Here is a 56,681-nt window from a genome sequence, read left to right on the forward strand (position 1 = left end):
CAGCGGCGATTCCGGGCGAAGCTCACCGGCCTCGATCACGATGCGGCAATCCTTCACGTCCATCCCGGCCAGCGTCTCGATGCCGCTGGCAAAGCTGCGCGAGCCCGCGCGAACGCGGATGGCGCGGCGGCCGCCGAACAGCGGCACCGTCATGGCTTCGTCGACGAGGCGCGAGGGCTCGGCGGAGAGCTCGTCGCCGTCGAGCTTGACCAGCGAGAACGGATCGTTGGGATCGTCGACGCTGGAAGCGATCAGCGCATCGGCGCGCTCGCGCACGAGGCCGGCATCGGGACCGTAGAGCAGGATGATCGGACGGCCCGCATCGGGCCGGGCGAGAAAGGCGTCGATCTCTTTTCCACGCAGTGCGACCATCGGACCCAACTGTCATTCCAGGGCTCGCAACGCGAGAACCCGGAATCCAGAGATTGTTGATCGAGATTCTCAGATGCGCAATTGCGCACCGTAGGTCACGCTTCGCGTGTCCCTGAGTGACGGAAGGGTATTACGTGCCCGCTGTAAAGAACGAGGCGAGCCGCGTCGTGATGTTCTCGGCGATCTCGTTGGCCGCACGATCCTCGGCATCCCGCACGGCCCGTGTGCGTGAGAAGCGCTGATAGGACCCCGGCATGTCATAGGACACGCGTGAGAAAGTCGAGCCGGTCATGACCGACTTTCCTGTCACGACATCGACCAGATTGTACTGGGCGTCGATGCCGAGATTTTCGCTGGTCGGCAGTCCGGTCGTGGCGCTGACGATCAGCGAGGAGCGGCTGGTGGTGAAGCGGATATCCAGCCGGTGGGTCGGCGGCATGCCCGTCGCCGTGCCGTAAAGCTTGAACGCCAGCGCGTTACGGATTTCGACGCCGACGCGGGCCTCGCGCGAAGCATTGGGCTTGCTGATCGGGGGGAGCTCGACCCCCATCAGCTTCTCGCGCAGGCCCGGGGTGCCGTCGGTGCGCTCGGCATACATCGGCTGGAAGCAGCCGGCCGTCAGCGCCGCCAGCGCGGCGACTGCCAGCAAGCGGGCTGCGATACGGATCCTAGCCGACAACATTCACGATCCTCTTGGGAACGATGATCACTTTGCGGACGGGCTTGCCGTCCAAGGCCAGCTTTACCGCATCGAGGGCCAAAACGGCAGCCTCGATTTCCGGATTCTGGGCCGCTGTTGCAACTGTGACCTCACCCCGCTTCTTGCCGTTGACCTGGACCACCAGGGTCACGGCGTCTTCGACCAGCAAATCGCGTTCGATTTGGGGCCAATTGGCTTCCGAAACCAGTCCCTTCTGGCCCAGAACCCGCCAGCACTCCTCCGCCAGATGCGGCATCATCGGAGAGAACAGCTGGACCAGGATCTGGCTGGCTTCCCGGATCGCCCAGGCCAAATCCGGAGCCAGGTCGGCTGCTGGCTGGCCAGGGCGCTGGAGCACCTCAGAGAACGCATTGGTGAATTCGCGGATATGGGCGAGGCAGACGTTGAAGTGCAGCCGCTCGATGCCGGTGGTGACCTTGTCCAGCGCGCCGTGGGCGGCCTTGCGCAAGGTCGTCGCGTCCGGGCCGAAGCTGGTCGGCCGGGCCGCCGGCGCACCGTTGCCCAGTTCGACGGAATCGTTCACCAGCCGCCACAGCCGCTGCACGAAGCGCGAGGCGCCCTGGACGCGCTCGTCGCTCCAGATCACGTCACGGTCGGGCGGGGAGTCCGACAGCATGAACCAGCGGGCCACGTCGGCGCCGTAGGTCGCGATGATGTCGTCGGGATCGACCGTGTTCTTCTTCGACTTGGACATCTTCTCGATCGGGCCGATCTGGATGTCCTCGCCTGTTGTCAGCAGGGTCGCACGGCGCCCGTTGCCTCCGACCTCGACCTTTACATCGGCCGGCTGCACATAGGTGCCGTCGGCCTTCTGGTAGGTCTCGTGCACCACCATGCCTTGCGTGAACATGCCGGCGAACGGCTCGTCCAGCGCGATGTGCCCGGTCGCCTTCATCGCGCGGGTGAAGAAGCGGCTGTAGAGCAGATGCAGGATCGCGTGCTCGACGCCGCCGATATACTGGTCGACCGGCAGCATCCGGTTGGCGACCGAAGGCGTCGTCGGCGCGTTCTCGTTCCAGGGATCGGTGAAGCGCGCAAAATACCAGGACGAGTCCACGAAGGTGTCCATGGTGTCGGTTTCGCGCTGGGCCTTGCCGCCGCATTTGGGGCAGGTGACGTGCTTCCAGGTCGGGTGATGGTCGAGCGCATTACCCGGCTTGTCGAAGGTCGCATCGTCCGGCAGCTTCACCGGCAGGTCGGCGTCCGGCACCGGCACCACGTCGCATTTGGGGCAGTGAATGACGGGAATCGGGCAGCCCCAATAGCGCTGGCGCGAGATGCCCCAGTCGCGCAGGCGGAAATTCACCTGGCGCTCGCCGACCGGCGCGTTGCCGCGCAGCTCGCCTTCGAGCCGTTTCGCTACCTCTTCCTTGGCCTGCTCGATGGTCATGCCGTCGAGGAAGCGCGAATTGATCATGCGGCCGTCACCGTCATAGGCGGTGTCGGTGATCACGAAGGACTTGGGATCCTGGCCTTCCGGGCACACGACGGGCGTATTGCCGAGATCGTACTTGTTGACGAAGTCGAGGTCGCGCTGGTCGTGCGCCGGGCAGCCGAAGATGGCGCCGGTGCCATATTCCATCAGTACGAAGTTCGCGACATACACCGGCAGCTTCCAGCTGGGATCGAACGGGTGCACGGCGCGGATGCCGGTGTCGAAGCCCTGCTTCTCCGCGGTGTCGATGATCTCCTGCGCGGTGCCGATCTTCTTGATCTCGGCGATGAACTCCGCGAGCTCAGGGTTCTTCGCGGCGGCGGCCTGCGCCAGCGGATGATCCGCCGAGATCGCCATGAACTTGGCGCCGAACAGCGTGTCGGGCCGCGTCGTGAAGATCTTCAGCTCGCTCTCGCCGGCCGGCGTCGTCGCCGCATCCAGCGCGAAGCGGATCAACAGGCCTTCCGAACGCCCGATCCAGTTGCGTTGCATCAGCCGCACCTTGTCGGGCCAGCGGTCCAGCCCGTCCAGCGCGCTCAGCAGCTCCTGCGAGTACTTCGTGATCTTGAAGACCCACTGGTTCATCTCGCGCTGCTCGACGACCGCGCCCGAACGCCAGCCGCGACCGTCGATGACCTGCTCGTTGGCGAGCACGGTCATGTCGACGGGGTCCCAATTCACCTTGCGCTTCTCGCGCTCGGCAAGCCCTGCGCGCAGGAAGTCCAGGAACATCTTCTGCTGGTGCCGGTAATAGCTGGGATCGCAGGTCGCGATCTCGCGGCTCCAGTCCAGCGACAGCCCGATCGAGCGGAGCTGCTTCTTCATCGCGGCGATGTTGTCGTAGGTCCAGGCCTTGGGGGCGACCTTGCGCTCGATGGCGGCGTTCTCGGCCGGCAGGCCGAAGGCGTCCCAGCCCATCGGGTGCAGCACGTTGAACCCCTTGGCGCGCATGAAGCGGGCCAGCACGTCACCCAGCGTGTAATTCCGGACATGGCCGATATGGATGCGCCCGGAGGGGTAGGGGAACATCTCGAGCACATAGTATTTCGGTCGCGGATCGTCGTTCCTGGAGACGAAGATCGCCTGGTCGTCCCAGAGGCGTTGCCAGCGCGGTTCGGCGTCGCGGGCGTTATAGCGTTCGGAGGTCATGGAATCGTTGGGTTTTCGTGGGTTCGGCCGTCACAAGACGGCGGACTAGGCCATAGAAGACCTCAGGGGGTCAATGGGTTGCCGCGTTCTGGAACTTTGACGGCGCCTCCGCATAACTACGAGGTCCCGCGTTGGGGTGTGATTAAGGGGTCGATGCCAATTTGCAGCCTGATAAGGCCGCACGAGCGCAATGGATTCCTGCTTCGACGATCCCGATCACGACTATGCCGCGTCCATCGCCGGACGGGCGATGCGGAGCATGGCCGAGCAGCGGATTGCGCCCACCCCGGCCAATTTTGCCGTCTGGTTCCGGTATTTCGCAGGCAGCCACGACGATCTGCGCAACGCCATCGATCTCCTGATCGACCACAATCGCCCTTTCGACGCCCGAACCAATCAGGATCTGTTCGAGACCTACGTCGCCCCCCAGGTGAGTGCCGCGGTGGTCGACACGTCCGAGCGGCTGCAGGCGCTCATGGGGGCCGCGAAGGAATTCCTGGCGACCGCGATCGCCGACAATCATTCGCAGATGCAGGTCATCAGCCAGGTGGCCGACCAGGGCAGGGCCGGCGTCGATCCAAAACTGCTGGTCGCCCAGCTCATGAACGAGCTGGCGCGGGCCGCCACGAGGGCGACACGGCTGGAGGCCGGCTTTGAGGAAAAGACCCGCGAGCTCGACGCGATTCGCGATTCCCTGTCGCGCTCCGAGCAGCACGCCCGGACCGACATGTTGACGGGGTTGGCGAACCGGCGGGCTCTCGACGAATTCCTGCGCGAGGCGCAGACGACCGCGGAATGGGGCGAGCCGCTCAGCGTGCTCTTGCTCGACATCGACCACTTCAAGACCTTCAACGACAATTTCGGCCATGGCATCGGCGACCAGGTGTTGCGCCTGATGGCGAAGGTGCTGCGCGAAAAGGTTCGCGAGCAGGATCTGCCGGCCCGCTATGGCGGCGAGGAGTTGATCGCGGTGCTGCCCGACGCCGATCTCGCCGCTTGCGCCGAGATCGCCGAGCGCATCCGGCGTGCGGTCGCCGAGTGCACGATCACGCGTCGCTCGACCGGCGAGGTCCTGCCCAGCATCAGCGTGTCGATCGGCGTGGCGCAGTACCGGACGGGCGAGGGGATCAACGATCTGATCGAGCGTTGCGACCGCGCGCTCTATCTCGCCAAGGGCGGCGGCCGCAATCGCGTGGTGACGGAGATCGAGCTCGAGCGGGCCGGCGCCGCCGGTTAGGCGCTGGCCACCATCACCACGTCGGCCGCGCCGGTCTCGATCGCCTGCACGCCGTGCTCGACGACGTTGTTGCGGCCGCGATGCTTGGCGGCATAGAGCGCGGCGTCGGCGGCTTCGATGAGATCGCCGGGCCGTAGGGCCTCATTTGGCTTCGTCGCGGCAACGCCGATCGAGACCGTGACGATCATATGCGCGGACGTGATGTGCGGCAGGCAGAGCCTCAGCACGGCCGCGCGCACCTGCTCGCCGATTTCAACGGCCCGCGTCACGTCGGTGTTTGGCAGTAGCAGGCAGAACTCCTCGCCGCCATAACGGGCCGCAAAGCCCATCGTATCGGCGGCGATGCCCGAGAGCGACTCGCCGAGTCGCGTCAGGCAGGAATCGCCTTCGAGATGGCCGTAGGTGTCGTTGAAGAGCTTGAAATGGTCGACGTCGATCATCAGAAGCGAGAGGTCGCTGCCATATTGCTGGGCGCGCATCCACTCGAAGTCGAGCCGGCTCTGGAAGCCGCGGCGGTTGGCGAGACCGGACAGCATGTCGATCGAAGCCATCACCGTCAGGCGGTCGTTGCTCGCGATCAGCTCGCGCTCGCGCTGGCTCAGCTGCGCAGCCATCGCGTTGAAGGCACGGGCCAGCGGCACGAACTCGGCCGGCAGGCGATTGCGCGCCGCGCGGGCCGACAGATCGCCTTCGCCGAGCCGCTTGGCCATGTCGACGAGCATTTCGATCGGCTTGATCACCAGTTTCTCGGCGGCGATCAGCGCGCCGAGCAGCACGAACATGACGACGAAAGCGAGCTGCAGATATGCGGTTCGGATGTCGCGATTGACCGCTGCGGACACCTTGTCCTCATCGATGCTGGCGATCAGTCGGGCATTGGTGCCGGCGATGCGGATGAAACTGACCGCGCGGCGCGAGCCGTCGGCGGCGAGGAAAGAGAGCGAGCCTTCGTCCTGGGCGGAACGCAGCGCCTTGTCGGCGATTGCGGACATCAGCGGCAAGTTGTCGAGCGGGCGGCCGACCGCACTGTGCTGATCGGCCGGAGCCGCAAGCACGGTACCCACGCTGTCGACCAGCACCGCGGTGATGCCGGCGCGACCGCCGAGATTGTTCATGACCTTCGACATCCAGTCGAGATTGACGGTGGCAAGCACGACGGCATCGGTGACCCCGCTGAAGGCGGAGACCGGATAAACCGCCATCACGGTCGGCGACGGCACCGGCCGCGACATGATGAAGTCGCTCAATACGAAGCGGCCTGTTTCCTGTGCCTGCTGGAAGTACGGCCGGTCGCTGAGATCGAGGCCGACATACATGTTGTTGGTGGCGCATTGGATGCGTCCGTCCTGGCCGGCGATCAGAAGCGTGCGGATCCAGGGAAGGCTCGACGGCAGACTCGCGCGCAGCACGTCGCAGCTCTTGCTGATGCCGCCGACGGAAGCGCGAATGAAGGCCTCCGCCTTCAGAATGGTCTCGACCGAGGAGATCACCTCGCGCTGCGCATCGGCGCTGTGCCTTGCCACCGTGGTGAATTCGGTCGCAGCCTGCGCGATCTGCCGCGCGCGCTCTTCCTCGAGCGAACGGATGCGATCGAGCATCAAGGGGGCCACGAGAATCACCGCGAGCAACGCAAGCCGCGCCCGGATTCCGAGAACCTGCTTGAGTTTCGCTCTCTTGCGGTTGAGACTGACGCTTGCCATCTTCGCTACCCACCCCGCGGGCTAAGGTAAAGCGAAGGGTTCAAAAACTGCTTCTTGAACTCGGTAAAATTGGACTTAACTCGGGCTATGATCCCGGCAAGAGACCTCATGACAGAAGCCAACGCCGCGCCGGTAACCGGCCATTCACCACACGCGCTCGCCGCGGTCGAAGCCGAAATTGCACGCGCCTGCAAGGATGCGCGGCGCGACCGCGCCTCCGTGACGCTGATCGCGGTGTCCAAGACGTTCGCGGCGGATGCGATCACCCCCGTCATTGCCGCCGGACAGCGCGTATTCGGCGAGAATCGGGTGCAGGAGGCCAAAGGCAAGTGGCCGGCGCTAACGTCCGTTTACCCCGATATCGCGCTGCATCTGATCGGGCCGCTGCAATCCAACAAGGCGAAAGAGGCGGTTGCGCTGTTCGACGCCATCCATTCGGTCGACCGCCCGAGCATTTGCCAGGCGTTAGCCAAGGAGATCGAATCCCAGAACAAGCACCCCCAGCTCTTCGTCCAGATCAACACCGGTGAGGAGCCGCAGAAGGCGGGCGTTGCGCCCGGCGAGGCCGACGCATTTCTCGCGAGCTGCCGCGACACCTATGGGCTGACGATCTCCGGACTGATGTGCATCCCCCCCGTCGACGAACCTCCGGCGGCGCACTTTGCTCTCACTGCCAAGATCGCCGCGCGCAATGACCTGACGAATCTCTCGATGGGCATGAGCGCGGATTTCGCCACCGCCATCATGCTGGGTGCCACGCATGTTCGCGTGGGAAGCGCGATCTTCGGACATCGATAGTTGCCGTAAGCGAGTGGCGGGAGCCGTACAGGCGCCTGGATTGCTTCGCTGCGCTCGCAATGACGGGTGGAGAGTGAGATGGGCACCCAATGACGGCGTAGCGTGCCGCGCCTAAACGAACCCCACCGACACCTTCCCCAGCACGCCAAAGTCTGCCGCGAAATGATCGCCGGCCTGGATCGGCAGCGGCGGATGGCACGTGCCTGTGGTGACCACCTCCCCTGCCCGCAGCGTGAGGCCGAGCTCGCGCAGCTCGTTGGCAAGCCAGGCGAGCGCAACGCGGGGATCGCCGAGCACGTTCCTGCCGTGGCCGGTGAAGCGTTCGCCTCGCAGCGTGATCTGTGGTCGTTCCTCGACGAGATCCATCGCACGCCAGTCCGCCGCCGTCGCCGGACCGAGCACGAACAGATGGGCGCAGGCATTGTCGGCGATGAGCTGCGCCTCGCCCGCGCCGACGAAATCGACAAAGCGCGAATCCGGAATCTCGATCGCGGGATGCAGGGTCCCGACCGCGGCGAGCACCTCGTCAACGGTGTAGGCCGTCGCGCGCGGCGGCAGGTCGCGCCCCATGCGAAAGGCGAATTCCGGTTCGCCGACGCGCATCTCGTTGCCCTTCATCGAAGCGGTGCCGCCATCGGCAATCAATGTGTCGCTCATGATGCGCCCGGCCAACGGTCCCGTGACATTGATGTGCCTCTGTCCGGCCTCGCTCGTTGCCGCGATCTTCCAGCCGAACAATTTGCCGCTCGATCGTCTTTCCAGCGCTGCCTGGATGGCGTAGCCCTCGGCGCGACTCTGTGGCCGCAACCGGGGCTCCAGTGCGTCAAGCTTGGTGCCGTCGCGCCAGTGTTTGACCAGGATCTCTGAGGCGGCGGCGATCTGATCCTTGTCCAGCATGCAAGCTCACCCGATGATGATTTTTGTTCGCGGGCCCAAGCGCCGCAGCAATTGCAGCATCGCAGATTTCGTCATGGAAACGCAGCCCGCGGTCGGGCCGAAATTGTCCCGGGCCAGGTGCAGGAACACCGCGCTGCCGCGGCCGGCGATGCGCGGTCTCGTGTTGTGGTCGATCTCGACGATAAAGTCATAGAGATGGTCCGCCCGCTTGAGCCGGTCACCGCCCTGCCCCTCGCCAAGCCGGATTCTCTGGTTGTAATGACGGTCCCGTGGGTCCTCGCACCAGGCGTCCTCGCCGGTGATGATCCGGGCCGGCAGGAAGGTCCGGGGGCGACTGTGCCGGTCGCCCCGCCACCACAGCCGCCTGGGACGGAAGCTGCCCCGGGGGGTGCCGCCATCGCCCTCGCGCTTGTTGGCCAGAATGCCGCCCCGCCCCAGCGCAACCGGTATGGTCAGCGCTCCGGCCGTCAGACAGCCCCGGCGCGGATTTCCGGCGGCAGGCTTAACGCGGATCGCGGCGAGCGGCCCGGCGCTTCGAATCCTGGTGTAACCAGCTGAAGTTGCTTTATTTTTCATGTGAAAATGCAATGTCGAATTCATTACAGGACATTCATCAAACCGCCCTGCTATTCTGGGTTAGAGTGCTTCTGGCTTGTGAATCGGTAACCGCCCACTACTTCAACACGAACAACAATAACAACGGCGACCCCAAAACTTCCCCTCGCGGCTGGGTGCGGCATGGATTGCGCGCCGAGCCGGACGCTAAAAGGATGACCCCCTATGGCCAATGCCCGCAAGATCCTGATCGTGGATGACGATACCGATCTGCGCGATACGTTGGTGGAGCAATTATCGCTACACGAAGAGTTCGAAGCCTCCGCGGTCGATACCGGCGCCAAGGGCGCCAGCGCCGCCAAGGCCAACTCCCCCGATCTGGTTCTGATGGATGTCGGCCTGCCCGATACCGACGGCCGCGAGGTTGTCCGCTCCTTGCGGAAGGGCGGCTTCAAGGCCCCGATCATCATGCTGACCGGGCACGATACCGATTCCGATACGATCTTGGGCCTGGAATCCGGCGCCAACGACTATGTTGCAAAACCCTTCCGCTTCGCCGTTCTGCTGGCCCGCATCCGCGCCCAGCTTCGCCAGCACGAGGCCAGCGAGGACGCTGTGTTCTCGGTCGGCCCCTACTCCTTCCGTCCCGGCTCGAAGATGCTGACCGCGGCCAATGCGCGCAAGGTGCGGCTGACCGAGAAGGAAACGGCGATTCTCCGCTTCCTCTACCGGGCCGGCCAGATGCCGGTGTCGCGCGAGACCCTGTTGCAGGAGGTCTGGGGCTACAATTCGGGCGTGACCACCCACACGCTGGAAACCCACATCTACCGCCTTCGCCAGAAGATCGAGAAGGACGCGGCCAACCCGGAGATCCTGGTCACGGAAGCCGGTGGCTACAAGCTAGTGCCGTGATACGTTCCGGAAACGCGCGATTCGTCGTAAATTGGCGCGTTCCTCGAGCCACGGACCGGAATGTCAATCGACGACGACGTAGCGCTTCTCGAGCGTGTCCCGACACTGCGCCTGTTGGGAGAAGCCTCGTTGCGCATGCTGGCGATCGGCTCCGAGCAGCGTGACTTCGTCCGCGGCGACGTTCTGTTCAATCTCGGCGACGATGCCGACGCCGGCTTCGTGGTCCAGCGCGGCGCTTTCAGGGTCGAGGACGGCGCCGGCGCCGAGATGATCGCCGGCCCCGGCGCGCTGATCGGCGAGCTCGCACTGGTGGTGCCGATGAAGCGGCCATCGAGCGCGATCGCGCTGGAGCATTCCTCCGTCATCCGGGTCGCGCGCAGCCTGTTCCAGCGCGTTCTCGAAAGCGATCCCGCCGCCGCCGTGCGCCTTCGCGACGAGTTCGCGGTGCGCTCCAGCCAGATCGCGAGCGATATATTGATGGCGGGCGCGAAGCTGACGTCCTGAATCTCTCAACTTGTCATTCCGGGGCGCGACGAAGTCGCGAGCCCGGAATGAAGGGAGGCTATACCTCCAGCGTCACCGTGACAGGCACATGGTCCGACGGCCGCTCCCAGCTCCGCGCGTCGCGCAGGATCCTGAAATCCTGGACCGCGTCCTTCAGCGCGCGCGAGACCCAGATGTGATCGAGCCTGCGGCCGCGATCGCCGACGGTCCAGTCGGCGGAGCGGTAGCTCCACCACGTATAGACTTTCTCCGACATCGGGATGCGTTCGCGCGCGACGTCGACCCATTCACCGGCGGCGAGCGCAGCCTTCAGCTTCTCGGTTTCGACAGGCGTGTGCGAGACGACTTTCAGCAGCTGCCTGTGCGACCAGACGTCGTTCTCGTGCGGCGCGACATTGAGATCGCCGACCAGGACGTGGCGATCGTCTCCCCGCGGATGCAGCGGCTCGCATGCCTTCATCTCGTCGAGGAAGCGGAGCTTGTGGTCGAACTTCTCGTTCAGCGCGGGATCGGGAATGTCGCCGCCGGCGGGCACGTAGAAATTATGCAGCACCAGCGGTTTTGCGATGCCGGCCTTCTCGCCGAACGACACCGAGATGTGGCGCGAATCCACTTTGTCGCAGAAGGTGCGGATGTCCTTCGAGTCGAACGGAATCTTCGAGACGATGGCGACGCCGTGATAGCCCTTCTGTCCGTTCAGCGCGACATGCTCATAGCCGAGCCGCTTGAAGCGCTTCACCGGAAAGGCGTCGTCGATGCACTTGGTCTCCTGCAGGCACAACACCTCCGGCCGCGCGCTCTTGAGGAATTTCGCGACCAGATCGATGCGCAGGCGCACCGAATTGATGTTCCAGGTTGTCAGGGAAAGACGCATGGGAGATGCGTCTTAGCATGGATTGCTAAGGGCGGAATGCTTGTCCACAGGCGTGGATTGGTAGGGTGGGTTAGCCGAAGGCGTAACCCACCAACTTCTGGAGCCGCGGCGACAAACAGTGGTGGGTTACGCTGCGCTAACCCACCCTACGCACCTATCCCGGCGACTGGCCGTAATTGGTGAAATCGATCTTGAACATGCTGGGATCGAGCTTCTTGCTCGAATCCAGATTGTAGACCGCGATCGTGGTGTCGTAGCCCTGCGGATCGGTGACGGTCCACTGCTTCAGCTGGCCGTCCTTGGCGCCGAACATCAGGAGCAGCCGGCTGGTGCCCACCAGCGCCTGCTTCTCCTCGATGGTGACGCTGACGAAGACGTCATCGGCCGAGACGTTGACGACGTTGGTGTCCTTCATCAAATCGATGCGGTCGGACAAAAGAAAGCGCAGCGGCGTCTGCGACAGCGGATAGACGTCCTGGGTCGCGAGCTTGCGGTCGCGCACCACCAGCGAGGAACCGTCCGCGACGATGTCGATCGGGCTCGGCGCGTCATATTCGAAGCGGACCTTGCCCGGCTTCTGGATGTAGAAATCGCCCTGCGTCTTGCTGCCGTCGGGACCGACCTGGACGAAATTCCCGACCAGCGTCTGAAGCGACGACAGATAGGCGCTGACCTTGGCGGCCTGGGCCTTCTGGTTGGCATCGAAGGTCTGGAAGATACTGCTCGGCACGTTGCGGCGCGGATCCGGAATCACCGGATTGGGCGGCGTCTGCGTCGCGCCGGTGACTGCGGGTCCACCGCCTCCGGCTTGAGTACCGTCACGTCCCTTCGGCGCGGGTTTCGGCACGGGCACGGTCTGCGCGAACGAGGTCGCAGTCGCAATCGCGGCGGTGACGAGAAGCACGCCGGCCACGCGCGCGCTTCGCGCGGCGATGGTGGCAGCGAATCGAATGTCCGGATGTTTGATCAACGCGTCGTCCTAACGTGGCTGGGCGCCTTTTTAGCGTGAATTCGGGCAAAAGCAGATATCGATTTTGCGTGAAATTATGTCTTGAGGCGCTCGCCTCACATATGGCTGTCTTCTTCCTCGACCAGAATCTCGCGCTTCCCGGCGTGGTTGGCGGGACCGACGATGCCCTCCAGTTCCATGCGCTCCATCAGCGATGCGGCGCGGTTGTAGCCGATTTGCAGGCGGCGCTGGATGTAGCTGGTCGAGGCCTTGCGGTCGCGTTTGACGATCGCAACCGCCTGCTGGAACAGATCGCCGCCGCCATCCCCGCCCATGCCGGTGGCGTCGAACACGGCGCCGTCCTCGTCTTCGGTCGGCTCCTCGGCGGTAACAGCTTCGAGATATTCCGGCTGTCCCTGCGTCTTGAGGTGACGCACCACCTTCTCGACTTCCTCGTCGGAGGCGAAAGGTCCGTGCACGCGGCTGATGCGGCCGCCGCCGGCCATGTAGAGCATGTCGCCCTGGCCGAGCAGTTGCTCGGCGCCCATCTCGCCCAAAATGGTGCGGCTGTCGATCTTGGAGGTGACCTGGAAGGCGATGCGCGTCGGGAAGTTCGCCTTGATGGTGCCGGTGATGACGTCGACCGACGGACGCTGCGTCGCCAGGATCACGTGGAGGCCGGCCGCGCGTGCCATCTGAGCGAGACGCTGCACCGCGCCTTCGATGTCCTTGCCCGCGACCATCATCAGGTCGGCCATTTCGTCGACGATGATGACGATGTAGGGCAGCGGGTCGAGCGAGAGCTTCTCTTCCTCGTAGATCGCCTTGCCGGTTTCCTTGTCGAAGCCGGTGTGCACCGTGCGCGTCGGTTCCTCGCCCTTGGCCTTCAGTTCGAGCAGGCGCGTATTGTAGCCGTCGATGTTGCGCACACCGAGCTTGGCCATGTTCTTGTAGCGCTCTTCCATCTCGCGCACGGCCCATTTCAGCGCGACCACCGCCTTCTTCGGATCGGTCACGACGGGCGTGAGCAGGTGGGGAATGCCGTCATAGACGGAGAGTTCGAGCATCTTCGGATCGACCATGATGAGCCGGCACTGGTCCGGGCGCAGCCGGTAGACCAGGCTGAGGATCATGGTATTGATGGCGACCGACTTGCCCGAGCCGGTGGTGCCCGCGATCAGCATGTGCGGCGTGCGGGCGAGATCGATGATGACGGGATCGCCGCCGATGGTCTTGCCGAGGCACAGCGGCAGCTTTGCCACCGTGTCGGTCGCCTCCTTGGCCACCAGCAATTCGCGCAAATAGACTTTCTCGCGATGCGCGTTCGGCAGTTCGATGCCGATCGCGTTGCGGCCGGGCACGACGGCGACGCGCGCCGACAGCGCGCTCATCGAGCGGGCGATATCGTCGGAAAGGCCGATCACGCGCGAGGACTTGATGCCAGGCGCGGGCTCGAGCTCGTACAGCGTAACGACGGGACCGGGATTGGCCTTCACGATCTCGCCGCGCACGCCGAAATCCTGCAGCACGCCCTCGAGCGAGCGGGAATTGTTCTCCAGCTCGGCCTTGCTGAGCGGCTGGCGATCGCCGGCTTTCGGCGCGGCCAGCATCGAGACCGAGGGAAGGTCGAACTTGTCGGAGGACTTCTTGGCCGCGGCCTTCGGTGCAGGCTTCTTGCGCGGGGCGCGCGCGGCGGGCTGCTCCTCTTCCTCCTCCTCGTCCTCCTCTTCTTCGTGCTCGTCCTCGTAGTCCGCGTCTTCGGACTGCGGCGAGATCGGGGGCGCGGCGCGACCGCCGCCCAGATTCGGCTCTTGGCGGCTGAATCCAACGGCCTTGGTTTTCGGTCCACTCGAGACCAGAGAACGGTAGGCGGCGCTGAGGAGCCAGATCAGCCGCGCCTTGGTGCTCATCAAGGCGTGGAACAGCCAGCCCAGCGACACCGAGCCGCGATCGCTCTCCTCGTCTTCGTCGAGCGGCTTGTCCTCGTCCTCGATCTCCGCGAGCTCGTCGTCATGTTCGCGCGCGCCGAGGCCGCAGGCGATCAGGAAGGTCGCCGCCATCGCGGCGAACAGGATGGTGCCCAGCACGATGCGATAGATCGTGCCGGCCGGCCCGAAGATCACCGCGGGCGCGCGCACCAGCGCGTCGCCGACCACGCCGCCGAGGCCGGTCGGCAGCGGCCATGCGCCGCCATGCGGCCAGCAGCTGACGAAGCCTGCCGCAATGACGGTGCAGAGGATCCAGGAGCCGAGCCGCAGCGCTTCGCGGTCGAACGGGCGATGCGTCATCATGCGCCAGCCCCACACCGCGACCGTCAGGACCAGCATGATCGCGCCGAGCCCGAAGATCTGCATCGCGAGGTCGGCGCCGATGGCGCCGGCATAGCCGAGGATGTTGCGGATCGGCCGCGAGGTCGCGTGGCTGAGGCTGGGATCCTGCACCGACCAGGTCATCAGCCCCGCCGAGGCGATGCCGGCCAGCCCGATCAGGCCGAGCCCGGTGAGCTCGCGCATGCGCCGCGCCAGACCCTCGCGGATCGAGGGCGGCAGATGGCCGACCAGTGGGAAGACACGTTCGATTGCCGACATGCTCATGGGCCCCGCCTAACCCAGAGTCTCGACCAGGCGGTGCAGCGCCTGCGCCGTGGTCTCGCCATCCTGCACCAGCGCGAGGCGAATGTAGCCCGCACCGGGATTGAAGCCGTCGGGTTGGAGCCGCGCCAGGTAGCTGCCGGGCACCACGCGCACGCCAGCTTCCTTGAAGAGTCTCAGCGCCACGGAGACGTCATCGCCGATCGCCGACGTGTCGAGCCAGACGCAGAAGCCGCCGTCGGGCCGGCGATAGCCGTAGCGATTGCCGATGATCTGGTCGGCGAGATCGAACTTGATCCGGTAGAGCCTGCGGTTCTCCTCGACATGGGTCTCGTCGCCGTAAGCGACGGTTGCGACGTGCTGGAGTGGCACCGGTACCTGCGGCGCCGCGATGTTGCGCAGCTCCAGGAACATGCCGATGAACTTCTTGTCGCCGGCGGCGAAGCCGACGCGCAGGCCCGGCAGGTTTGAGCGCTTCGACAGCGACTGGAACGCCACCACACGGGTGAAATCAGGTCCGGCGCATTCAAGCGCGCTGCCCGGAGCGTCGCGGGTGTAGATCTCGGAATAGCACTCGTCGCTGAGGATCACGAAGCCGTGGCGGTCGGCGAGCTGCTTCAACCGCCTGAAATAGTCCGGCTTGGCAACCGAGCCCTGCGGATTGGCCGGCGAAGCCAGGTAGAACGCCACCGTGCGCGCCAGCGTCACCTCGTCGATGGCGTCGAGATCTGGCAGAAAGCCGTTCGCGACGGTGGTCGGCAGATGCACCGGCTCGCAAGCTGCTGCGAGGGCGCCGGCGCCATAGACCGGGTAGAACGGGTTCGGCATCAGGATCGCGGGCTTGCCCGGACGCGGGCCGACATAGCGCGCGGCCGCAATCGCGGCGAGGAAGAGGCCCTCGCGGCTGCCATTGAGCACGAGGATCTCGTTCTCGGGGTCGAGCGGCCGCGGCAGCTTGAAACGCGACGACAGCCAGGCGCCTGCAGCCTGGCGGAACGGGTCGGTGCCCTTGTTCGCGGGGTAGCGGCCGAAATCGGCGATGTGCTTGGCCAGGACCGGGCCGACGAAGTCAGGCACGGGATGCTGCGGCTCCCCGACCGCGAGCGAAATCAAGGGCTTGCCGGGCTGATGCGGGGCCAGCAGCTCGTTCAGCCGGACGAAGGGCGAGCGTTCGGGATCGGAGCTTCCACCGGCCTGCGGCGCACGGGATGAAGCGGTCATAGCCATTCTGGGCGCCAGCACTCTTGGAACAGCCGGTCGCACGAAAGCACCGGCGGGAAGCGGTTCAGTTCACCATAGATAGGGCGAGGTTAAGACGCGATTAACCATCGGCCGCCGCCCGCGTCCAGAGCGGGAATAATGAGGCCGGATGACAACCGGATGGAGCGCGATTTCTCCGAGCTCGCGTCGATGCGGAGCCCAGGAACCGTGCGATATTTCCGAGCCGGCTGCGCGCAATGGCTATCCTCGACGTCCGATCCAAAAGAAAGGGGCTCCAGCTTGCGCTGGAGCCCCTCGACGGTCAGGGCATTGCCGGGTATGTGCCCGAACCGTAGTTGTGGACGCGGCCTCGACGAGACCGCGCCCCGGGAGGAGACTTACATGTTGTAGGCGCGCTCGGTGTGCTCGGTGATGTCGAGGCCTTCACGCTCGCTCTCGACATTGGCGCGGAGGCCAACGATCACATCGACGACCTTGTAGAGGATCGCCGAGCCAACGCCCGACCACACCAGCGTGGTGCAGACGGCCTTGATCTGGGCGAGCATCTGGACCGCGAAGTCGTAGTCGGCCACCTTGGGCGGGATCGCGGTGTAGTCGATGATGCCGGCGCCGCCGAGGGCGGGGTTGACGAGAATGCCGGTGCCGATGGCGCCGACAATGCCGCCGACGCAGTGCACGCCGAACACGTCGAGCGAGTCATCGTAGCCCAGCGCGTTCTTCACGACGGTGCAGAAGAACAGGCAGACCACGCCGACCACGAGGCCGAGGACGATCGCGCCCATGACGCCGGCGAAGCCGGCCGCAGGCGTGACGGCCACGAGGCCCGCGACAGCGCCGGAGATCACGCCGAGCACCGAGGGGTGACCCTTCACGATCCACTCCGCGAACATCCACGACAGCGCGGCTGCTGCGGTGGCGACGAAGGAGTTGGTCATGGCGAGCGCAGCGCCGCCACTGGCTTCGAGGTTGGAGCCGGCGTTGAAACCGAACCAGCCGACCCAGAGCAGCGAAGCGCCGATCATCGACATGGTCAGCGAGTGCGGGGCCATCAGCTCCTTGCCGTAGCCGATGCGCTTGCCGATCAGGAGTGCGCCGACGAGGCCCGCGATGCCCGCGTTGATGTGCACCACGGTGCCGCCCGCGAAGTCGATCGCGCCCATCTTGAAGATCCAGCCGGCGTCGGCGTTGAGCTCGTCGAGCTTGGCCTGCGCCGCGGTCTTTGCCGCCGCGTCGGTCGCAGCAGCGAGCGCCTTGGCCGCATCCTGGAGCAGGTCCGGACCCTGCCAGTACCAGACCATGTGCGCGATCGGGAAATAGACCAGCGTGACCCAGAGCGGGACGAAGAGAGCGATCGCCGCGAACTTCATGCGCTCGGCAAAGGCGCCGACGATGAGGGCGGGCGTGATCGCCGCGAAGGTCATCTGGAAGCAGACATAGATGAGCTCCGAGATGTTGGCGTCGACCGAGAAGGTCGCTGCCTTCGTGTCGGTGGTGACGCCCATCATGAAGGCCTTGGAGAAGCCGCCGATGAAGTCGGAGCCGCCGGTGAAGGTGAGGCTGTAGCCGTACACGGCCCAGATCACGGTGACGACGCAGACGGTGTAGAACACCTGCATCAGGACGGAGAGCATGTTCTTGGAACGGACGAGACCGCCGTAGAACAGCGCGAGGCCGGGGATCGTCATCAACAGCACCAGCACTGTCGATGTCATCATCCAGGCGTTGTCTCCCTTGTTGACCGTTGGCTCGGCATAGGCTGCGGTCGCAGCGAACAGGCCGACTGCGAGAGCCGCCAATCCCGCGCCATAGGGACGCTTGAACGTCATATTATTTACTCCTGATTGGATAAGGTTGAGCGCGAAATCAAAGGGCCGCGGCATCGGCCTCGCCGGTGCGGATGCGCACCGCATGGTCGAGGTTGATGACGAAGATCTTGCCGTCGCCGATCTGTCCGGTTTTCGCCGCGGACGTGATGGCGTCGATGGTCTTGTCGACCTGGTCGGAGGCGACAGCGACCTCGATCTTGATCTTGGGCAGGAAGCTCACGGCATATTCGGCGCCGCGATAGATTTCCGTATGGCCCTTCTGGCGGCCATACCCCTTGACTTCCGTCACCGTGAGACCGTGAACGCCGATGGCGGTCAGGGCGTCACGGACTTCTTCCAGCTTGAATGGCTTGATAATCGCCATAACAATTTTCATGGGTCCTATCCCCGCTTGGGCCCGGTCCGGACGTGGCCGGGCGTTCTCGACTGGTTCGCCACGAGGGAGAGTTCACTACGCGGGCACAGCCGGGACCCTTAGAATCAAATGCCGTGCCAGATCGGGCGCGTTGCCTAACAGACTATGAAAGCGGGTGTTTTCGCCTTTGACGGGGACCGCAGCGCAGTGCGCTATTACGTCGCGCTCAAAACGTGGTCATGACTGCTTAAAACGAAGGCATGACAGGCTGTCGACACAATGTTGCTCACGTGTCGGGCAGCGACAAGGTAATTAAGTAGGGTCGGCGCCTATTGCAGGGCTTCACCGTGCTGCGAAATATCCAGCCCTTCGAGCTCTTGCTCACGAGATACGCGCAAAGGCACGAAGAGGCCGACCAGCTTGAGCAGAATGAAGCTGAGGCCCGCCGACCAGACGAAGGTGACGGCGACCCCGTAGAACTGAATCAGGAGTTGCTGCGGGTGGCCCTCCAACAGGCCGGCGGTGCCGCCGATGGCGCTGGTCGCGAACACGCCGCCAAGCAGGGTTCCGGTCAGGCCGCCGATGCCGTGAACGCCGAACACGTCGAGCGAATCGTCATAGTCGAAGCGGTGCTTCAGCCAGGTGCAGGCCCAGTAGCAGACCGCCCCGGCGATGATCCCGATCACGATGCCGTGCCAGGGCGCGACGAAGCCCGAGGCCGGCGTGATGGTGCCGAGCCCGGCCACCGCGCCGGAGATCATGCCGAGCACGGAGGGTTTGCGCCGCGTCGACCATTCGATCGCACCCCAGGTCAGCGCGCCGGCGCAGGCGGCAAGATGGGTCGCGATGATCGCCATCACCGCACGTGAGTTCGCCGAAAGCGCCGAGCCGCCGTTGAAGCCGAACCAGCCGACCCACAACAGGCCAGTGCCCATTACCGCGAGCGAGAGATCGAACGGCGAGAGATTTTCGGTGCCGTAGCCGTGACGGCGCCCCATCACCTTGGCCGCAACGAGGCCGCCGGCGCCCGCCGACAGGTGCACCACGAGGCCCCCGGCGAAATCCAGCACGCCCATGCTGGCGAGGAAGCCGCCGCCCCACACCCAATGCGCCAGCGGGATGTAGACGAAGATGAACCAGGCGACCGAGAAGAGAAGATAGGCGGAGAACCGCATCCGGTCGGCGACCGAGCCTGCGACCAGCGCCACCGTGATGATGGCGAAGGTCATCTGGTACAGCATGAACAGCGATTCCGGGATGGTCTTGGCCGCAGGGTTGACGCTGTCCATGGTCATGCCGGCGAGAAACCAGCGGTCGAGCGTGCCGATCCATGGTCCGTCGCCGACGAAGCACAGCGAATAGCCGAACGCCACCCAGAGAATGGAGATCAGCGTCACCGCGGCGAGGCTCTGCGCCATGGTGGCGAGCACGTTCTTCTTGCGCACCATGCCGGAGTAGAACAGCGCGAGCCCCGGGATCGTCATCATCAGCACCAAGGCAGTGGCGACGATCATCCAGGCCGTGTCGGCGGGGTTGATCTCGGAGGGCGCGGCGTGCGCCGGCGCCGCCATGGCCGACACAAGCCCGATCGGCGCGGCCAAACAGGCCGCGCGGCGCAACAATCCCGCCATGTCGTTTCCCCCAGCAGTGATGACGTCGCACGCTGTGGCGTCGTTGCCCGGTGCGATCGAAGATTTATCAGAGCGTTTTCGAGCGAAGTGGCTGCCGGTTCGCGCCGAGAAAACGCGTCAAACCAAAAACCTAGAGCGCGTCGCTGTCGGTCTCGCCGGTGCGGATACGCAGCGCGTGATCGATCGGCGTGACGAAGATCTTGCCGTCGCCGATCTGCCCGGTGCGCGCGGTCGCGGTGATCACGGCGACCGCCTTGTCGGCGACGTCGGAGGCGACCGCGATCTCGATGCGCAGCTTGGGCAGGAAGTTCACGACATATTCGGCGCCGCGATAGATCTCGGTGTGGCCCTTCTGCCGGCCATAACCCTTCACCTCGGTCACGGTCATGCCGTGCACGCCGATCGCGGTCAGCGCCTGACGAACCTCATCGAGCTTGAAGGGTTTGATGATCGCGACGACGAGTTTCATGGTCAGGCCTGTTTCCCCGGGATGCGCCGCGCCGTATGTCCCCGGCGCAGCGTCAATCTGGCATCTTTCCGGGCAAATGGCATAAAAAAGTTGCAGATTGAAGCGGAAAAACGTTTGGCCGGGTGAATGGGCGCCTCTGTACAGGGCAACCGTTCATCCTCCACAATGCATTTTTGGCATGGATGCGGTGAACCCAGGCGTCCCGGCTGGTACATAAGTATGTTTGAGGGGGACACTACATGGCGAGTTGGTTCTACGCATCCGAGGGCAAGCAACAGGGGCCCTTTCCGGAGGGGCAATTTCGTGACCTCGTCGCCCAAGGCGTCGTGCGCCCGGATACCCTGGTCTGGACCGAGGGCATGGCCGGCTGGCAGAAGGCGGGCGAAATCCCCGGCCTGATCGGCGGCGGCGCGCCGCCGATCAGGCCGGGGATGATTCCGGCGGGCGGCCCGCCGATGATGGGCGGTGCTGGTTACGGCGGCGCTGGCGGCTATGCTGCTGCTGCCGGCGACGGAGGATCGCTCTCGGTCGATTTCGGCATCCTCGAGTTCACCTGGCGCACCATCGTCTTGCTGATCGGCATGATCTTCGTCATCCCCGCGCCGTGGGCGTTCGTCTGGTACACGAAATGGATCGTGTCCTGCGTGAGGGTGCCGGGGCGGCCGAACCTCGGCTTCACCGGCAATGCCATGACTCTGGTGCCCTGGTATTTCGGCTTCATCGTTCTGGCGATCGCCCTCGGCTACATCGGCAGCGATATCCTGAGCAACCTGCTGTTCATCGTGCAGATCGTCCTCTACTGGCTTCTGCTCAAATGGATGGTCGCCAATCTCGCCTCCAACGAACAGCCGCTGGGCCTGAGCTTCACGGGCTCGATCTGGGCCTATATCGGCTGGAATCTGCTGTTCGCGATCTCGCTCATCACCATCATCGGCTGGGCCTGGGTGGCCGCAGCCCAGATGCGCTGGTTCTGCCGCAGCATCGAAGGCACTCGCCGCGAGATCCTGTTCAAGGGCAGCGGTCTCGACATCCTCTGGCGCGGTATCGTGGCTGTGATCCTGTGCAGCCTCATCATCCCGATTCCGTGGGTGTATCGCTGGATCATGAACTGGTTCGCGTCGCAGACAGAGCTGGTTGTGCGCGGATCGCAGGCGACCATGTGACGGCTGCTGGCTTTCGGTAGCAGGCAGACGAGATGTCGAATCGAACCTGGTTTCACGCATCCGCCGGCCAGCAGACGGGGCCGTTTCCGGAGGCCCAGTTCCGTGACCTGATCGTGAAAGGAATCGTGCGATCGGACACACTGGTTTGGACCGATGGGATGGCGGGCTGGCAAAAGGCCGGCGCAGTCCCCGGTCTGGTGCCCGGCGAGTTACCGGCGGCTTCTAGCGGCGACGCTCGAAGCCCGCTGTCGGTGGACCTGCCACTATGGTCGTTCCTGGGCTGGTGCATCCTGCTGGTGATCGGCAACCTTGTCGTGGTGCCGGCGCCGTGGATCGCCACCGGCTACTACCGCTGGCTCTTTCCGCGCGTCTACGTTCCGCAGCGGCCGAACATCAGCTTCGCCGGCCAAGTCGGAGATATCTGGCACGTCTTCATGGCGCTGGCACTGGCAGGCTATGCGGGACTTCTCGGCGACCTGTTTCAGCTTGCGGCGATCCCGGTGCAGGCATTCCTGTCCTGGATGGTCCTGCGCTGGGTGGTTGCCAATGTGAACTCGAACGGTCAGCCGATTCCGATGACGTTCAACGGCAGCCCCTGGGCCTTCATCGGCTGGCAGCTCCTGATGTTCCTCGCCCTGTTCACAATCATCGGCTGGGCATGGGTCTTGGCCGCATGGGTGCGGTGGATCTGTCGAAATATCGTGGGAACGCGACGTGAGATGATCTTCGTCGCAACGGGCCTGCAACTGCTTTGGCGAACCGTGGCATTCGGTTTGGGTTGCCTTCTGATCATTCCGATTCCGTGGCTGTTGCGCTGGTACTTCACCTGGACCATGACGCAATTCGAGCTCGTGGAGCGCACGAGGGCAGCAGCCTAGGACTTCCGTTCGCGCACCGAGCCTTCCTGCGCGACGGAGGCGACCAGCGTGCCGTCAGGCTTGAAGATCGAGCCGCGGGTCAGGCCGCGGCCGCCCTGCGCGCTCGGCGAATCCTGCGCGTAGAGCAGCCATTCGTCGGCGCGGAAGGGGCGATGAAACCACATCGCGTGGTCGAGGCTCGCCGGCATCATGCGCTTGTCGAACAGCGTGCGGCCATAGCGCGCCATGATCGCATCCAGCAGCGAGAAATCCGAGGCGTAGGCGAGCGCGCACATGTGCAGGGCCGGATCGTCCGGCAGTGTTGCTGCGGTCTTGATCCACACATGGATGCGGCCGTCGTCGATCTTCTGGCCGAAATAGCGGCCGAGCTCGACCGGGCGCAGCTCGATCGGACGATCGGATTCATAGTAGCGGCGGATGAACTCCGGCATCTCCTTGAACATCGGCTGCTTCGCCACCTCCTCCGCCGTGAGCTTTTCCGGCGGCGGCACATCGGGCATCTTGTCCTGATGGTCGAACGCACTTTCCTCCTCGGCGTGGAACGACACCATGATCGAGAAGATCGCGTTGCCGTGCTGAATAGCGGTGACGCGGCGGGTCGAGTAGCTCTTGCCGTCGCGCAGGCGTTCGACCTGGTAGATGATCGGGATCTGCGGATCGCCCGGCAGGATGAAATAGCAATGCAGCGAATGCGGCAGCCGCCCGTCGACGGTGCGGCAGGCCGCGACCATCGCCTGCCCGATGACCTGGCCGCCGAATACCCGTTGCCAGCTCGTCTTCGGGCTGTTGCCGCGGAACAGGTTCACCTCGAGCTGCTCGAGGTCGAGGATCGAAATCAGGTCGATCAGGCTTTTGGACATGGAATGAACTTTCTCGCCGTCATCCCGGTTGAATCGTCCGGCATGACACAGTCGGGCCGTTCCGCCCTCGTTTCACCGCACTGTTTCGCCCAGCTCAAGTCTGCTAGCAAGGCCAAGAAAAGGCGAAGCGTTGGCCGGGAAGTCGGATATGTCGGTACAGGGTAGCATAGTCATCGGCGGCGGCGCGTTTGCAGGCCTGGCCCTGGCGCTCGCGCTGCGCCAGGGGCTCGGGCCGGACATCCCCGTCATCGTGGCCGATCCTGCGCTCGCCACGCGTCCGAGCCGCGACCCGCGCGCGACGGCGATCGTGGCCGCCTGCCGCCGCCTGTTCGAGGCGATCGGCGCCTGGGACGACGTCAGGGGCGACGCGCAGCCGATCCTCGACATGGTCGTCACCGATTCCAGGCTGGAGGATGCTACCCGCCCAGTGTTCCTGAATTTCGCCGGCGATGTCGCGCCGGGCGAGCCCTTCGCGCATATGGTCGAGAACCGCCGCCTGATCGATGCGCTGGTGGTGCGTGCAGAGGCCGAGGGCATCGATCTTCGCGCAACCGCCGTGACCTCCTACGATGCGCGTTCCGAAGGCATCGACGTGACGCTCGGTGACGGCAGCGTCGTCGCGGCGAGTCTTCTCGTCGCCGCCGACGGCGCAAGGTCGAAGCTGCGCGAGCGCGCCGGCATCGCCACCCATGGCTGGGAGTACGACCAGTCCGGCATCGTCGTCACCGTCGGCCATGAGCGCGACCACGAGGGCCGCGCCGAAGAGCATTTCCTGCCCGCGGGTCCCTTCGCGATCCTGCCGCTGTCGGGCAAGCGCTCGTCGCTGGTGTGGACCGAGCGCCGAGCCGAGGCCGCGCGCATCGTTGCGCTCAGCGACGAGGAATTCCACGCCGAGCTCGAACAGCGATTCGGCCTGCATCTCGGCGAGGTGAAGACGCTCGACAAGCCGCGCGCGTTTCCGCTGTCGTATTTCGTTGCGCGCTCCTTCATCGCCGAGCGCCTCGCGCTGGTCGGCGATGCCGCCCATGTCATCCATCCGATCGCGGGCCAGGGCCTCAACATGGGCCTGAAGGACGTCGCTGCGCTGGCGGAAGTGGTCGTCGATGCCGCGCGGCTGGGCATGGATATCGGCGCCGCCGACGTGCTCGAACGCTACCAGCGCTGGCGCCGCTTCGACACCATGGCGATGGGCGTTGCCACCAACTCGCTGAACTTCCTGTTCTCCAACCAGTCGACGCTGTTGCGCACGGTCCGCGACATCGGCCTCGGCCTCGTCGACCGCGCACCGCCGCTGAAGAATCTCTTCATCCGCCAGGCCGCGGGGCTCACCGGCGAGGTGCCGCGGCTGTTGAAGGGCGAGGCGTTGTGAGGGCGAATGGTGAGTAGCGAGCGAATCCATTCGCTATTCGCTACTCCCTCACATTCAATCGATCTTTCGCGCCTCTTCCGGCAGCATGATCGGAATGCCGTCGCGGATCGGATAAGCGAGCTTGGCGCTGCGGGAGATCAGCTCCTGCCTTGCAGAATCGAACTCCAGCGGGCCCTTGGTCAGCGGGCAAACCAGGATCTCCAGCAATTTGGGGTCGACGCTGTTTTCGGGACGTTCGGTGGTCACGTTCATGATGGTCTCCGGCGGTCGGCTTGCCTCTAAAGCATGATCCGGAAAAGTGCGCAGCGGTTTTCCGAAAAGATCATGCTTCAACAACAACCTAAAGCGCGATGACGATTTGTCCTCATCGCATCGCGATTTAGCATAGAAATTCGCGCCCGCCCATCGCCGGCCTTGAGTGTCATGAGATCGCAATGAACGTCATCGCGCTTACTGATCCTTTCTGAGAGCCACTGCGCACTCGCCTCTACTTGGACTTGGACTGATGGACCGCGCGCCGCTCACTGCAACGGAGGATCGCCGCTGGTGCGCTTCTTGGCGAGGTCCATCTCGGTGACCGCGATCAGGATCTCGGCGCGAGTCTTCAAATCGGGCGCTTCCAGCATGGCCTGCTTCTCCGCGGGGCCGTAGGGCGACATCATCGCCAGCGCGTTGACGAGCGCCTCGTTGGGCGCGCTCTCGACGCCTTCCCAGTCGACCTTGAGATTGTTGGCCTTCAGGAAGTCAGCGAGCACCGTCAGCAGCGCCTCGCGATCGACCTCTTCCTCGCCCATGCGCGCGGTGAAGTCGTCGACGAAGGCGAAGAAGTCCACCTTGCATTGCCGGTAGGCGGTCAGCACCTCGAGCTCCTCGAGCACCTTGAAGCGTGCGACGCCGGTGAGCTCGAGGATGTAGCGGCCGTCGCCGGATTCGGCGAGCTGGGTGATGCGGCCGACGCAGCCGACGCGGAACAGCGCCGGCTTGTCGGAATTCTTCGAGTGCGCCACGTCGGGCTGGATCATGCCGATGAGGCGATGCCCGTCGCGGAAGGAATCGTCGACCATCGCGAGGTAGCGCGGCTCGAAGATGTTGAGCGGCATCTGGCCGCGGGGCAGCAGCAGCGCACCCGGCAGCGGAAACACCGGAATGATCTCCGGAAGGTCGGCGGGCCCGCGATATTCGATGTTGATCGGCATCTGCCCGGTCCCCCCTGGCGTTGCCAGTGTCCTTACGAAAACAGGATCGTCGACAAGCGCTTGCGTCCCTCGACGGTTGCATCATCCGTGCCGCCCCAGGCCTCGAAGAACTGCACCAGCTGCTTGCGGGCGCCGTCGTCGTTCCATTTGCGGTCACGCTTGACGATCTCGAGCAGCTGCTCGGTCGCGGCGGCACGGTTGCCTTGCGCGTTGAGCGCGGTGGCGAGGTCGAATCGAGCCTGATGATCGAGCGGGTTTGCGGCGACTTTCTGTTCCAGCTCGGCGACCGGCCCAAGCGATTTCGCCTGCTCGGCGAGATCGATCGCGGCCTGCACGGCCTTCACGGCCGGGTCGTTGCGCTTGGATTCCGGCACCATGGCCAGCGTCTGCTTGGCCTGCTCCATCGCGCCGGAGACGGCGTAGCACTTCGCAAGGCCGGCAAGCGCCGGGATGTTGGTCGATTCGTACTGCAGCACTTCTGCGTAGATTTGGGCGGCCGCAGCGGCGTCGCCCTCGGCGAGCACGGCTTCGGCCTCCTGCAGGATCTCGGCGATATTCGGCTCGCCTGGTGCAGTGACGCCCTTGGTCAGCTTCTCGATGAAGGCGTTGACCTGGCTCTCCGGCACGGCGCCCATGAATCCATCGGCCGGCTGGCCGTTGACGAAGGCGATCACGGCCGGGATCGACTGGATGCCCATCTGGCCCGGGATCGCCGGATGGTGGTCGATGTTCATCTTGACCAGCTTGACCTTGCCCTTGGCCGCCTTCACCGCCTTTTCCAGCACGGGGGTGAGCTGCTTGCAGGGGCCGCACCACTCCGCCCAGAAATCGATCAGCACCGGCTGGCGCTTCGATTCCTCGATCACGTCCTTCACGAAGGTCTGGGTGGTGGTGTCCTTGATCAGGTCGGCCGCAGCCGGGCCTGCCGCTCCGTTACCCTGGTCGATGATCGTCACGGGATCCCCTCGTCATGTCTGGAATGGCGGCTCTTTAGCATGCCGCCACATCATATGCTTGTTGTCGGCTCCTAAATTGGGCCGGGCCGGCCGAATTTCAATCCAGGCGACCCGATTCGCCGGTTCCGGAGCCGTTTCGGGCGGTTTGGTCGCATTCAGGGTCCATATGGGGCCTCCAATTGCGAATTGATGCCGCCGGTAGCTGTTGCATTCCCCTCCCGCTTTTGGCATACGACAGCCGTTGCCGGCGCGTCACGCGACCGACACAGGATGCGGGTGTAGCTCAGTGGTAGAGCACGACCTTGCCAAGGTCGGGGTCGAGGGTTCGAGCCCCTTCGCCCGCTCCAATTTTTCTCCAAGCGAGAATGGACCGCTTCCTGTGGAGAAGTGCTCCTCTTTGGAGCAATTATCAAATTTTCCAATGAGCGTCGACAGGACGATCCCCTGCTGCGCAATGATTCCCGAAGGTTGCGATTTCTTATATGGTCGCGTTCCGGCGGATTGATTCCTTAATGGCATGTTTGAAATCACCGGCGACCATATTGCCGAATTGAGCGACGAAGACTTGCGCGGCCTTATCGGCATCCTTTGCGAAGCAGAAATGCGCCGCCGGGGGCTCCCTGTTTCTGCCATCACCTGGGGCGGCGACCAGAATGCCAAAGACGGCGGGCTCGACGTTCGCGTCTCGCTTCCTGCCACCACCCTTATCGAAGGATTTGTCTCGAGACCTTCAACGGGTTTCCAAGTCAAGAAATCCGACATGCCAAGAAGTGCCGTCATTGAGGAGATGAGGCCCAAGGGCGTGATACGGCCCTCCATCGCCGCATTGGCTGAGGAGTCCGGTGCCTACGTTATGGTGAGCGCCGATGGTTCGACCACGGACACAGCGTTGAAGGACCGACGCGCGGCGATGGCAGAGGCGATGCAAGGCGTCCCGCATGCGGACAAGCTTGCTTTAGACTTTCTGGATAGAGGCCGAGTTGCGACCTGGGTCCGCGATCATCCAGGCATCATCCCGTGGGTTCGCAAGAAGATCGGAAAGGCCATTCCGGGATGGTGTTCGTACGGTGCCTGGTCTCACGCGCCGGATGCCAACAATCCAGATTATCTCGCTGACGACGCGGCAAGGATAAGAACTGGGACCCAAGGCGAGGGCGACGGGTTCTCGGCGATCGATGGCATCAATCGCATTCGCGATGTTCTTCGAACTCCTGGCCAGGTCGTTCGCCTCGTGGGTCTGTCCGGCGTTGGCAAGACCCGCTTACTGGAAGCGCTGTTCGACGCGAAGATCGGAGCGAATGCGCTCGATCCGGCGCTCGCCGCCTATACCGACGCTGCCGATACGTCTGACCCGCAACCGGCGAGCCTTGCAGCGGACCTACTGGCCGAACATCGGCGTATGATCCTTGTTATCGATAACTGCCCGGCCGATCTGCACCGGAAGCTTTCCGAGATCGTCCGCGTTTCCGGCAGCACGCTGAGCGTGATCACGGTCGAATATGATATTCGCGAGGACCAGCCGGAAGGAACCGCCGTTTTTTCGCTGGAGGCCTCTTCCAACGACCTCATTGAAAAGCTCATTGCTCGCCGCTTCCCTCAACTGTCGCAGGTCGACCGCCAGACGATCGCGGAGTTTTCCGGCGGCAATGCGCGCATCGCGATCGCCCTTGCCGGTACCGTGGAGAAAGACGAGACGATAGCGGGGCTGAGTGATGCGAACCTGTTGGTCCGGCTGATTCAACAGCGCCACCCGCCAGATGAATCCCTGCTCCTAATCGCCCAGGTATGCTCGCTGGTCTATTCTTTTCAGGGCCATGATCTGGAGGGTGAGAACGCGGAGTTGCCAATTCTGGGCGCGCTCATCGGCAAGACGGCCGACCAGATGTACATGGGCGTCGCTGAATTGCGCCGCCGGGATCTGGTTCAACAACGCGGCGTATGGCGGGCCGTATTGCCCCACGCCATCGCTAATCGGCTTGCGCCAATGGCGCTCCAAAACATACCGCCTCAAAGGATCGATACGGCGATTATCAACGGCAAATCCGACCGATTGTTGCGCTCCCTTTCCCGGCGGCTCGGTTATCTCGACACCAGCAAGGAAGCGCGTGCCATTGTGGCAGCGTGGCTCGCGCCGGGAGGACTTCTGCACGACGTTTTGAATCTTTCTGATCTCGGCAACGCCATCTTCCACAATGTCGCGCCTGTAATGCCGGAGGCCGTACTCGCTGCGCTTGAGCGCGCAATAGCCCAGGCGGATGATTCAACGTTGGAACGTACCAAGCATTTCATCACTCTTATCCGTTCCCTTGCGTTTGACACCGAGTTCTTCGAGCGGGGTATTGCTCTTCTTTTGCGCTTCCACGCAGTCGAAACCGACCACTCTCGCATCGATGCTGACGCAGGACACGTGATCGTGTCGTTTTGCCACATTTATCTCTCAGGCACTCATGCGACCGTTCAACAGCGCCTTGCGCTTATCGAGACGCTTCTCAGATCGCCGCAACCCAAGCAGCAAGCTCTTGGAGCAGAAGCGTTGGAGGCCATGTTTCAGACGGACCATTTTTCCTCGGGATACCTGTTCGAGTTCGGTGCGCGCTCCCGTGATCATGGCTCGTTTCCTAGGTCTGACGAAGATATCGTCGAATGGTACGGCTCGGCACTTAAGCTCGCGGAGGAGATTGCCGCGACTGGTCTGCCTGCGGCGGAACCTGCGAAGCGAGCCGTTGCGAACGGGTTTCGTGGCCTATGGGCCCATGCCAAGCTTGCCGAAGACCTCGATCGATTGGCGCGAACCTTCGCCGGGAATGGATTTTGGCGGGACGGTTGGATTGCCACCCGACAAACACGTGCCCATGGTGGCAAGCAGCTTTCACCGGAGTCATTGGATAAGCTCAAGGCGTTAGAGGAGTTTCTGCGACCCAAGGACCTCGTTGCCAAAGTACGTGGGATCGTACTGGAGAGTCACGGCAGTGGTCTCGGCTACGACGAAATGGACGACGCCGAAGACCTTGATACTTACGACTTCGAGGCTGCGGAAAAGCGAGCCGCCGTCGCCGTCGAGCAACTAGGAAGAGACGTGGCGGCGGACCCTACCGTCCTTGAGGCACTTCTGCCGGATTTACTCGCCGGTGGACCTCGCCTCGCCGCGTTTGGTCGCGCGCTAGCGCTAGGTGCCGATGAGCCCGTCGCGATCTGGACCACGCTAGTTGCTCACCTAGCCGCCAATCCGAACGATAATGTTACCGTCATGGGCGGCTTTCTCTCGGGCTTGCAGTCGGCGAATCCGGATCAGGTCAACGTTCTACTCGATGAAGCTGTTTCTGATCCGACCTTGGCGCCTTGGTTTCCGTACCTGCAAGCCTGCGTAGCAATCGACGAACGAGGCGTTGCCCGGCTTCACCAGTCGCTGGAATTGGGCTCGGCGCCGTTAGAGAGGTACGCGAGCCTCGCGTGGGGACGTGCTTCGGACCATATTCCCGCCGTGGCCTTCCGTGACCTTGTCGTGGCAATTTCTGAAGAAGGTGGTTTCGACCAGGCGCTTCATATTATCTCTATGCGCCTTTTCTCGGATCGAGCCGGCAAGCGCGACCCGCTCCCCGAAACCATTGAAGCAGGACGCCAAGTGCTGGGTACGTTCAAGCTTCGTGCCTCTAGACGGAGGGCGCAGCGCGAAGACCACGATCTTGCATTGGTGGCAACGAACTGCCTTGTTGGAGCTGAGGGAGCGTCTGTCGCAAAAGCGCTGGCGCATATGTTGACGGCAGCATCCACCGATTACCGGCTGGGCGCCGGTGACTACCCAGGCCTAGTCAAGGCGCTACTTGCCGTTCAGCCTGTGGCAATGCTTGATGAGATGTTTACGGGCGACGACAAGTCAGTAGAAAACGGCGTCCGCTTCATCGCGGCTCTTGAGCGGCGACGCGCAAGTCCGCTTGACGGCGTTTCGCTCGAAGCCTTGATCGAATGGTGCGAGGCCGGTCCCAACACGCGATATGATATCGTCGCCGCGATAGGGGTTCTTTTCAAAAAGGAAAGCGATACGGCCCCGCTGCAGTGGACTCCCCTTGCTGGCTCATTGCTCCAACGTGCGCCTGACCCAGAACGTATGCTGGCGCAGATGGTTCAGCGCCTGTCCTTCAATAGCTGGAGCGGTTCTTGGGCAACGAAAATGGACGGTCGCCTAAAGCTTCTCGAAGGTCTTGATGTCGGCGACAACGCTACCTTGCAGAAGGCAAAGGCGAAAGCAGTAAAGCGGATCAATTCGCAGATCGAGGTTGCACGCCAACAGGAGGCCGACAAAGACCGCCAGCGGAATGCGCGGTTTGAATAGGGGGCGCATCGCTTGACAAGCGTGGCTCAATCTTAGCGATGCGGCGCATCGTTACCCTCTTTCGCGGCCAGCCCAAGCCTCCCCTAAATCGGTGGGCACTTGTAGCGCAGGAAAGTGAGAAGTGTCAGATGGCGAAACGGCAGCAAATGTGCTCAACAGGGATGAGCCTCTTGACCATCTTTTGCGGTGTAAGTTTTCCCAACTGCCTCGGACGAAGGTTGGTAGCAAGTTCGAGGGTCGCCAGGGGGCTACGGGCTCGCAGGGTCTTCAAAGGCTCTAACTCAATGGACTTTCAGCCCTTCCGGCCCCATCTTCCATAGTAGAAGCATCCATGTCCGCCCAATGTTCTGCGAACAAAGCCGGGTACACTGCTGGCGTCATCCAGCGGTTGGCGGCCGCGAACAACGTCGCTGTGGTCGTGACCTCAAACGACGTCTTTGCACATCACGTGACGCGGCTCTCCGGCGATGACGTGAATTTCGATCCGATCGAGAATTCCATTGTCGCGCTCCAGCGCGCCGGAATCTTGGACCGTGTTCAGGCCGTACGCCTTCAGGCGCGCTATCTTCGCGAAAGCCGTCCGTGACGTTTAATCCTTTCGGGGATTTTGTGAGGCGCGGCAATCTGCGCAACGTCCGAAGAACCAGGCAAGGGCAAGCTTGACGCTTACCTCAAACCATTCATCCGAAAGCGCTCGCAAATGAAAGACGTTGCGGACGCAATAAAGCGCGCGCCGGGGTTGGATGGCGTCAACACGGACACGGTTGCAGGCGAGACGAGCAATCCAACGCGCAAGGCGTAATACGAAGCGCAAGAAGCAAAGCGCAAGGGCGGGCAAGGTACTCAGAAAGGCGGGTAATTCAATCGCAGCTTCGGCATTGACTTGGAGAGCCGCGACCGCAACATTCATTGGAATGGAAGCTTGGTTTTCCGAGTCGCGGCCAGCTGTGTGTAGGGTTTCGCAATGACAATCCTGGTCACCGGCAGCGCCGGCCATCTCGGGGAGGCCATCCTGCGGACGCTCGGTGGACGCGGTTCCCCAGCGCGCGGGGTCGATCTGAAGCCATCGCCCTTTACCGATGCCGTCGGCTCCATCGTCGATCCCGACTTCGTGCGGCGCCAGATGACGGGCGTCACTGCCGTCATCCACACCGCGACCCTGCACAAGCCGCATGTGGCGACCCACTCCAGGCAGGACTTCGTCGATACCAACGTCACCGGGACGCTCAATTTGCTCGAGGCGGCCGTGGCGGCCGGTGTGAGGAGCTTCGTCTTCACCAGCACCACCAGCGCGTTCGGCTCGCAGCTTCGCCCCGAGGCGGGACAGGCCGCGGTGTGGGTCACCGAGGATCTGCCGTCCGTCCCGAAGAACATCTACGGCACGACCAAGCTGATGGCCGAGACTCTCTGCGAGCTGTTCTTTCGCGAACGCGCCCTGCCCGTCGTGGTCCTGCGGACCTCGCGCTTCTTTCCAGAGGACGATGACGATCCGGCGATGCGGTCGGCCTACGCGCTCGAGAACGCGCAGGCCAACGAGCTGCTCTATCGACGGCTGGACATCGCGGACGCCGTGAGCGCGCATCTGCTCGCCGCCGAGCGCGCGCCAGGAATCGGTTTCGCCCGGTACATCGTCTCGGCCACCAGCCCGTTCGAGCAGCGTCATCTCGCCGCGCTCGCGCGCGATGCGGCCGGTGTCGTGCGCGAGCTCTATCCGGAGTGCGCGCAGCTCTACGCGCAGCGCGGCTGGCGGCTCTTCGCCGCGATCGACCGCGTCTATGTCAACGACCGCGCGCGGCGCGAGCTGGGCTGGCGGCCTGAATTCGACTTCGCGCATGTGCTGCGCTGCCTGGAAGGTGACCGCGATTTTCGCAGTGCGGTGGCGCGCGAGGTCGGGTCGAAAGGCTATCATGACACGGTGTTCGACGACGGGCCCTACCCCGTCGCCTCGTAAGCGCCTCGATTGCGTTTTTGCTCGACGCTTCAAACGTCTGTCCGGTCTCACCGGGAACAGGCTGGCCTGAGCCGTTCTACTGTGCATGGGGTTGTTTTCGCGTTTTTGCATCGGCCGCCCCAAGCGCCGCCTGCAAATGATCCTCGCGCCACTTTGATTTCGCGTTGCAGCGAGAGCATTGCTCCCGCGGCGCTCGCCCTCGTTGACGTTCCGTCTCAATTTTCTCGCGAGCACGGTGCACGCGATACGCTTCTCACCGCTGGCGGATGTGCTAACCTTTTCGTGTCTGTCGAGCCGACGGACCCAAACTTCGCCTCTCGACTAGCAGAACAAAATAACGCGCAGCCCTGACGGCTGCCTTAGGGGAGTGACGCGATGAAATTCCATCGATCCGTCTTTCAATCCGTTCTGGCGCTTGCAGCGGTTGCCCTTCTCGCGGGGACCAGCGCTGGCCACGCGCAACAGCAGGACAAGAACAAGCCGCTGAAGAAATACGAATCCGGCACCAAGGAGTTCTGGACTCATCCGCCGGACGACTGGTTCCTCGGCGACGAGACCGAGGCGCAGAAGGGCCTCGCGCCGCCGTCGGGACCGCCGACCGGCGCCTCCGACGCCGAGCTCGCCAACATCGTCAAGAAGATCAAGCTGCCGGCGGGCTTCAAGATCGATGTCTACGCCTCGGGCGTGCTGGCTGCGCGGCAGATGGCCTGGGGTGACAAGGGCACCCTGTTCGTCGGCTCGTTCGGCCTCGGCAACGTCTATGCCATCAAGGACAACAACGGAAAGAAGGAGGTCAAGACTGTCCTCAAGGGCCTCAACATGCCCACCGGTGTCGCCTTCAGGGACGGCGCGCTCTACGTCATCGCCGTCGACAAGCTGATCCGCTACGACAACGCCGAAGCCAATCTCGACAATCTCGGCCAGGGCAAGGTCGTCTATGACGACATGCCCTCTTATGCCGCCCATGGCTGGAAATACATCGCGGTCGACAAGGAGGGCTGGTTCTTCCTGCCGTTCGGACCGCCCTTCAACATCGGCATTCCGCCGACCAGCGTGTCGCAGATCCGCCGTGTCGATCCCAAGACCGGCAACGCCGAGATCTACGCGCTCGGCGTCCGCAACTCGGTCGGCGGTGACGTCGATCCGCGCACCGGCAAATACTGGTTCACCGAGAATGCCCGCGACTGGATCAGCGATGACCTGCCTTCCGACAAGCTGAACATGATCAACAGGATCGGCGAGCATTTCGGCTATCCCTATTGCCACCAGGGCAATCTGCCTGACGACAAGTTCGCGATGGGCCACAAATGCTCCGAGTTCACACCGCCCGTGCTGAATCTCGGCGCCCATGTCGCTCCGCTCGGCATGAAGTTCTATACCGGCGACCAATTCCCCGCCGACTACAAGAACAACATCCTGATCGCCGAGCACGGCTCCTGGAATCGCCACAAGTACCAGGGCGCGCGCATCGTGCGCGTGATCGTCGGGCCTGACGGCAAGAACCCCAAGAAGGAGATCTTCGCCTCCGGCTGGCTCGAGGGCGACCAGGGCTATCTCGGCCGTCCCAACGACATCATCCTCGCCAAGGACGGGTCGATCCTCGTCGCCGACGATTGGGCCGGCGCGATCTACCGCATCAGCTACAGCAAGAAGTAGCGCGACCTAACGGAGAGGCTGCGACCGGTGACGGTTGCAGCCTCTTTTGTTCGTGACGGGCCTGCGGTGGAACGCGTTCGTCATGCCCGGACTTGATCCGGGAATCCATCAAAAGAGAAGCTTCTTGCAAGAGGGATGGATTGCCGGGTCAAGCCCGGCAATGGCAGCCGGAGAAAAATCAGCCATGCGGGTCGTTCGGTTCGGAATTCTGTCTGCGACGCTTCTGCTCGCATTCATCCCGGCCCATGCCGCCGACAATGCCGCGATCAAGGAGAAGGCCGCCGCCTGCGCCGGCTGCCACGGCGAGAACGGCATCTCGCAGACCGAGAACATTCCCTCGCTCGCCGGCCAGCCCGATCAATTCCTGCAGTGGCAGCTGGTGTTCTTTCGCGCCGGTGCGCGCAAGAACGAGCAGATGCAGCCGATCGTCGAGCAGATGACCAACGAGGATATCCGCAATTTCGGCGCTTACTTTTCGCAGCTCCCGCCGCCCAAAGGTCCGGAGGACAAAGATCCGGACTTGTCGAAAAAGGGCGCACAGGTCGCTGCCGGTCGCCGCTGCGCCTCATGCCATACGGACAGCTATGCCGGCACCAAGGGCGTCGCCCGGCTCGCCGGCCAGCGCCAGGAATATCTCGTCAAGGCGCTGCACGACTACAAGGCGGGTCAGCGCATCGGCAACGGCGTCGCTGCGATGGTCGATGTCGCCTATCGCATGAGCGACGAGGAAATCACCGCCGTCTCGCACTATCTGGCGCATTTGAAATAGCGCGAAGCCTTCGCCACAACGCCATTGTCGTCCCGGACAAGCGAGCGCGTAGATCAGGACGACGTTGCAGTGTGCAGTCAGCTCCCCCGCTGCTTCTCATACGCCTTCAGATGCGTATAGGCGATGCGCAGCTTCGGCACCGGCACCTTGGCCGCATCGGCGCGCGCGATCAGATCGCCGATGACGTGGTCGGCCTCGACCGGCAGGCCAGCCTTGATGTCGCGGAACATCGACGCGGTCATCGGCGAGCCTTCTGCGGTGAGGTTGCCCTTCACCCGCTCGAAGAACGGCCCGCCCGGCGGATAGCCGCATGCGGTGGCGATCGCGCTGGTCTCGTCCAGCATGCCGAGCAGGAAATCCCGGCCGCCGGGAGCCGCCAGGATGTCGCCGACGGAGGCGCGCATCAGGCTGGTGGACGCCGCGAGCGAGGAGAGGAACACCCACTTCTCCCACATGTCCTGCATGATGTTCTGGCTCGCGGTGGCGCCAGTGATGCCGCTCTTGAAGGCTTCGTCGATCGCCTTCACCCGGTCCGACATCTTGCCGTCGCGCTCGCCGTAATTGATCGACTGCATCGGCTGAAGCTGCACCACCTCGCGCTTTTCGTTCAAAGTCGCTGCGATGGCGCAGAGGCCGCCGAGCACCCGCTCCTTGCCGAACCTGGCATCCAGCGTGTCGAGATGCTTCATGCCGTTGAGCATTGGAATGATCGCGGTGTTCGGTCCGACCGCCGCGGCGAACGATTTGATGGCGTCGTCGAGGTCGAACGCCTTGCAGCTCAAGAGCACGACGTCGAACTTGTCCTTGAGCGCATCCGCCTGCACTGTCGGCGGATTTTTCAAGGTCACGTCGCCGTTCGGGCTCTTGATGACGAGGCCCGCGCTCGCGAGCTCGCTGGCGCGACGGGGCCGGACCAGGAAGGTGACGTCGCGGCCGGCCTGCAACAGCCTGCCACCAAAATAGCCGCCGATGGCGCCGGCGCCGACCACGAGGATACGCATGCAAGAGCTCCGTTATTGTTGTTCTTCGGACAAAAGCGAATGGCGAACAGGGGGTAGCGAATAGGATAGCAGATAACGAAACGCGAGTAACGTTTCCACTACTCGCCATTCATTACTCGCCCTTCCCCAACACCATTTCCTCGACCTCGCGCAGCTGTTCCTTGCCGAAGAACATCTCGTCGCCGACGAAGAAGGTCGGCGAGCCGAACGCGCCGCGGGCGACGGCCTCCTCGGTGTTCTTGATCAGCTTGCCCTTCACCTCGGGTTCCCCGGCGCGGGCGAACAGCTTTTGCGCGTCGAGGCCGGAGGAGGCCAGCGCCTTCGCCGCGATTTCAGGGTCGTCCATCTTCTTCGGCTCGCGCCACATGTGGTGGAAGGTGGCCTCGACATACTCTTCGAACACGCCTTCGAGCTGTGCCGCGATCGCCGCGCGCATCAGGTTCAGCGTGTTGACGGGGAAATGCGGATTCCAGACATAGGGCTGGACATGGAAGCGCTTGATGAAGCGCTCGGTCTCGATCGCCTGGAATTCACGCTTGTTCCTGATGCCGGCCAGGCTCTCCGCCGGCGACTTGTTGTTGGTCGACTTGAAGATGCCGCCGAGCAGGATCGGCACATACTCGAACTTGACGCCGATCCGCTGCTCGATCGCCGGAATCGCCAGATGGCTGAGATAGGCGTTGGGGCTGCCGAAGTCGAACAGGAATTGCGGGGCAGTGCGGGTCAAAATCATACTCCCTGACGTCGCTTTTTTTCATTGTGGCGCAGGCCGCGCCACGGGTCCACCGTTTAATGACGGTCATAATACTTAGGGTCCCGTCAGACCAGACGCCGGATCGCCTGCTTGCGCCACACCAGGACGTAATAGCCCATCTGCAAGACGAGCATGGCGCAGAACACGATCGGATAGGCAGCCCAGACGCCCTCGAGGCCGATCGCGCGGCTCAGGATCACCGCGGCCGGCAGCTCGATCGCGACAATCGCGAAGATCGACAGCAGCATCGGTGTCAAGGCGACGCCGGCCGCGCGCATCGCACCGGAAAACACGGTCGCCAAGCCGAACGGCACCGAGCTCCACAGGGCGATGTACAGCAGCCGTTTCGCCATATCGAGCACGGCGCCGTCGGTGATGAAGATGCCGAGCACCGCGCGCGGCATGAGGTAGATCAGCGCCACCAGCCCGCCGGTCAGGACGAGGTTGAAGATGAGGCCGGTGCGTACGATGCCGTCGAGCCGCGCCCTGTCGCCGCCGCCGATCGCTTGCGCGCCGAGGATCGAGACCGCGATCGAAATCGACATCGCCGTGAACTGCGTATAGCCCATCACCTGGTTGACGGCGCCATAAGCCGCAGTGGCGTCCGATCCGAAGCCGTTGACGAGGCCGAGCAGCACCAGCTCTGCGATGGCCATGGACATCATGCCGATCGCGGTCGGCAGTCCGATGCCGAGGATCTTTCCGAGCACGGCGCCGTTGAGCCGCAAATGACGGAGCAGTGCGGCGTCCGGCGCGAGCGGGTGCTTGCGTCGCAGCAGATAGACGGCCAGCATGATCAGCGTGAGCGCGTTCGAGATCGCGGCCGCCCATGCCGGACTGGTGATGCCGGTCGCCGGCAGTCCGGACCCACCGCGGATCAGCAATGGCGTCAGGATCAGGCCGATCGCGGTCGACGACGCCAGCGCCAGCAGCGGCGTCAGGGCGTCGCCGACGCCGCGGATCATCGCCGTCATCACCAGAAAGACGAAGCCGAGCGGCATTGTCAGCAACATGACTCTGGCATAGGCGCTGGCCTCATCGAGAATGTCGGCGGGCGTGGCGAGCGCCATCATCAATTGACGGCTGAACAGCCCACCAACCAGTGCAACCGAAATCGACAGCAGCAGGCCGACTGCGAGTGTCGTACCCGCGATGATCTTGATCCGGCCGTGCTCACCCGCGCCAAAGGCCTGGCCGATCAGCACGGTGGCGCCGGTGCTCAGCCCCATGACGAAGGCGAACAGGAAGAACATCACCGGGAAGAAGGCCGAGACCGCGGCGAGCGCCTCGACGCCGATCATCTGGCCGAGATAGACGTTGCTGACGGTGCCGAACAGCGATTGCAGGGCGTTGCTCAGCATCAAGGGCGCGAGGAAGCGGAGGAATGTGGTCCAGAGCGGTTTTGGAGCGGACATGGATCGGCCTTTCATCAGGGCGTGCGAAGCCGTTGCCGCGCAATGCGCGGCTCGGCCGTCGATGGGGTTGTGAAGAGCGCTGCCTTAAGCGCGGTCGCTGTAGGCGAGCTTGACGATGTGGTCGCGGATATCAGTCGGCCAATCGGCGATCAGTCCGGTGAAGCGCCGCCGGTCATCCGCGAACAGCGCGCGCGAGGCCTCCTCGAACTGCGGCAAGTCGCCGGCCATGGTCGACATGAAGTGATAGGCCGCATCGCGCGCCTGGCGCTCGCGGTCCTTGGCGCCGCTGGCGCGCCTGGCCTCGTCGACGAGCTTGCGCAGCGCGACCGAGGCACCGCCGGCTTGAGAGTTGAGCCACTCCCAGTGCCGCGGCAGCAAGGTCACCTCCCGCGCGACCACGCCGAGCTTCGGCCGGCCGCGTCCGCGCGGCTCCGTAGGCGGCTCGGCGCTTTCGGTCGCGGGTGGCGGCATGAGCTTGGCCAGCCGCGCCAGCACCTCGCGATCGTCGCCGCGCAGGTCGAAGTCGATCGACCGGCCCGTGCCGTCGTCGAAGATGATGATCGGCTGATCCAGCGGCTGTGTCGCCCGCTTGACGGCGAGCGCCACGTCGCCTGCCGTGCCGGAGGCCAGCCGGCGCTGGCCGACGAAGGCTGTGAAAGTCGCTTGCATTGGAATCGTTACCATATTGATCGCGTTGGCAGCTTAATACCCGGGTAAATTATTCGCGTCAATATACCCGGGTGAAAATATCTGCACCGACGGCTCGACAATGCGTTCCTAGGCTGGCACGAACGCGCGGCCGATCGACCACGCCAAGCCCTGAGGACCTCGCGATGCTGACCGTTCACCACCTCAACAATTCCCGCTCGCAGCGCGTGCTGTGGCTGCTCGAGGAGTTGGACGTGCCCTACGAGATCGTGCGCTACCAGCGCCAGCCGGACATGCGCGCGCCGAACGAGTTGCGCGCCATTCATCCGCTCGGCAAGTCGCCGGTCATCACGGACAACGGCAACACCATCGCCGAGTCGGGTGCGATCATCGAATATCTCATCGCCACCTACGGCAATGGCCGGCTGATTCCCCCGCCGAACACGCCGGAGCGCCTGCGCTACACCTATTGGCTGCATTATGCGGAGGGATCCGCGATGCAGCCCCTGCTGCTCAAGCTGCTGTTCACGCTGATGCCGAAGCGCGCGCCCGCCCTGCTGCGCCCGCTGGTTCGAAAGGTCTGCAACCAGGCGCTGACCGCGCTGGTCAATCCCCAGATCAAGCAGCACATGGACTATTGGGAAGGCGAGCTCGCCAAGAGCGAGTGGTTTGCGGGCAGCGAGTTCACCGCGGCCGATATCCAGATGAGCTTTCCGCTGGAAGCAGCCCAAGCGCGCGGTGGGCTGGAGCATGGCCATCCCAGGGCGATGGCGTTCCTGGAGCGCATCCACGCGCGGCCGGCCTATGCGCGCGCGCTGGAAAAAGGCGGGCCGTATCAGGTGGGCCGGTAATCACTCTCACCGCCGTTCCCGGCGCGTGCAACCCGAACGACGGTGCGCAATTGCGCACCTGCGCATGCAGGCGACGAGGTCTACTGCCCCGCCGCTTCTGCGCCGCGCGTGCGCGGATCGGACGCGCCGAGCGTTCCATTCGGCGTCACGAGAATCGAATTGGCCGATGTCTGCCCCATTGGCTCGACGATGAGATGGCCCGTGGCCTTCAGTTCGGACAGCACGTCGTCGGGAAAGCCGCGTTCGACGCGCACTTCATCCGGTAGCCATTGGTGATGCAGCCGCGGCGCAGCGACGGCGGCCGCGACGTCCATCTTGTAGTCGAGCACGTTCACGATCACCTGGAGCACGGTCGAGATGATGCGGCTGCCGCCGGGTGAGCCCGTCACCAGCACCGGCTTGCCGTCCCTCAGCACGATCGTCGGCGACATCGACGAGAGCGGCCGTTTGCCGGGGCCGGGCAGGTTCGCCTCGAAGCCGACGAGGCCATAGGCGTTGGATGCGCCAACTGCCGCGGTGAAATCGTCGAGCTCGTTGTTGAGCAGCACGCCGGTGCCCTCGGCGACCAGGCCGACACCATAGCTGAAGTTCAGCGTGTAGGTGTTGCTGACGGCGTTGCCGCGACCGTCGACGACGGAAAAATGGGTGGTGTTGCTGCCCTCGCGCGTCGCGGCAGAAGCGGACACGATTTCCTTCGACGGCGTGGCCCGCCCGGTCGAAATGCCTGCGCGCAGCCTGGCGGCGTAGTCCTTCGCGACCAGCGTCTCGATCGGCGCGTTGACGAAGGCGGGATCGCCGAGATAGCGCGCGCGGTCGGCATAGGCGCGCTTCATGGCCTCGATCAGCAGATGCAGCGATGCCGCCGATCCCTGCTTCAGATCGGCAAGCTGAAAGCCTTCGAGGATGTTGAGCGTCTCCACCAGCACCACGCCGCCGGACGAAGGCAGCGGCATCGACACGATGTCATAGCCGCGATAGGTGCCGCGCACCGGCGCGCGGATGACCGGCTGATAGGCCTTGAGGTCGGCCGCCGTCATGATGCCACCGGCATCAGTCACGGCCTTGGCGAGTTTCTCGGCGACCGTCCCCTCGTAGAATCCGCGCGGCCCCTGTGCGGCGACGCTCGACAGCGTTTCGGCGAGATCGCCCTGCACCAGCCGGTCGCCTTCCTCCAGCGGCGTGCCATCTGGTCGCGAGAAGATCCTGGCCGAGGAAGGCCAGCGTGCCAGCCGCCGGTGCCAGCTTGGCAGCGTATCGGCAATGTCGTCGCCGATAATAAAGCCGTCGCGTGCGAGCGCGATGGCGGGCGCGAGCAGTTGCGCCAGCGTGAACCGGCCCGAGCCGTATTTGTCCAACGCCAGGGCGAGGCCTGCGACGGTGCCGGGCACGCCGATGCCGAGCGCTGAATCGCGTGACTTCGCTGTATCGGGTTTGCCGTCGGCGCCGAGGAAGATCTGCGGCGTGGTCGCGGCCGGGGCGGTCTCGCGATAATCGATCGTGACGTCTTCATTGCGATCGGCGGAATGGATCACCATGAAGCCGCCGCCGCCGACATTGCCGGCACGCGGATAGGTCACCGCCATGGCAAAGCCGGTCGCGACCGCAGCATCGACCGCATTGCCGCCGCGCCGCAGGATGTCGGCACCGACCTGCGCGGAGATCTTCTCCTGCGCCACCACCATGCCGTGCTCGGCGGCGACGGCACGCACGGTGTCGCGTGGTGGCAGGACATGGCCTCGCCGCGCATCCTGAGCGGTCGCGGGAGCGAAACCGAACGCCAGAGTGGCAATGACCGCGAAAAACGTCCGCCGTGTCGAATGAGGCGACATCATCAATGTCCGTCGTGCTCTCGGGCCAGTTCACACCCTTTGCTACAATGCTATACGGTTTGCCCCGAGAGAGGCAAAACTGTTCGTGATGAGGACTGCTGATGACGACGATCGCTCCCGATCTGCGCATGGCCAGCGTGCAGCGGACCTATCCGCCGCGCGCCGCCGTCGTCAGCTGGATCTTCTTCGACTGGGCCGCGCAGCCCTATTTCACGCTGATCACGACTTTCGTTTTCGCCCCTTACTTCGCGACCAGCGTTGCGCCAAATCCCGCCACCGGCCAGTCGCTGTGGGCCTTCGCAATGGCCGCAGCGGGCCTTGCGATCGCGCTGCTGTCGCCGGTGCTGGGGGCCATCGCAGATGCGGCCGGCCGCAGGAAGCCGTGGATCGCAGGCTTCGGCGTGGTGCTGGTGCTGGCGTCCTGCACGCTGTGGATCGGCAAACCCGGCGATGACGCCGTCATTCCGTTGCTGCTCACCGCGGTCGCGCTCGCCAGCATCGGCGCCGAGTTCGCTACCGTCTTCAACAATGCAATGATGCCGACCTTGGTGCCGCCTGAACGGATCGGCCGGCTCTCCGGCACCGGCTGGGCCACGGGCTACGTTGGCGGCATCGTCAGCCTGATCATCGTGCTCGGCTTCCTCGCCGCCAATCCCGGGACCGGCCGCACGCTGCTCGGCTTCGCGCCGTTGTTCGGGCTCGACCCCGTCACTCATCGGGGGGATCGTGCCGCCGGGCCGTTGACCGGACTATGGTTCATCATTTTCGTGACGCCGATGTTCCTGTTCACGCCGGATTATCCGGCGAAGCGACCGCTGCGCGAGGCGCTGAGGGAAGGTCTGTCCGAGCTGAAGCAATCGATCAAGCGACTGCCCAAGCAGAAGTCGCTCGCGGCATTCCTGCTCGCCAACATGATCTACACCGATGGACTGGTATCGCTGTTCGCGTTTGGGGGGATCTATGCCGCCGGCACGTTCGGTTGGCACACGATCCAGATCGGCACGTTCGGCATCATGCTCGCGGTCGCGGGCGCGTTAGGTGCATGGCTCGGTGGCAAGCTCGACGACCGCCTCGGGCCGAAGCGCGTCATCGCCGGCAGTCTCCTGGTCCTGCTGCTGGCGGTGGCCGCGATCCTGCTGGTCGACAAGGATAGCGTCCTGTTCGTCAAGACCGCGCCGCCGCAAGCCGGCGCTCCCCTGTTCTCGAGCGCGGCGGAGCGCGCCTATCTCGTGCTGGGCTGCTTGATCGGTGCAGCCGGCGGCCCGCTGCAGGCCGCCTCCCGCACGCTGCTGATCCGCCTCGCGCCGCAGGATCGCATCGCGCAATATTTCGGCCTGTTCGCGCTGACGGGGAAGGTGACGTCGTTCATCGGGCCGCTCTTGATCGGCACGATCACCGCGGTGACGGCGAGCCAGAAGGCCGGCATGGCCGTGCTGGTCGTGTTCTTCGTCGCGGGACTGGGACTGTTGATGCGGGTGCGGAAATAGCGGCACCACCGTCATTCCGGGGCGCGCCACCTGGCGCGAGCCCGGAATGACAGCAAGCTCAATGCCTGAAGTGCCGCGTACCCGTGAAGACCATCGCGATGCCGTGCTCGTCGGCGGCCTTGATCACCTCGTCGTCGCGCATCGAGCCGCCGGGCTGCACCACGGCGGTGGCGCCGGCTTCGATGCAGGCGAGCATGCCGTCCGCGAACGGGAAGAACGCATCCGAGGCCACCACCGAGCCCTTGGTCAGCGGTTCGGCGAGCTTCAGCTCATGGGCCGCATCCTGCGCCTTGCGCGCCGCGATCCGTGCTGAATCCACCCGGCTCATCTGGCCCGCGCCGATGCCGACGGTGGCGAGATCCCTGGCGTAGATGATGGTGTTGGACTTGACGTGTTTTGCCACGCGGAACGCGAATTTCAGGTCGCGCATTTCCGCATCGGTCGGCGCACGCCTGGTCACGACCTTGAAGGTCATGTCGTCGACCACGGCATTGTCGCGGCTCTGCACGAGGAGGCCGCCGGCCACCGTCTTGGCCGTGAGGCCGGGCGCGCGCGGGTCGGGCAGGCTGCCGGCGAGCAACAGGCGGAGGTTCTTCTTGCCGCCGATGATGGCGATCGCCTCCTCGCTGGCGTCCGGCGCGATGATCACCTCGGTGAAGATCTTCGTGATCTCGCGGGCCGTGTCGGCATCGAGCGGACGGTTCATCGCGATGATGCCGCCGAACGCGGACGTGGAATCGCAAGCCAGCGCCCTGCGATAGGCCTCGACGAGGTTCGATCCCTCCGCGACGCCGCAGGGATTGGCGTGCTTGACGATGACGCAGGCCGCGGTGCGCTCGGCGTCGAACTCGCCGATGCATTCATAGGCCGCGTCGGTGTCGTTGATGTTGTTGTAGGAGAGCTCCTTGCCCTGGAGCTGCCGTGCGGTGGAGACGCCCGGACGCTTGTCGGGCGTCGCGTAGAACGCCGCGGTCTGGTGCGGGTTCTCGCCGTAGCGCAACGACTGGATCAGCCGGCCGCCGAAGGCGCGGAAGTCGGGCGCATCGATCTCGAGCTGGCGGTTGAACCAGTTCGAGATCGCGGCATCATACGCCGCGGTGCGGGCATAGGCCTTCGCGGCAAGGCGCCGGCGCAGTTTCAGCGTGGTCGCGCCCTTGTTGGCGGCGAGCTCGTCGAGCACGGACTGATAGTCCTGCGCTTCGACCACCACGGCGACGTCGTCATGGTTCTTTGCGGCTGCGCGGATCATCGCGGGACCGCCGATGTCGATGTTCTCGATGCAATCCTCGAAGCCGGCGCCCTTCTCGACGGTGGCTTCGAACGGATAGAGATTGACGACCAAGAGATCGATCGGCGCGATGTCATGCGCCTTCATCGCTTCGGCATGGTCCTTGTTGTCCCGGATCGCGAGCAGGCCGCCGTGGACCTTCGGATGCAGCGTCTTGACGCGGCCGTCCATCATCTCGGGGAAGCCGGTCAGCTCGGAAACGTCTTTCACCTCGAGGCCGGCCGCGGCAATGGCCTTGGCGGTGCCGCCGGTCGAGACCAGCTCGACACCGCGGGCGGCAAGCGCCTTTGCGAAATCGATCAGGCCGGTCTTGTCGGACACGGAGAGCAGGGCGCGGGTGACGCGGCGGGGATGGTCAGTCATGAGCAAGATCCTCTGTCTTAGGAGTGTCTATGCCCAGGCGCGCGGCGGTGATGTCCCGCGCTTCCCGATGGTGCTCCATCCAAGGTCGCCAGTCGCGCGAGCGCGTGCTCGATAGCAGCTTTCGGCCGGTTTCACAACGCCGGACAGGACTGACGAACGTGTCTCTACAGCGGTAGTTCCGGCTCCCGCCGCGCGTTGCGCCGGGCATTCGTGACCGTCGGCGACGCCGTGGAGCGCACAAAACTCCAGCGGATCGAGGGGGCCTGACGGGCGTCCTGACGGATCACGATCTGGGCGGTGCGGCGCGGCCCGTCATTGCCGGCCAGGAACACGCTGTCCTCGAGGTCGACCTTGTCGTCGAGCGCCTCGAAGGTCCAGACGTCGCGGTTCGGCAGCACCAGCATCACGCCGCGAGCGTCCGACAGCCGGCTCGCTTTCACCGCCGGATGCAGGTGGAAGCGCAGCGCGAAATCGGCATCCGCGCCCTTGAAGCGTCCGCCCTGCGGCGGCGACAGCGTGTCCTCGCCATCGATGCGTGCGCCGTCATTGGCGATCATCAGCACGCGGCGGTGGATTGCCCCGAACTTGGCGAGATAGCCGTCATGTGAGGTCGTCAGCAGCGTGCCGTTCTGCACGATCTCGCGATAGCTCTCGACCTGGACGGGTCCGCTGGTGATGGGGGCGCCGTGCAAGAGCCGCTTCATCGCCGACATCTCGACGAACTGGCATGACGAGGTCTCGTGATAGGTCAGCGTCGAATGCGCCGCCGTGCTGCGTGCGAACGGCCGCCAATTGTCGCGGCCCGTGGTCGGCATGCCGCAATTGCTGACGATGCGGCTGATGCCGGAAGATAGCTCGAACGACAGGCAGCCGGCATGGGCATCGTGGCTGACGCCGGCCGGCGGCGGTGGGCCGGTGTCGATGATCAACGTGGTCTGGCCGGCATCGAGGCGCTGGAAGCCGGTATGCGGCATGTTCGCCATCGGCGCGCCGTGGGTGTCGTCATAGGCGAGCAGCGTGGCGAGCAGGTCCGAAGACGTCGCGCTCATGCCGTTGAACAGGGCGAAATTGCCGTCACCGTGCCGGAAGAAGCGCAGCATCGGCATCATGCGGTCGATCGCGTTGAGCAACGCCGGCGGCGGCGCGATGTTGCGTGCGGCAAACGTCTGCCGCAGCGGCAGCAGGTCGATCAGGAGCTCGATCAGCGCACCCGGATTGCGGGAGATGTGTCCCCCGTCGGGCAGGATCTGCCGCTGCAATTCGTCGGACAGCTTCTTGGAGGCGCTGCGGATGTGGCGCGTCTGGTTGGCGAGACACAGGGCCGCGTAGCACAGCGCGATCAGCACCTGGAGCTTCGGCACTCCGTCCGGAATGTCGACCATCGTGTAGCGCAGGAAGCGGATCTCGCGGGCCAGGGCGCGCAGATAGCGGCGGTAGAATTTGTTGTCGGTCTCGCTCAGCACCAGCGGCGCCTGCGACAGCAGCGAGATCACGCGCCGGGCCAGCACGTCGGCGCGGCGCGCGACGGGGCGGCGCTTGTTGGCGGGGTTGGCGATCCAGTCCTCGATGAGCGCGCGCGCATTCGCCCGCGTCAGCGCGGTGTCGGCGGCGCGCAAATGACGCAACCAGCCGAAGCCGAGCAGCGCGACCTCCCAATCCTCCGACGGTGGTTCGAGATCGAAGATCGATCGTCCGTGGCAATTGACGATCTTGCCGGCGAAGACGAAGCGGCCGGCATAGATCTCGGCGGCGCGGGTCGCGTCCGCGGTGCGCAGGTCGTGGGGCGCGATGATCAGCCGGTCGGTGCGGCCGGGCCAGACCCGCGAGAGCGTCACGGAACCACCGCTCGCGCGCGCGAGCATGTTCCGCGCGAAGCGGTTCATGACCAGCGTCGAGATATGTCTGCGGTGAGCGACCGACACGCCTTGCCTTGATGGGGGAGAGGATCAGTGACGAATCCTTATTAATCCCAAAATCGGTCGTCTGACACCACCTTGAACGGCGCGAATCAGCGCCCCGGTCGCAAAATCCAGTGCAAAATCAGGATTTAACGAGCCGGGCCGCGAAAAATCCGTCGAGGCCGCCGAGCTTGGGATCGGCGTTCGGCAGATGGCAGGGCAGGGTGCGAAGATCGCCGTCCCGGTTGAGGATTTCGTCGAGTCCCGCCACCTCCGACGCCTCGATGGGGACGCGGCGAAGCGCAGGCTCGGCGGCGAGCAGCGCTGCCACGGCCTGCTCGCCCTCCTCGGGTTCCAGCGAACAAGTGCAGTAGATCAGCGTCCCGCCCGGCTTGAGCAGCGACATCGATTTCCGCAGCAGCCGCTGCTGGAGTGCGGCCAGGGCGGCGATGTCGGATTCCTGCCGCAGCCATGCCACGTCGGGATGCCGGCGGATCGTGCCGGTCGAGGTACAGGGCGCGTCGATCAGGATACCGTCGAAGGCCTCGGCCGGACCGGCCCATTCCACGGCGTCAGCGACGACGGTCTCGGCCTGGAGCGACAGCCGGGCAAGATTTTCGCGCAAACGTGCCACCCGGGCGGGCGAGCGGTCGATGGCCGTGACATGCGCGCCGGCATAGGCCAGCTGCGCGGTCTTGCCGCCGGGCGCGGCGCAGAGATCTGCAATGGATTTGCCATTGACGTCGCCGAACAGGCGGGCGGGCAACGCAGCGGCGGCGTCCTGGACCCACCATTGTCCTTCGGCGAATCCAGGCAGCATGGTCACCGAACCGTGCAGCAGCATCCGCACCGTTCCCGTCGGCAGCGTCTCGCCATGAAGGCGGCTCGCCCATTGTGCGGGATCCGACTTCACCGTCAGATCCAGCGAAGGCTCGTGGCCGAGCGCCAGCGCCATGTCGCGTGCGGTCGCCTCGCCATAATGCGCGCTCCAGCGCGCAAACAGCCATGGCGGCAGATCCAGCGATTGCGTCGCGACCTCCTCGATCAGCCCCTTGCCCTCGCGCGCGCAGCGGCGCAGCACGGCGTTGACGAGGCCGGCATAGCGCGCCGCGCGGCGGTCGGATTGCACGAGGCGAACGGAGAGATCGACCGCCGCGTGATCCGGCACGTCCATCCAGAGGATCTGGGCGGCGCCGATCAAGAGCGCGCTCTGCGCGCGCGGCGCGTCGGAGGGAATACCCTTGTCGAGCAGGCGGGACAGCACATGGCCGAGCGTGCCGAGCCGGCGCAGCACCGTGGCGACGAGGCGTCGCATCAGCGCACGGTCGCGATCGGCCAGCGTCTTCAGTCCGGGATGGGCGCCGCTGCCGTCGAGTTGGTCGTCAAGCGTGCGGTGCTTGTGCAGCACGCCGTCGACGATGTCGGCGGCAATCCGCCGTGCCGCAAGACCAGGCACTTCGGATGGAGGGACGAAACGTTGAGATGGCATGCGGAAGCAAGGTTCTGAGCGAGCGGCAGTTCCGCCGCAATCGGCGCATGCCTTGAGAACCCGATCTCTGGCATGCGAATATGCCAAATGTAAGAATCGCTTGCGGGTTTTTCAGCCCTTCGAGCCGATTTCAGGAATGCGTTATTGGGCATCGCGTTGCGCCCGGTCCTGCGCTAGAAAGCCTGACGATGAGCGACCAGTCTTCCGTTCCCGATCGCAAGCCGTTATCGCCGGCTGCCCAGCGCGCGCTGGCCGAAGCCGAAGCGCGCCGGCAGGCGGCGGCTGCCCAGGCAAAGGACGAGGCCAGGGCGAAGGAGTTGCAGGGGCCGAAGGGCCCCGAGCCCACCCGCTACGGCGATTGGGAGCGCAAGGGCATCGCTTCCGACTTTTGAAGTCGCCGCTTCACGCGCGCTCCTTACAAGCCACCTTGCCGGTTCAGCCGACTCAGCCCTAGCGTGCGCGGATGTCGCGCTTCGATCCCAGCCGTCCATACCGGACTTCATACAGCGGCTCGCCGTTCGGCCGTCGCTTCTCCGGACTGTTGCCGTGGATGTTCGTGGTCGGCGTTGTCACGGCCGTGGTGCTCGGCTTCCGCCAGGGAACGATCTGGCCTGTTCCGCGAGTGAATGACGAACAATCGCGCGATGCCGAAATCATCCTGCAGCAGTCCGGCGCGGCTGGCGCTCGTCAACCGATCGAGGTCATTCGCACCGTCGATGGCGACACGTTTCTGGCGCGCGTGCATCAGCCCAATGGTGCTGATCTCGTCGCGCGTGTTCGGCTGCGCGGCATCGATGCGCCCGAACTGAAGGCGTCCTGCCAGGAGGAGCTGGACAAGGCCGAAGCTGCGGCCCGCGCACTGCGCGATCTGCTCGGTCAGGGCGGCGTGACGATCACCAATCTCGGTTCCGACAAATACGGTCGTGTTCTCGCCGACGTCGCCACCCGGAAGACTGCGAGCGTTGCGGCGGCATTGGTCGCAGGCGGTTTCGTACGCAGTTACAATGGCGGCCATCGCAACGGCTGGTGCGCGCGCGGCTGGCGCTTCTGGTAACAAAAAGCCGCGTCGGTGACGCGGCCTCTTCATCCTGGCTGTTTCAGGCGGTCAGCGCGTGACGACCACCGTCGTGCCGACGGAGACGCGGCCATAGAGATCGGTGATGTCGTCGTTGAGCATGCGGATGCAGCCATAGGAGACGAAGCCGCCGATCGAGCCCGGCACATTTGTACCGTGGATCGCATATTCACCGCCGGCCAACGTCATCGCCGCAACGCCCATCGGGTTGCGCGGCGAGCCGCCCGGAATGACGTCGGGGATATTGGGCTTGTCGCGCTTCACCTCGGCAGGCGGCGCCCAGGCCGGATTGAGATATTTGCCGTCGATCTTCGTCGTGCCGGCCCATTGCTTGCCGGCCTTGCCGACGCCGACCGGATAGCGCACGGCGTGGCCGTTATCGAGGATGAGATAGAGCCGCCGCTCGCTGGTCTTGACCACGATGGTGCCCGGCGAATAGTCGGCCAGGTGCGCGCCCACCAGCTCCGGCCGCGCCTCTGCCGCCGTCGACATCAAGACCCCGGCCCCGATGGTGGCGGCCAGCGCCACCGCAATCCTCATCGACATCGATGCTTCCCCTTGCCCTAAAACGGATCGCTCAAAATTACGCAGAACCCGGCAATCGCCGCGCCAGGCCCTCATAGCGCTCATTCTTAACCGCGCCTGTTAACCGGATGGTTTCCACGCACGGCCGCCGAGGGCCAGCCAGCAGCGGGAACAAAGGAAATGTTCGAAATAAAGTAAATGACATGAAAACAACACTTGGCGGGAAAGGTGCCGGACGCGGCAGGGCAGTCCTGACAAGTGTGTGAGGATGTGAACGGCCGTTGTTTCGAGGAGGCGTTGGCGCGAAAGGCAGCCCTGGCCCGCACGCACAGCAGCGCCTTGACGCTGCTGTGCGTGGAGCCGGAACACGGCTTCTTCATGCGGCTGGGTAACCCCGGTTCAGCAGCGCATCACTTACGGGCTGCGCTGCGTCCGCGGCACGAGAGCGGCTTACGCCGACTTCCGGTTCTGCCGGTTCTTGACGAGGTCGTCGACGACAGCGGGATCGGCCAGGGTCGAGGTGTCGCCCAGGCTGCCCGGCTCGTCTTCGGCGATCTTGCGCAGGATGCGGCGCATGATCTTGCCCGAGCGGGTCTTGGGCAGGCCCGGCGCGAACTGGATCTGGTCGGGCGAAGCGATCGGACCGATCTCCTTGCGCACCCAGGTGACGAGCTCCTTGCGCAGATCGTCGGTCGGCTGCACGCCGGCCATCAGGGTGACATAGGCGTAGATGCCCTGGCCCTTGATGTCGTGCGGGAAGCCGACCACCGCCGCTTCCGACACCTTCTCATGCGCGACCAGAGCGCTCTCGACCTCGGCGGTGCCCATGCGATGGCCGGAGACGTTGATGACGTCGTCGACGCGACCGGTGATCCAGTAATAGCCGTCGGCATCGCGCCGGCAGCCGTCGCCCGTGAAGTACTTGCCCTTGTAGGTCGAGAAATAGGTCTGCTCGAAGCGGGCGTGATCGCCGTAGACCGTGCGCATCTGGCCGGGCCAGGACCGCGTCAGGCAGAGATTGCCCGTGGTCTCGCCTTCCAGCACCTTGCCGTCGGCATCGACGATCTCGGGGACGACGCCGAAGAAGGGCTGCGTCGCCGAGCCCGGCTTCAGCCTGGTGGCGCCCGGCAGCGGTGTGATCAGGATGCCGCCGGTCTCGGTCTGCCACCAGGTGTCGACGATCGGGCAGCGATCGTCGCCGACGACGCGGTGATACCACTCCCAGGCCTCCGGGTTGATAGGCTCACCGACCGAGCCAAGCAGGCGCAAGCTCGCGCGCGAGGTCTTCTTCACGGGCTCGTCGCCCGATTGCATCAGCGCGCGGATCGCGGTCGGCGCGGTGTAGAAGATGTTGACCTTGTGCTTGTCGATGACGTTCCAGAACCTGGAATTATCGGGATAATTCGGCACGCCCTCGAACATCAGCGTGGTCGCCCCGTTCGCCAGCGGCCCGTAGAGGATGTAGCTGTGGCCGGTGACCCAACCGACGTCGGCGGTGCACCAGTAGATGTCGCCGTCGTGATAGTCGAAGACGTATTGATGCGTCATCGAGGCGAACACGAGATAGCCGCCGGAGGTGTGCAGCACGCCCTTGGGCTGGCCGGTCGAACCCGAGGTGTAGAGGATGAACAGCGGATCCTCGGCGTGCATGTGCTCGACCGGGCATTCGGTCGTCACCATTGCCGCGGCTTCGTGGTACCAGAGGTCGCGCGTCGGGTTCATGTCGACCTTGCCGCCGGTGCGCTTGACCACGACGACCCAGTCGACGCCGTCGGCCTTGGCGAGCGCCGCATCGACATTGGCCTTCAGCGGCACCTTCTTGCCGCCGCGCAGGCCTTCATCCGCGGTGATGACGACCTTGGACTGGCAGTCGTTGATGCGCTGGGCGAGGCTGTCGGGCGAGAAGCCCGCGAACACCACGGAGTGGATCGCGCCGATCCGGGCGCAAGCGAGCATCGCATAGGCCGCTTCCGGAATCATCGGCAGGTAGATGGTGACACGGTCGCCCTTCCCGACGTTGCGGGTGCGCAGGATGTTCGCCATCCGGCAGACCTCGTCGTGCAGCTCCTGATAGGTGATGTGCCTGGACTGCGAGGGGTCGTCGCCTTCCCAGATGATCGCGGTCTGGTTGGCGCGCGTGTGAAGATGCCGGTCGATGCAATTGTGGGCGACGTTGAGAACGCCGTCCTCGAACCATTTGATCGAGATGTTGCCGGGCGCGAACGAGACGTTCTCGATTTTCGTCGGCGACTTCATCCAGTCGATGCGCTTGGCCTGCTCTGCCCAGAAGCCGTTCGGGTCCGAGATCGAGCGGGCGTACATCTCCTTGTACTTGGCCTGGTCGACCCAGGCGCGCTTCGCCCACTCCGCGGGGACGTCGTAGATCTTCTCGGACATGCTTCCCTCCACATGCGGCAGGCCGAACGCCAGCGATCGGCGAGCCGACTTGATCATTGACTGATTATGCGTCGGGCTAACCGGACCCGACAAGGAGCACAAGCTGGACCTTCGGCGGGCTGTCGGCCATGCGGAGGATCAAGGCCGCCCGCTGCGACTGTCGCAGATTTGAAACAGGCCTTTTCGGTGTTTACCCCGTTGCGTGGAACGGGCCGGCGCAGAGCCTCATGCAGCGCTAGAGGTATTTAGCAACCTCCCTTCACTGATTCGGGACTCGCAATGCGGTTCGGAACACCCTAAATGGCCAACCCGGGCCCAAAGAGACCCCTCGGAACAAAAATCAGAACAGCGGCATTGAACGATAACAGGCAGGGCTAAGGCATAAAGCTATGATGGATCAGCAGAATCTCGGGACGATGCGGCCCGCTTCAGCCGATCCTGCGGCCATTGCGCTGGCCAAAGCCCTCGGACAATGGCCCAAACCGACGGGTTTCAGGCGCCCCAGCCCGAAAAAGACGTTCGATACGGCGCCGGCGACGGTCGAGGCGCTCGCCAAGGAGCACGGCCTGCGGCTGGGCGACCAGAACGAGCTGACCATCCGGCGCGTCAAGCGCGGCAAGGGCTACTCCTTCGTCCGCCCCAACGGCGCGCATATCCGCGATGCCCGCACCATCCGCCGCCTGCATGCCATGGCGGTGCCGCCGGCCTATCGCGAGGTTCGCTACTCGGCCGATCCGAATTCGCATCTCCAGGCGGTGGGACGCGATGCCGCGGGCCGGCTGCAATACCGCTATCACGCCGATTGGGAGAAGGTCCGCGAGCACCGCAAGGCGCATCGCCTGGAAAAGCTCGTCGGGGCGCTGCCAAAAATCCGGCGCAAGGTCTCGGCGTTCCTGTCGGGCGACGAGCCGACGCGTGAGTTCGCGCTCTCGGCCGTGATCGAGCTGATCGCGCGGACCGCGATCCGCCCCGGCAACGAGTCCTATGCCCGTCTCAACGGCACCCGCGGCGCAACCACGCTGCTGAAATCCAACGTCACGCTCGAGGACGACTGCTTCGTGCTGACCTTCAAGGCGAAGGGCGGCAAGGCTGTGCGGAAGGAGTGCGACGCGGCCAAGCTGGTGCGTGCCATCGGCATCCTGCAGGCCGTCCCCGGCAAACGCATGTTCCAGTACCGCGATGCCTACGGCGTCGTGCGCGCGGTCAGCACCACCCAGGTCAATGCGTTTCTGCGCGAGATCGCCGGCATCAAGATCTCGCTCAAGGATTTTCGTACGTTGATGGCGTCCGCCGTCGTGGTGGAATCGCTGTCACGGATCACGCCAGCCACCAGCCAGCGCGGCCGCAAGAAGCAGGTGCTGGACGCAATCCGCGCCGCCGCAGACAAGCTTTCCAACACGCCGGCGATCTGCCGCAAGAGCTACGTCCACGACACCATCGTCACCGCATTTGAAGAGGGCATCCTCGAGCGCTTCGCCGCGACCATGAAGGGCCAGCGCTCCCAGGCGAGGCGCGAGCAGCTGCTGGCGCAGGTGGTGGCGACCGTCGCGGTGTGATGCGCATCCGGCATCGTAGCCCGCATGAGCGTAGCGATATGCGGGTGGAGTGATCCCGGATGTCGCTGCGCTCATCCGGGCTACGGCGGCGGTGATCTACACCCCGCCCATCTTGCAGACGAGTTTCCACTCCTCCGCCGTCACCGGCTGCACCGACAGGCGTGAATATTTCACGAGCGCCATGTCGGCGAGCTTCTTCTCGGCCTTGACCGCGGCCATCGTCACCGGCGTCGCCAGGGGCTTGTCGGCCTTGATGTCGACGCAGACGAATTTACTGGTCTTGTCGGTCGGATCCGGATAGGCCTCCTTGATGACCTCCGCGATCCCGACGATCTCCTTGCCCTCGTTGGAATGATAGAAGAACGCCTTGTCACCCTTCTTCATGTTCACGAGGTTCTGGCGCGCGGTGAAATTGCGCACGCCGGTCCAGGCCTCGCCCTTGGCGCCTTTCGCGACCTGCTGGTCCCAGGACCACACCGACGGTTCGGATTTCACGAGCCAGTACGCCATGCTTATTCCTCTGCCTTGAAGGGGCGCGTCATCAGCGCCGAGATCGCGGCGTCGATCGTGCGGCGGCCGCTCAGGATCGCCGCGACCGCCTCTGATACCGGCAACTCGATGTGTTGCGAAGCTGCGAGTTCGATCAGCACGGGTGCCGTGAACTCGCCCTCGGCGAGCTTGCCGGCGGGAGGCTGCTCGCCGCGTCCCAGCGCGAGCCCGAGCGCGAAGTTGCGCGATTGCGGGCTCGAGCAGGTCAGGATCAAATCGCCGAGACCCGACAAGCCGGTGAGCGTCTCGCTGCGCGCGCCGAGCGCGCGGCCAAGACGCGTCAACTCCGCAAAGCCGCGGGTCGTGAGCGCAGCCTGGGCCGAGGCGCCGAGCTTGCGCCCGACCGCGATGCCCACCGCGATTGCCAGCACGTTCTTGGCCGCACCGCCGATCTCGACACCCCGGATGTCCGTGGAGTGATAGGGCCGGAACGTCGGCGAGCCCAGTGCCAGCACGAGCGCGCTCGCCAGCGTCTCATCGCTTGCTGCCAGGGTCACCGCCGTCGGCAGGCCGCGCGCGACGTCGTCGGCGAAGCTCGGGCCCGACAGGATGGCCGGTTGCGCGTGCGGTGCGGCCTCGGCGATCACGTCGGTCATGAACTTGTGGGTGCCGTGCTCGATCCCCTTGGCGCAGGCGACGATCGGCACCGGCCTTGCCAGATGCGATACCAGCATGTTGACGGCGCCGCGCAAATGTTGCGCCGGTGTCGCAATCAGCAGCATGTCCGCGCGCGCCGCGAGAGAAAGATCGCTCGTCACGACGATGTCAGGCGCAAGCTGGACGCCCGGCAGCCGCGGATTGTCGCGTGTCGATGCGATCCGCCTCGCATGTTCGGTGTTGCGTGCCCACAGCGTCACGGTACGCCCGGCTCGCGCTGCAACGGTCGCCAGCGCCGTGCCCCAGGCGCCGGCGCCGATCACCGCGACGGAGTCGAACGCCGACATCGCTAGAATCCCGCCCGCGTCTTGCCGTAACCGGCGGGCGCCGTCGCGTTGGCGTCGAGCAGCCATCGTGCGCGCGGCTGCGCTTCCATCGTGTCGGTCAGGCCGAGCGCGAGGCGTTCGGCGCCGGCCCATGCGATCATTGCGCCGTTGTCGGTGCAGAGCGCGGGCGGCGGCACGATCAGTTGCGTCTGCGCTTGATTCGCGACGTCATCGAGAGCGCTGCGGATCGCCTGATTGGCGGCGACGCCGCCGGCAGCGACGAGTGCGTGCGGCGCGCCGAACCTTTCGCGGAAAAGCCTGAGGCCGACGCTGAGCCTGTCGGCGATCGAGTCGAGCACGGCGGCCTGAAAACTCGCGCAGAGATCGTTGACGTCCTGCGGCGTGAGCTCAGCCAGCCGGCTCGCTTCGGTGCGCACCGCCGTCTTCAATCCCGACAGCGAGAAATTGGCATCGGGGCGTCCCTGCATCGGCCGAGGAAACGCAAAGCGCGTGGCGTCGCCGGCTGCCGCAGCGCGTTCCACCTGCGGCCCGCCGGGATAGGGCAGCCCCAGCATCTTCGCGACCTTGTCGAAGGCCTCGCCGATCGCGTCGTCGACCGTGGTGCCGAGCCGTACATATTGGCCGACGCCGGTGACTGCGACGATCTGGGTATGGCCGCCGGAGGCGAGGAAGAGGCAATAGGGAAATTCGATCCCATCGGTGAGCCGAGGCGTCAGCGCATGCGCTTCGAGATGGTTCACCGCGATCAGCGGCGTGTCGTGCACCATCGCGATCGCCTTTGCGGTGGTGAGCCCGACGATGACGCCGCCGATCAGGCCGGGTCCCGCGGCGGCTGCGACGCCGCTCAGTTGGGCGAAGCCGATGCCGGCCTCACGCATGGCGCGATCGATGATGCCGTCGAGCAGATCGACATGAGCTCGGGCCGCGATCTCCGGCACGACGCCGCCGAAGCGGGCATGCTCCTCGACCTGCGACCTCACGATGTTGGACAGGATCTTGCCGCTGCCGTCAGGCGCGCGCTCGATCACGGCAGCCGCGGTTTCGTCGCAGGTGGTTTCTATGCCCAGCACCAGCATTGGCGAATTGTTATCCAATTTGCGCCCTTGCGCTCATCCATAAAGCAGAGTTCTGGTACGTCCGGTAGCATCCCGAGGTCGGCTTGCGCAATCGTGACGCGCGGCCGTCCAGGTCAATGCGTCCGCCACGTGGTTCGGGAACAGCAGCGATGTCCATTCTTGTCACACGGCCGCATCCCGACAATGAGGCGACGGCGGAAAGCCTGCGCGCG

The 56,681-nt window shown here is 64.5% G+C and carries 49 protein-coding genes, 1 tRNA gene and 1 riboswitch (2 of these 51 running past the window's edge); of the genes, 19 read left to right on the forward strand and 31 right to left on the reverse strand.

Going from position 1 to position 56,681, the window contains the following annotated elements; all coding sequences use genetic code 11:
* The 3 genes from holA to leuS form a co-directional block, all read right to left on the reverse strand.
* Positions 1–372, reverse strand: the start of a protein-coding gene (gene holA, locus AX729_RS13330) for a DNA polymerase III subunit delta (protein WP_061023682.1). Its footprint begins 657 nt before the window's first position; the window shows 372 of its 1,029 coding nt (coding positions 1–372); its start codon is at positions 370–372; the stop codon falls past the left edge of the window.
* Positions 373–502: 130 nt separating this feature from the next.
* On the reverse strand, positions 503–1,054 hold the full coding sequence (gene lptE, locus AX729_RS13335) for an LPS assembly lipoprotein LptE (protein WP_061023685.1): 552 nt from the start codon (positions 1,052–1,054) through the stop codon (positions 503–505).
* Positions 1,041–3,677, reverse strand: a complete 2,637-nt coding sequence (leuS, locus tag AX729_RS13340; protein WP_061023686.1) for a leucine--tRNA ligase — start codon at positions 3,675–3,677, stop codon at positions 1,041–1,043. Before leuS ends, lptE begins: the two co-directional genes overlap by 14 nt.
* A 190-nt stretch (positions 3,678–3,867) precedes the next feature.
* On the opposite strand from leuS, the gene AX729_RS13345 reads away from it, so the two are divergent.
* Entirely contained in the window at positions 3,868–4,914 is a 1,047-nt protein-coding gene (locus AX729_RS13345) for a GGDEF domain-containing protein (protein WP_197433588.1), read from the forward strand.
* Here AX729_RS13345 and AX729_RS13350 read toward each other — a convergent pair.
* On the reverse strand, positions 4,911–6,614 hold the full coding sequence (locus AX729_RS13350; RefSeq protein WP_061023688.1) for a diguanylate cyclase domain-containing protein: 1,704 nt from the start codon (positions 6,612–6,614) through the stop codon (positions 4,911–4,913). The genes AX729_RS13345 and AX729_RS13350 overlap by 4 nt on opposite strands.
* A 108-nt stretch (positions 6,615–6,722) precedes the next feature.
* Between AX729_RS13350 and AX729_RS13355 the strand changes: the two genes are divergently transcribed.
* Positions 6,723–7,412 carry a YggS family pyridoxal phosphate-dependent enzyme gene (locus tag AX729_RS13355; RefSeq protein ID WP_061023843.1) on the forward strand — a complete coding sequence of 230 codons (690 nt, stop codon included), beginning with the start codon at positions 6,723–6,725 and terminating at the stop codon, positions 7,410–7,412.
* Between the two features lie 111 nt (positions 7,413–7,523).
* Here the strand turns inward: AX729_RS13355 and AX729_RS13360 are convergent, their stop codons facing one another.
* Both AX729_RS13360 and AX729_RS13365 read right to left on the reverse strand, forming a co-directional pair.
* A complete protein-coding gene (locus AX729_RS13360) occupies positions 7,524–8,309 on the reverse strand; it encodes a 2-keto-4-pentenoate hydratase (protein ID WP_061023690.1) in 786 nt (261 codons plus the stop codon).
* A 6-nt stretch (positions 8,310–8,315) separates the two neighbouring features.
* Positions 8,316–8,885, reverse strand: coding sequence for a L,D-transpeptidase family protein (locus tag AX729_RS13365; protein WP_061023692.1), 570 nt, complete (start codon positions 8,883–8,885; stop codon positions 8,316–8,318).
* A 204-nt stretch (positions 8,886–9,089) separates the two neighbouring features.
* Here AX729_RS13365 and AX729_RS13370 point away from each other — a divergent pair, with 204 nt between their 5' ends.
* Positions 9,090–9,776, forward strand: a complete 687-nt coding sequence (locus AX729_RS13370) for a response regulator transcription factor (protein WP_008142830.1) — start codon at positions 9,090–9,092, stop codon at positions 9,774–9,776.
* A 60-nt stretch (positions 9,777–9,836) separates the two neighbouring features.
* A complete protein-coding gene (locus tag AX729_RS13375) occupies positions 9,837–10,280 on the forward strand; it encodes a Crp/Fnr family transcriptional regulator (protein WP_061023694.1) in 444 nt (147 codons plus the stop codon).
* Positions 10,281–10,338: 58 nt separating this feature from the next.
* Here AX729_RS13375 and AX729_RS13380 read toward each other — a convergent pair whose 3' ends face one another.
* The 8 genes from AX729_RS13380 to AX729_RS13415 form a co-directional block, all read right to left on the reverse strand.
* Positions 10,339–11,154 (reverse strand): exodeoxyribonuclease III, encoded by an 816-nt coding sequence (locus tag AX729_RS13380; protein ID WP_061023697.1) that lies wholly within the window; start codon positions 11,152–11,154, stop codon positions 10,339–10,341.
* 154 nt (positions 11,155–11,308) lie between these two features.
* Complete coding sequence (locus tag AX729_RS13385; protein WP_061023847.1) at positions 11,309–12,067, reverse strand: outer membrane lipoprotein carrier protein LolA; 759 nt, start codon at positions 12,065–12,067, stop codon at positions 11,309–11,311.
* 152 nt (positions 12,068–12,219) lie between these two features.
* The gene (locus tag AX729_RS13390; protein WP_061023699.1) at positions 12,220–14,697 is read right to left on the reverse strand and encodes a DNA translocase FtsK; all 2,478 of its coding nucleotides are present in this window, start codon (positions 14,695–14,697) and stop codon (positions 12,220–12,222) included.
* 9 nt (positions 14,698–14,706) lie between these two features.
* Positions 14,707–15,921 (reverse strand): aminotransferase class I/II-fold pyridoxal phosphate-dependent enzyme, encoded by a 1,215-nt coding sequence (locus tag AX729_RS13395; RefSeq protein ID WP_061023702.1) that lies wholly within the window; start codon positions 15,919–15,921, stop codon positions 14,707–14,709.
* Between the two features lie 371 nt (positions 15,922–16,292).
* A complete protein-coding gene (locus AX729_RS13400) occupies positions 16,293–17,741 on the reverse strand; it encodes an ammonium transporter (RefSeq protein WP_061023703.1) in 1,449 nt (482 codons plus the stop codon).
* Between the two features lie 37 nt (positions 17,742–17,778).
* Positions 17,779–18,117, reverse strand: coding sequence for a P-II family nitrogen regulator (locus AX729_RS13405; RefSeq protein ID WP_008142813.1), 339 nt, complete (start codon positions 18,115–18,117; stop codon positions 17,779–17,781).
* Positions 18,118–18,425: 308 nt separating this feature from the next.
* Positions 18,426–19,727: an ammonium transporter gene (locus AX729_RS13410; protein ID WP_061023706.1), complete on the reverse strand. Its 1,302-nt coding sequence runs from the start codon at positions 19,725–19,727 to the stop codon at positions 18,426–18,428.
* Between the two features lie 130 nt (positions 19,728–19,857).
* On the reverse strand, positions 19,858–20,196 hold the full coding sequence (locus AX729_RS13415; protein WP_008142802.1) for a P-II family nitrogen regulator: 339 nt from the start codon (positions 20,194–20,196) through the stop codon (positions 19,858–19,860).
* Positions 20,197–20,435: 239 nt separating this feature from the next.
* Between AX729_RS13415 and AX729_RS13420 the strand changes: the two genes are divergently transcribed.
* Together AX729_RS13420 and AX729_RS13425 are read left to right on the forward strand one after the other, a co-directional pair.
* On the forward strand, positions 20,436–21,359 hold the full coding sequence (locus tag AX729_RS13420) for a DUF4339 domain-containing protein (protein ID WP_061023707.1): 924 nt from the start codon (positions 20,436–20,438) through the stop codon (positions 21,357–21,359).
* A 32-nt stretch (positions 21,360–21,391) separates the two neighbouring features.
* Entirely contained in the window at positions 21,392–22,237 is an 846-nt protein-coding gene (locus AX729_RS13425; protein ID WP_061023709.1) for a DUF4339 domain-containing protein, read from the forward strand.
* Here AX729_RS13425 and tesB read toward each other — a convergent pair.
* On the reverse strand, positions 22,234–23,097 hold the full coding sequence (gene tesB / locus AX729_RS13430; RefSeq protein ID WP_061023710.1) for an acyl-CoA thioesterase II: 864 nt from the start codon (positions 23,095–23,097) through the stop codon (positions 22,234–22,236). The two genes, AX729_RS13425 and tesB, sit on opposite strands and share 4 nt — an antisense overlap.
* 148 nt (positions 23,098–23,245) lie before the next feature.
* On the opposite strand from tesB, the gene AX729_RS13435 reads away from it, so the two are divergent.
* Positions 23,246–24,466: a ubiquinone biosynthesis hydroxylase gene (locus AX729_RS13435; protein WP_061023711.1), complete on the forward strand. Its 1,221-nt coding sequence runs from the start codon at positions 23,246–23,248 to the stop codon at positions 24,464–24,466.
* Between the two features lie 54 nt (positions 24,467–24,520).
* Here AX729_RS13435 and AX729_RS13440 read toward each other — a convergent pair whose 3' ends face one another.
* The 3 genes from AX729_RS13440 to trxA all read right to left on the reverse strand — a co-directional run bounded on the left by AX729_RS13440 (position 24,521) and on the right by trxA (position 26,618).
* Positions 24,521–24,718: a Trm112 family protein gene (locus AX729_RS13440; RefSeq protein ID WP_061023851.1), complete on the reverse strand. Its 198-nt coding sequence runs from the start codon at positions 24,716–24,718 to the stop codon at positions 24,521–24,523.
* A 269-nt stretch (positions 24,719–24,987) separates the two neighbouring features.
* Positions 24,988–25,662: an LON peptidase substrate-binding domain-containing protein gene (locus tag AX729_RS13445; protein WP_061023713.1), complete on the reverse strand. Its 675-nt coding sequence runs from the start codon at positions 25,660–25,662 to the stop codon at positions 24,988–24,990.
* 32 nt (positions 25,663–25,694) lie between these two features.
* Positions 25,695–26,618 carry a thioredoxin gene (gene trxA, locus AX729_RS13450; protein WP_061023716.1) on the reverse strand — a complete coding sequence of 308 codons (924 nt, stop codon included), beginning with the start codon at positions 26,616–26,618 and terminating at the stop codon, positions 25,695–25,697.
* A gap of 272 nt (positions 26,619–26,890) precedes the next feature.
* Here trxA and AX729_RS13455 point away from each other — a divergent pair.
* The 6 genes from AX729_RS13455 (at position 26,891) to AX729_RS13480 (ending at position 35,324) form a co-directional block, all read left to right on the forward strand.
* Positions 26,891–26,965: transfer RNA gene (locus tag AX729_RS13455), tRNA-Gly, on the forward strand.
* Between the two features lie 170 nt (positions 26,966–27,135).
* Positions 27,136–30,948 (forward strand): hypothetical protein, encoded by a 3,813-nt coding sequence (locus AX729_RS13460; protein WP_061023718.1) that lies wholly within the window; start codon positions 27,136–27,138, stop codon positions 30,946–30,948.
* Between the two features lie 331 nt (positions 30,949–31,279).
* Complete coding sequence (locus AX729_RS40905) at positions 31,280–31,534, forward strand: hypothetical protein (RefSeq protein WP_061023721.1); 255 nt, start codon at positions 31,280–31,282, stop codon at positions 31,532–31,534.
* 378 nt (positions 31,535–31,912) lie between these two features.
* A complete protein-coding gene (locus tag AX729_RS13470) occupies positions 31,913–32,899 on the forward strand; it encodes an NAD-dependent epimerase/dehydratase family protein (protein ID WP_061023723.1) in 987 nt (328 codons plus the stop codon).
* 375 nt (positions 32,900–33,274) lie between these two features.
* On the forward strand, positions 33,275–34,555 hold the full coding sequence (locus AX729_RS13475) for a PQQ-dependent sugar dehydrogenase (protein WP_061023725.1): 1,281 nt from the start codon (positions 33,275–33,277) through the stop codon (positions 34,553–34,555).
* A gap of 184 nt (positions 34,556–34,739) precedes the next feature.
* Entirely contained in the window at positions 34,740–35,324 is a 585-nt protein-coding gene (locus AX729_RS13480; RefSeq protein ID WP_061023727.1) for a c-type cytochrome, read from the forward strand.
* Between the two features lie 77 nt (positions 35,325–35,401).
* On the opposite strand, the gene panE is transcribed toward AX729_RS13480, so the two are convergent.
* From panE to AX729_RS13500, 4 genes are all read right to left on the reverse strand, one after another.
* Positions 35,402–36,325: a 2-dehydropantoate 2-reductase gene (gene panE, locus AX729_RS13485; protein ID WP_061023729.1), complete on the reverse strand. Its 924-nt coding sequence runs from the start codon at positions 36,323–36,325 to the stop codon at positions 35,402–35,404.
* A gap of 112 nt (positions 36,326–36,437) precedes the next feature.
* Positions 36,438–37,052: a 2-hydroxychromene-2-carboxylate isomerase gene (locus AX729_RS13490; RefSeq protein WP_197433589.1), complete on the reverse strand. Its 615-nt coding sequence runs from the start codon at positions 37,050–37,052 to the stop codon at positions 36,438–36,440.
* 92 nt (positions 37,053–37,144) lie between these two features.
* Positions 37,145–38,494 carry an MATE family efflux transporter gene (locus AX729_RS13495; protein WP_197433590.1) on the reverse strand — a complete coding sequence of 450 codons (1,350 nt, stop codon included), beginning with the start codon at positions 38,492–38,494 and terminating at the stop codon, positions 37,145–37,147.
* An 84-nt stretch (positions 38,495–38,578) separates the two neighbouring features.
* Positions 38,579–39,163 carry a DUF2239 family protein gene (locus AX729_RS13500; protein WP_061023735.1) on the reverse strand — a complete coding sequence of 195 codons (585 nt, stop codon included), beginning with the start codon at positions 39,161–39,163 and terminating at the stop codon, positions 38,579–38,581.
* Positions 39,164–39,327: 164 nt separating this feature from the next.
* Between AX729_RS13500 and AX729_RS13505 the strand changes: the two genes are divergently transcribed.
* Positions 39,328–39,993 (forward strand): glutathione S-transferase family protein, encoded by a 666-nt coding sequence (locus AX729_RS13505; protein ID WP_061023737.1) that lies wholly within the window; start codon positions 39,328–39,330, stop codon positions 39,991–39,993.
* 80 nt (positions 39,994–40,073) lie between these two features.
* Here AX729_RS13505 and ggt read toward each other — a convergent pair whose 3' ends face one another.
* The gene (gene ggt, locus AX729_RS13510) at positions 40,074–41,825 is read right to left on the reverse strand and encodes a gamma-glutamyltransferase (RefSeq protein WP_061023739.1); all 1,752 of its coding nucleotides are present in this window, start codon (positions 41,823–41,825) and stop codon (positions 40,074–40,076) included.
* 98 nt (positions 41,826–41,923) lie between these two features.
* On the opposite strand from ggt, the gene AX729_RS13515 reads away from it, so the two are divergent.
* Positions 41,924–43,309: an MFS transporter gene (locus AX729_RS13515; RefSeq protein WP_061023741.1), complete on the forward strand. Its 1,386-nt coding sequence runs from the start codon at positions 41,924–41,926 to the stop codon at positions 43,307–43,309.
* Between the two features lie 58 nt (positions 43,310–43,367).
* Here AX729_RS13515 and purH read toward each other — a convergent pair whose 3' ends face one another.
* From purH to AX729_RS13530, 3 genes are all read right to left on the reverse strand, one after another.
* Positions 43,368–44,960, reverse strand: a complete 1,593-nt coding sequence (gene purH / locus AX729_RS13520; RefSeq protein ID WP_061023743.1) for a bifunctional phosphoribosylaminoimidazolecarboxamide formyltransferase/IMP cyclohydrolase — start codon at positions 44,958–44,960, stop codon at positions 43,368–43,370.
* A 24-nt stretch (positions 44,961–44,984) separates the two neighbouring features.
* Positions 44,985–45,066, reverse strand: a riboswitch (ZMP/ZTP riboswitch).
* Positions 45,067–45,124: 58 nt separating this feature from the next.
* Positions 45,125–46,843, reverse strand: coding sequence for a heparinase II/III family protein (locus tag AX729_RS13525; RefSeq protein WP_061023853.1), 1,719 nt, complete (start codon positions 46,841–46,843; stop codon positions 45,125–45,127).
* Positions 46,844–47,000: 157 nt separating this feature from the next.
* Positions 47,001–48,347, reverse strand: a complete 1,347-nt coding sequence (locus AX729_RS13530; RefSeq protein ID WP_061023746.1) for an RsmB/NOP family class I SAM-dependent RNA methyltransferase — start codon at positions 48,345–48,347, stop codon at positions 47,001–47,003.
* Between the two features lie 188 nt (positions 48,348–48,535).
* On the opposite strand from AX729_RS13530, the gene AX729_RS13535 reads away from it, so the two are divergent.
* Positions 48,536–48,739, forward strand: a complete 204-nt coding sequence (locus tag AX729_RS13535) for a DUF1674 domain-containing protein (RefSeq protein ID WP_061023748.1) — start codon at positions 48,536–48,538, stop codon at positions 48,737–48,739.
* A gap of 71 nt (positions 48,740–48,810) precedes the next feature.
* Entirely contained in the window at positions 48,811–49,401 is a 591-nt protein-coding gene (locus tag AX729_RS13540; protein WP_061023750.1) for a thermonuclease family protein, read from the forward strand.
* A 51-nt stretch (positions 49,402–49,452) separates the two neighbouring features.
* Here AX729_RS13540 and AX729_RS13545 read toward each other — a convergent pair whose 3' ends face one another.
* Both AX729_RS13545 and acs read right to left on the reverse strand, forming a co-directional pair.
* Positions 49,453–49,968, reverse strand: coding sequence for a L,D-transpeptidase (locus AX729_RS13545; RefSeq protein ID WP_061023753.1), 516 nt, complete (start codon positions 49,966–49,968; stop codon positions 49,453–49,455).
* Positions 49,969–50,397: 429 nt separating this feature from the next.
* On the reverse strand, positions 50,398–52,344 hold the full coding sequence (gene acs, locus AX729_RS13550) for an acetate--CoA ligase (protein WP_061023855.1): 1,947 nt from the start codon (positions 52,342–52,344) through the stop codon (positions 50,398–50,400).
* A gap of 389 nt (positions 52,345–52,733) precedes the next feature.
* Here acs and AX729_RS13555 point away from each other — a divergent pair, with 389 nt between their 5' ends.
* Entirely contained in the window at positions 52,734–53,900 is a 1,167-nt protein-coding gene (locus tag AX729_RS13555) for a DNA topoisomerase IB (protein ID WP_061023755.1), read from the forward strand.
* Positions 53,901–53,996: 96 nt separating this feature from the next.
* Here the strand turns inward: AX729_RS13555 and AX729_RS13560 are convergent, their stop codons facing one another.
* Genes AX729_RS13560 through tsaD form a run of 3 tightly spaced genes read right to left on the reverse strand, consistent with a single transcriptional unit; the run spans position 53,997 to position 56,469 of the window.
* Complete coding sequence (locus tag AX729_RS13560; protein ID WP_061023757.1) at positions 53,997–54,410, reverse strand: EVE domain-containing protein; 414 nt, start codon at positions 54,408–54,410, stop codon at positions 53,997–53,999.
* 2 nt (positions 54,411–54,412) lie between these two features.
* The gene (locus AX729_RS13565) at positions 54,413–55,393 is read right to left on the reverse strand and encodes an NAD(P)H-dependent glycerol-3-phosphate dehydrogenase (RefSeq protein WP_061023758.1); all 981 of its coding nucleotides are present in this window, start codon (positions 55,391–55,393) and stop codon (positions 54,413–54,415) included.
* Positions 55,394–55,395: 2 nt separating this feature from the next.
* The gene (gene tsaD / locus AX729_RS13570; protein WP_061023760.1) at positions 55,396–56,469 is read right to left on the reverse strand and encodes a tRNA (adenosine(37)-N6)-threonylcarbamoyltransferase complex transferase subunit TsaD; all 1,074 of its coding nucleotides are present in this window, start codon (positions 56,467–56,469) and stop codon (positions 55,396–55,398) included.
* Between the two features lie 149 nt (positions 56,470–56,618).
* Here tsaD and AX729_RS13575 point away from each other — a divergent pair, with 149 nt between their 5' ends.
* Positions 56,619–56,681: the start of a uroporphyrinogen-III synthase gene (locus AX729_RS13575; RefSeq protein ID WP_061023762.1), read on the forward strand. The gene runs 684 nt beyond the window's last position; 63 of the gene's 747 nt are visible here — the first part of the coding sequence; its start codon is at positions 56,619–56,621; the stop codon falls past the right edge of the window.

It is taken from the genome of Bradyrhizobium sp. CCH5-F6 (genome assembly GCF_001556045.1).
In the GTDB taxonomy this organism is placed as follows: Bacteria; Pseudomonadota; Alphaproteobacteria; order Rhizobiales; family Xanthobacteraceae; genus Bradyrhizobium.

What these genes read in the sequence shown, in the direction of transcription:
- AX729_RS13405 (WP_008142813.1), bottom strand. Translation starts at nt 18,117, where the DNA reads ATGAAAATTGTTATGGCGATTATCAAGCCATTCAAGCTGGAAGAAGTC.
- panE (WP_061023729.1), bottom strand. Translation starts at nt 36,325, where the DNA reads ATGCGTATCCTCGTGGTCGGCGCCGGCGCCATCGGCGGCTATTTTGGT.
- AX729_RS13360 (WP_061023690.1), bottom strand. Translation starts at nt 8,309, where the DNA reads ATGCTGGACAAGGATCAGATCGCCGCCGCCTCAGAGATCCTGGTCAAA.
- AX729_RS13435 (WP_061023711.1), top strand. Translation starts at nt 23,246, where the DNA reads ATGTCGGTACAGGGTAGCATAGTCATCGGCGGCGGCGCGTTTGCAGGC.
- AX729_RS13425 (WP_061023709.1), top strand. Translation starts at nt 21,392, where the DNA reads ATGTCGAATCGAACCTGGTTTCACGCATCCGCCGGCCAGCAGACGGGG.
- AX729_RS13350 (WP_061023688.1), bottom strand. Translation starts at nt 6,614, where the DNA reads ATGGCAAGCGTCAGTCTCAACCGCAAGAGAGCGAAACTCAAGCAGGTT.
- AX729_RS13395 (WP_061023702.1), bottom strand. Translation starts at nt 15,921, where the DNA reads ATGGCTATGACCGCTTCATCCCGTGCGCCGCAGGCCGGTGGAAGCTCC.
- AX729_RS13410 (WP_061023706.1), bottom strand. Translation starts at nt 19,727, where the DNA reads ATGGCGGGATTGTTGCGCCGCGCGGCCTGTTTGGCCGCGCCGATCGGG.
- AX729_RS13440 (WP_061023851.1), bottom strand. Translation starts at nt 24,718, where the DNA reads ATGAACGTGACCACCGAACGTCCCGAAAACAGCGTCGACCCCAAATTG.
- AX729_RS13420 (WP_061023707.1), top strand. Translation starts at nt 20,436, where the DNA reads ATGGCGAGTTGGTTCTACGCATCCGAGGGCAAGCAACAGGGGCCCTTT.
- tesB (WP_061023710.1), bottom strand. Translation starts at nt 23,097, where the DNA reads ATGTCCAAAAGCCTGATCGACCTGATTTCGATCCTCGACCTCGAGCAG.
- AX729_RS13400 (WP_061023703.1), bottom strand. Translation starts at nt 17,741, where the DNA reads ATGACGTTCAAGCGTCCCTATGGCGCGGGATTGGCGGCTCTCGCAGTC.
- leuS (WP_061023686.1), bottom strand. Translation starts at nt 3,677, where the DNA reads ATGACCTCCGAACGCTATAACGCCCGCGACGCCGAACCGCGCTGGCAA.
- AX729_RS13525 (WP_061023853.1), bottom strand. Translation starts at nt 46,843, where the DNA reads ATGAACCGCTTCGCGCGGAACATGCTCGCGCGCGCGAGCGGTGGTTCC.
- AX729_RS13460 (WP_061023718.1), top strand. Translation starts at nt 27,136, where the DNA reads ATGTTTGAAATCACCGGCGACCATATTGCCGAATTGAGCGACGAAGAC.
- AX729_RS13445 (WP_061023713.1), bottom strand. Translation starts at nt 25,662, where the DNA reads ATGCCGATCAACATCGAATATCGCGGGCCCGCCGACCTTCCGGAGATC.
- AX729_RS13495 (WP_197433590.1), bottom strand. Translation starts at nt 38,494, where the DNA reads ATGTCCGCTCCAAAACCGCTCTGGACCACATTCCTCCGCTTCCTCGCG.
- purH (WP_061023743.1), bottom strand. Translation starts at nt 44,960, where the DNA reads ATGACTGACCATCCCCGCCGCGTCACCCGCGCCCTGCTCTCCGTGTCC.
- AX729_RS13355 (WP_061023843.1), top strand. Translation starts at nt 6,723, where the DNA reads ATGACAGAAGCCAACGCCGCGCCGGTAACCGGCCATTCACCACACGCG.
- tsaD (WP_061023760.1), bottom strand. Translation starts at nt 56,469, where the DNA reads ATGCTGGTGCTGGGCATAGAAACCACCTGCGACGAAACCGCGGCTGCC.
- AX729_RS13375 (WP_061023694.1), top strand. Translation starts at nt 9,837, where the DNA reads ATGTCAATCGACGACGACGTAGCGCTTCTCGAGCGTGTCCCGACACTG.
- AX729_RS13480 (WP_061023727.1), top strand. Translation starts at nt 34,740, where the DNA reads ATGCGGGTCGTTCGGTTCGGAATTCTGTCTGCGACGCTTCTGCTCGCA.
- AX729_RS13565 (WP_061023758.1), bottom strand. Translation starts at nt 55,393, where the DNA reads ATGTCGGCGTTCGACTCCGTCGCGGTGATCGGCGCCGGCGCCTGGGGC.
- AX729_RS13535 (WP_061023748.1), top strand. Translation starts at nt 48,536, where the DNA reads ATGAGCGACCAGTCTTCCGTTCCCGATCGCAAGCCGTTATCGCCGGCT.
- AX729_RS13365 (WP_061023692.1), bottom strand. Translation starts at nt 8,885, where the DNA reads ATGAAAAATAAAGCAACTTCAGCTGGTTACACCAGGATTCGAAGCGCC.
- AX729_RS13415 (WP_008142802.1), bottom strand. Translation starts at nt 20,196, where the DNA reads ATGAAACTCGTCGTCGCGATCATCAAACCCTTCAAGCTCGATGAGGTT.
- AX729_RS13470 (WP_061023723.1), top strand. Translation starts at nt 31,913, where the DNA reads ATGACAATCCTGGTCACCGGCAGCGCCGGCCATCTCGGGGAGGCCATC.
- AX729_RS13475 (WP_061023725.1), top strand. Translation starts at nt 33,275, where the DNA reads ATGAAATTCCATCGATCCGTCTTTCAATCCGTTCTGGCGCTTGCAGCG.
- AX729_RS13345 (WP_197433588.1), top strand. Translation starts at nt 3,868, where the DNA reads ATGGATTCCTGCTTCGACGATCCCGATCACGACTATGCCGCGTCCATC.
- AX729_RS13530 (WP_061023746.1), bottom strand. Translation starts at nt 48,347, where the DNA reads ATGCCATCTCAACGTTTCGTCCCTCCATCCGAAGTGCCTGGTCTTGCG.
- acs (WP_061023855.1), bottom strand. Translation starts at nt 52,344, where the DNA reads ATGTCCGAGAAGATCTACGACGTCCCCGCGGAGTGGGCGAAGCGCGCC.
- AX729_RS13380 (WP_061023697.1), bottom strand. Translation starts at nt 11,154, where the DNA reads ATGCGTCTTTCCCTGACAACCTGGAACATCAATTCGGTGCGCCTGCGC.
- AX729_RS40905 (WP_061023721.1), top strand. Translation starts at nt 31,280, where the DNA reads ATGTCCGCCCAATGTTCTGCGAACAAAGCCGGGTACACTGCTGGCGTC.
- lptE (WP_061023685.1), bottom strand. Translation starts at nt 1,054, where the DNA reads ATGTTGTCGGCTAGGATCCGTATCGCAGCCCGCTTGCTGGCAGTCGCC.
- AX729_RS13555 (WP_061023755.1), top strand. Translation starts at nt 52,734, where the DNA reads ATGATGGATCAGCAGAATCTCGGGACGATGCGGCCCGCTTCAGCCGAT.
- AX729_RS13370 (WP_008142830.1), top strand. Translation starts at nt 9,090, where the DNA reads ATGGCCAATGCCCGCAAGATCCTGATCGTGGATGACGATACCGATCTG.
- ggt (WP_061023739.1), bottom strand. Translation starts at nt 41,825, where the DNA reads ATGATGTCGCCTCATTCGACACGGCGGACGTTTTTCGCGGTCATTGCC.
- AX729_RS13505 (WP_061023737.1), top strand. Translation starts at nt 39,328, where the DNA reads ATGCTGACCGTTCACCACCTCAACAATTCCCGCTCGCAGCGCGTGCTG.
- AX729_RS13540 (WP_061023750.1), top strand. Translation starts at nt 48,811, where the DNA reads ATGTCGCGCTTCGATCCCAGCCGTCCATACCGGACTTCATACAGCGGC.
- AX729_RS13515 (WP_061023741.1), top strand. Translation starts at nt 41,924, where the DNA reads ATGACGACGATCGCTCCCGATCTGCGCATGGCCAGCGTGCAGCGGACC.
- AX729_RS13500 (WP_061023735.1), bottom strand. Translation starts at nt 39,163, where the DNA reads ATGCAAGCGACTTTCACAGCCTTCGTCGGCCAGCGCCGGCTGGCCTCC.
- AX729_RS13545 (WP_061023753.1), bottom strand. Translation starts at nt 49,968, where the DNA reads ATGTCGATGAGGATTGCGGTGGCGCTGGCCGCCACCATCGGGGCCGGG.
- AX729_RS13560 (WP_061023757.1), bottom strand. Translation starts at nt 54,410, where the DNA reads ATGGCGTACTGGCTCGTGAAATCCGAACCGTCGGTGTGGTCCTGGGAC.
- AX729_RS13390 (WP_061023699.1), bottom strand. Translation starts at nt 14,697, where the DNA reads ATGAGCATGTCGGCAATCGAACGTGTCTTCCCACTGGTCGGCCATCTG.